Genomic DNA, 57,200 nt, shown 5'->3' with positions numbered 1-57,200 from the left:
CGGATCCTGAATCAGCTGATCCTCGACGATGTTGGGCAGCGCCTGGCGCAGCTTCGGCCCCTTGAGCGGCGGCACGGTCGCGGCCAGCAGCAGCACGTCGCGCGCAGCGACGATCAGCCGTGTCTCGTTCGCGCGCGGCAGCAGCGCGAGCGCGGCGCGGCCCGCGCGCTGCACCTGGCCGGCCTTGTCCACGAGCGTGAACGGCAGCTCGGGCCACTGCCATTCCTGCAACGGCACGGCCGGCTCGCGCGGCGGCAAAGAAACAATCAGCGTGCTCAAGAGCTTCTCTCCCGAATGGCGTTGTTATAGCTGGTCGCGGATGCGCACGACCCGCGTCGAGTGCGTGGTCGGATCACGATACACGAGCGAAGTGCGATCCACCTCCGCGCGATCGTGCTGGATCCGGCCATGCACGATGAAATAGCTGGAATTGACGTCGACGAGGCTCGAGTCGATCGTCACGTTCGGCGCGCCGGCGCCGCGCAGCGCGAGCTGCACGTCGCCGACGTTGCGGAAAAACACGGTCTCGCGGCGCGACACGAGCGCCTGCGCGGACGACACGCTCATCCCCGGCACCAGCGCCGCGATCACCTCGGCCGGCGCGGTGTTCATGTTCACCGGCGTCGTGGTCGGCAGCACGGTGACGAACGGGCGCAGCCGCGCGACCATCTCCGGCGTCACGCCGTCGACGTCGAGCAGGTTGTCGACGCCCGTCATCACGAGCGGCGCGGGCCCGCGCTCGCCGTCGGACATCCCCGGCTCGTCGGTGAAGTTGCCGGCCTGCATGTCGCCGCCGGCCACCGGCGCGGTCGCGGCCGTACCGGCGCCGGGCAGCGTCGGCGTCTGGAAGCGCGTCGCCGAATGCATGAGGCCCGCGCGCATCTGCAGCGCGATCCGCTTCGCGAACGCGCCGTCGTAGCCGAGCGTCGTCAGCAGCCGCTGGAACGCCTGCAGCTGCATCACGTTGAGCTGCAGCACGCCGGGCGCCGGCGACGACACGAGATTGCGCAGGTTGTACTTCGCCTGCGCGTCCTCGATCGATCCGGACAGGTAGGTGTCTTCGCCGCCGTTGTCGTTCGGCGCGCCGATCCGGCCGAGGAAGTCCGACAGCTTGGTCTTCGCGATCGGCACGGCCCAGATTCCGCCGAGATAGGTGATGCCGGGCGCCGTGTCGCCCTCGGAGCGCAGAATCATGCGGGTCCAGTCGAGCGCACCGCGCGCGACCCACTGCGCCTGCGCGATCACGCGCTGGTTCTCGATCCGGCGAATCTGCACCTGCTGGCGCCACAGCATCCCCGACACGAGGATCGCCGACAGCGCGACGACGAGCAGCGCGGTGATGATCGCCGCGCCGCGCTCGCGGCGGGCTTGTGTGCTTGCGGGCGTGCTTGCGGGCGGGCGGGCGGCGAAGCGGGAACGGTGAGGGCGCGCGCGCATCGTCATTCCCCGACGAGGAAGATGCGCGTGACGGGCACGCGCAGCGACGTCGCGCCGATGCTGACCTGCAGCCCCGTCACCGCGCGTGTCGGCGGCGCGTTGCCGATCTGCGGCACCTTCAGCGCATCGTTGTTCTGCGCCAGCGCGTCGTTGGCCGTCTGCAGGTTGGTGGTCCAGCCGACGCGCGGCACGTACAGCTTCGCGTCGATCGCACCGACGCCGCCCATCAGCGCGACCCAGCTCCAGCCGTCGACGCCGCTGTCCTTCAGCACGTCGCGCAAGCGGTTCGCATCGGCGAGCGGCGGCGACGCATAGCGCACGACGCGCCCGCCGGCGATCCGGTAGCGGACCACCTGCAGCCGCGGCGCGGCGCCGGCCAAGTCGAGCGTGCGGACGATCTGCAGCGTATTGCCGGCGACGCCGATCGCCGGCTGGCCGGCTTCGTCGTCGGTCGCGGCGAGCCGCGCGTCGATGCGCATCTGGTCGAACATCTGCGCGAACACGCGCTCGTCCTCCATCGCGGACGCGACCTTGTCGCGGCCGCGCATGATCTGGTCGAGCCCGCGCCACGCGAGGATCGCGACCACCGCGAGGATCGCGATCGCGATCATCAGTTCGATCAGCGTGAAGCCGCGCACGCGGCGCGAGCCGACGGAACGCACGGGCCTGCGCCGGATCGGCGCGTCAGAGCGGACGGCTGGTTTCATTCGCGACCACCGTCACCATTTGCGCGAGCACGCCGGGGTGTCCCGGCATGCTCACCGAAACCTGCACGCGCCGGAACACCGGGTTCGGCGTGGTGCTCACGCGCTGCGTGCAGACCATCTGCACGTTGCCTTGCGAACAATCGAAACTCTGCTCGCCGACCTCCGGCCACGCATGCGTGAGCCGCAGTTGCGCGAGCGCGTTGTCGGCGCTCCAGCCGGCCAGCAGCCGGTGGTGAAGATCGGATGCATTGGTCGCCATCGTGCCGACCGCGCGGATCGACGCGGCGAGCGCGACGGCGACGATCGCGAGCGCGACCAGCACCTCGATCATCGTGAAGCCTCGGGAAGCGGAAGCCGGGAAGGGCAGGCGACGACGCATCGTCATTGCACCTCGTAGCGGCCGTTGCCGGTGCCGACGATCGTCGCGCTGCCGACCGCCGAATGCAGCGTCACGCGCACCGGCGTGTCGACGCTTTCGGTGCCGAACACGACGCGGCTCGCGTGCGTGTCCGACCCCTGGTCGGCCCCCGGATAGGCGATATCGGCGCCCGTGACGCCACCGTCCCAGTCGCGCGGGCGCAGCAGGTCGTCGCGCAGCGTGCGCCAGCCGTCGGGCGAACTCACGTCGAAACGAAAGCCGTGCGCGGTCGGCTGCCACGCGATCGGGCGCGCGCGCACCTGCGCTTCGTCGCCGGCCGTCTCGAACAGCAGCGCGATGCGCTGCGCTTCCTCGCGCAGGTCGGTGCGCGGATTGCGCGTCAGCGACAGCGACGCGAGCGACACCAGCAGGCCCGCGATCACGAGCACGACCAGCATCTCGAGCAGCGTGAAGCCGCGTGCACGCGCGCGTGCCGCGGTCACGGCCGCGCCGCGCCGCACGCGGCGGTCGCGGGCATCGCGGCGAGCGCGAGCGGAGCGCCAGGGCGTGCGAAGGGCGGGCATGAAATGAAGAACGGGGACGATCGTCGGATCGGTCGACGCAGGCTTACTGCCACGAACCGATGTCGGAATCGTTGCTTTCGCCGCCTTCCTTGCCGTCGGCGCCGTAGCTGAACACGTCGATCTCGCCGTGCACGCCCGGGTTCAGGTACTTGTACCCGTTGCCCCACGGATCGTTCGGCAAGCGCTCGAGATAGCCGCCGTCCTTCCAGTTGTTCGGGATCGGATCGGTGGACGGCTTCTGGATCAGCGCGTTCAGGCCCTGTTCCTGGCTCGGATAGCGGCCGTTGTCGAGACGGTACAGCTTCAGCGCCTGCATGATCGTGCCGATGTCCTGTTTCGCGGCGATACGGCGCGCCTCATCGGGACGGCTCATGATCTTCGGCACGATCAGTGCCGCCAGGATCCCGAGGATCGCGACCACCACCATGATCTCGATCAGCGTGAAACCGCGCTGACGGCGCACGGCCGCATTACGGCGAGTGATCCACGTTTGCATGACTGACTACCTCTTTCCAAAAAATGTCGTCGATTGAGTGACGCACCCGGCGCATCGCGAACATTTGCCTGACGGCAAGCTTCCGATTCCCCGGGCGCGGAGCACGCATTGTAAGGCGCGCATTGCCGAGGGCTTTCACCCAACGCAAATTTCATATACATCCGTACAATAGCGCGCATGAACGCGCTCTCGATCCGGATCCTCTCCCTCGCCCTCTTCGCGGGTTTGTGCGCGACGGCCACCTACTGGGTCGTCACGCTATCGGCCCGCGAAGCGCCGCTGCCCGCCGCCGCCGCGCGGTTGCCGATCCGCACCGAGGACGCCGCCGCGCTCTTCGGCGGACAGCTCGACAAGAATCCCGTCCAGGACATCCACCTGTTCGGCATTCTGTCGCTCGGTCGTGGCGGCGCCGCGATCGTCGGTATCGGTGGCGAGCCGCCGCGTGCCGTGTCGCTCGGCGCGGAGCTCACGTCCGGCGCGAAGCTCGCCGAAGTCCGCAGCCGCTCGATCATCATCGACCGCAACGGCGCCCGCGCCGAAGTCCAGCTCCCCGCGAACACGCCGTCCCCGGCGATCTACATGCGTTGAACGGCGGCGGCCTGACCGGCGGTCAGGCCGTCACTGCACCATGTTGTTCAGCTCGATGATCGGCAGCATCACGGCCAGCACGATCACGAGCACGATGCCGCCCATTGCAAGGATCAGCAGCGGCTCGAGCAGGCTCGTCAGGAACATCGTGCGCCGCTCGAGCTCGCGCGCCTCGCCTTCCGCCGCGCGGTCGAGCATCGTCGTCACGTCGCCCGTCGCTTCGCCGGAACGGATCAGGTGCACGAGCACCGGCGGGAACGTCTTCACGTTGTTCAGCGCGCGCGACAGCGCGGAGCCTTCGCGCACGCGCACGATCGCATCGTCGATGTTCGCGCGCATCGCGCGGTTCGACAGCGTCTCGCCGGCCGCCTGCAACGCGCGCAGGATCGGCACGCCGGCCGCGGTCAGGATGCCGAGCGTGCTCGCGAAGCGCACCGTGTTGTAGCCGCGCACGAGCTTGCCCGCGAGCGGCGCGGTCAGCACCCAGCGGTCGAACGCGAGCCGCGGCCCGTCGCGCGACAGCGTCGCCTTCACGAACCACACGACGAGCGCGACCGCGATCAGGATCGCCCACCACCAGTGCCGCACGAACTCCGACAGCGCCATCATCACGACCGTGAGGATCGGCAGCTGCTGCTTCGTGCTCGCGAACACGTTGACCACCTGCGGCACGACATAGCTCAGCAGGAACGTGACGATGCCGAACGCAATCAGCGTGACGATCCCCGGATACGTGAACGCCAGCAGGATCTTCTGCTTCAGCGCGTTGCTCTGTTCGATGTAGTCGGCGAGGCGCGACAGCACGATGCCGAGCTTGCCGGTGTGCTCGCCCGCCGCGACGAGCGCGCGGTAGATTTCCGGGAAGTCGCGCGGATGCTGGCCCAGCGCATTCGCGAGCGAATGGCCGCCGAGCACCTCGGCGCGAATCGCGGCCATCAGCTCGCGGATGTAGTCGCGTTCGGCCTGCTCGGTCAGCACGCCGAGCGCCTCGTCGAGCGGCAGCCCGGCGATCAGCAGGCTCGCGAGCTGGCGCGTGAGGATCGCCTGTTCGCGCTGCGACAGCTTGCGGCCGAACGCGAGGCGCTGCGAACGCGCGCCGCGGGTCGCACTGGCGGCCGGCTCGACGACGAGCGGCGTGAGCCCCTGCGTGCGCAGCTGGCCGCGCGCGCCGCGCGCACTGTCGGCATCGATCACGCCTTTCTGCGGTCGCCCCGCCGAATCGATGGCTTCGAAACGGAATGCCGGCATCGCGCTATGCGCCTCCCGTCACGCGCAGCACTTCCTCGAGCGACGTGGCGCCGGCCGCGAGCCAGCGCTCGGCGTCGTCGCGCAGCGTGCGCATCCCTTGTGCGCGGCCCGTGGCGAGAATCTCCGCATCGGCCGCGTTGCGGTGAATCAGCGCGCGGATCGAATCGTCGATCAGCAGCAGTTCGTATACCCCGCGCCGGCCCGCATAACCCGAATGCCCGCACCGGTCGCAGCCGACCGGGTGCCATACGGTGCGGCCGTCCTCGTGCCGCTCTTCCTTGCAGGCTGGGCAGAGCTGGCGCACCAGACGCTGCGCGAGCACGCCGAGCAGCGACGACGCGAGCAGGTACGGCTCGACGCCCATGTCGGTCAGGCGCGTGACGGCCGAGGCCGCGTCGTTGGTGTGCAGCGTCGCGAGCACGAGGTGGCCCGTGAGCGATGCCTGCACCGCGATCTGCGCGGTTTCGAGGTCACGGATTTCGCCGATCATGATCACGTCCGGATCCTGACGCAGGATCGAACGCAGCGCACGGGCAAAGGTCATCCCGATCCGCTCGTTCACCTGCGTCTGGCCGATGCCGGACAGGTCGTATTCGATCGGATCCTCGACGGTCATGATGTTGGTCGTCGCCGTTTCGAGCCGCGACATCGACGCATAGAGCGTGGTCGTCTTGCCCGAGCCGGTCGGGCCCGTCACCAGCACGATCCCGTGCGGGCGGCCGATCAGCTTGTCGAACTGGACGAGCGTGTCGCGGCCCATCCCGAGCGCTTCGAGGTTCAGGCGCTGCGCATCCTTTTCCAGCAGACGGAGCACCGCGCGCTCGCCGTGCCCGGTCGGCAGCGTCGACACCCGCACGTCGACCGGCCGGCCGCCGACACGCAGCGTGATGCGGCCGTCCTGCGGCAGGCGTTTCTCGGCGATGTCGAGCTGCGCCATGATCTTGATCCGCGAGATCAGCGCGCCGTGCAGCGCCTTCTTCGGACGCACGACGTCGCGCAGCGTGCCGTCGACGCGAAACCGCACGACCGACGCATTCTCGAACGGCTCGATGTGAATGTCCGATGCCTGTTCGCGCGCCGCTTGCGTGAGCAGCGCGTTGATCATCCGGATGATCGGCGCGTCGTCTTCCGATTCGAGCAGATCCTCGACTTCGGGGATGTCCTGCATCAGTCGCGACAGATCGACTTCGCCTTCGACCTCGCCGACGACCTGCGCGGCGCTGCCGTCCTGGCGCGCGTACGCCTGGTTGATCGCCTGCGCGAGCTCGTCGGCCGGCACGCGGTGCACGGAAATCGAGCCGAAGTTGCGCGCGATTTCGGCGAGCGCCGCATCGTTCGTGCGCTCGCTGATCCACACCTCGAGCGTGTCGTCGAGCTGGTGCGCGATCAGCACCTGGCCGTTCTTCGCGAAGCCGTACGGCAACAGGCGCGCAGCAAGCGGCGACGGCGGTTGCCGTTCGCCCGGCGCGCCGTCGTGGGTCGAGGACGCGAGCACGTTGCTCACTGCGAGGCTCCCGGCGTGGCGGTCAGCGGCTGTTGCGGCACCGACTGCTGCGGCACGCCTTGCGGCTGCGCGGGCGTCGCTTCGGGCAGCGGCTGGGCCGGCACCGGCGCGACCTGGCGCTGCAACTGCTGGCGACGCATCTTGTCGAGATCGAACAGGTTGCCGGCCGGCGTGCCACCCTGGCTCGGACCCAGCGGCATCGGCGGGACGACCGGGTCGTCCTTGTCGCGGATCACGTTGTTGTCCGACTTGTATGCGCCCGTCACGCCCTGGATGTAGTCATAGCGGTTGGCCGTGACTTCCTGCGCGGTGCTGCGATCGGAGATGATCACCGGGCGCAGGAACACCATCAGGTTGGTCTTCTGGCGCTGCTTCGATTCCGAACGGAACAGCTGGCCGATCCACGGGATGTCGCCGAGCAGCGGCACCTTGCTGTTCGACACCTGGTAGTTGTCCTGCATCAAGCCGCCGAGCACGATGATCTCGCCGTTGTCCGCGAGGATCGTCGACTGGATCGAGCGCTTCGTGAAGGTCGGGCCGGTCTGCGCGTTGGTGGTGCCGCTGACGACCGCCGAATCCTCCGTGTAGAGCTGCAGCTTCAGGATCCCGCCGTCGGTGATCTGCGGCTTCACGTGCAGCGTCAGGCCGACGTCGCGCCGGTCGTAGGTATTGAACGCGTTGCTCGTCGTGCCGCTCGTCAGGTTCGAGTACGAACCGGTCGCGATCGGCACGTTCTGGCCGACGACGATCTTCGCTTCCTCGTTGTCGAGCGTGATCAGGTTCGGCGTCGACAGCACGTTGGCGTCGCTCACGCCCGCGAAATACTGGAGCAGCGCGCCGAGCCCCTGCACGCCGAACATGTTGTGCAGCCAGCCGATGTTGAGGCCCTGGCTCAGGCCCGCGAGGTTGGCGGCCAGCCCGGTGGTGGCGGCCGTGCCGCCGCTCGTCAGGTTGACGATGCTGTTGCCCAGGCCGGTTCCGGCCGTGGGTGCCAGGTTCGTGCCGCCGAGGAACTGACCGCTCGCCACCTGCCACTGGATCCCGAGGTTGCCCTGCGTCGTCGAGTTCAGCTCGACGATCAGCGCCTCGATATAGACCTGCGCACGCCGCGCGTCGAGCTGGTCGATCACCGAGCGCAGGTTCCGGTAGACCGGATCGGACGCGGTGATGATCAGCGAGTTGGTGGCCGCATCGGCCTGGATCATCCCGCCCGGCTGGTTGTCGTCGCTCTTGTCCTTGTCGCCGCCGAGCAGGCCGGCGCTGCCGACGCCGCCGCTGCCCGACGCACCGCTGCCGTAAGCCGACGACGAAGACGAGCCGCCGAGGCCGCCGGACGGCAGCGGCGGGGTGCCGGACGTGCCGGTCGAGAAGTTGCCGCTCGCCGACGAGCCGCCGCTCTGGTTGAAGCTGTTGGCATCGTTGGACGACGCCGACGAGCCGCTGTCGTTGCCGCCCTTGCCGAGCATCCCGCGCAGCGTCTTCGCGAGCTTGACCGCATCGGCGTTGCGCAACGGCACGACGTGCATGTTGCCGGGCACGCCGCTCGGTGCGTCGAGCTGCTGCACGATGCGTTTCGCCGCCGCGAGGCGCGCCGCGCTCGATGCGCGCAGCATCAGCGAGTTGGTGCGCGGGTCGGCCGTGACCGACACCTTCAGCGTCGCGTCGCTGTTGCCGATCGCGCCGGGGTCGAGCATCTTCTGCAGTTGCGCGGCGAGGTCGATCGCGTTCGCGTTACGCAGCGGTATGACCTGCACCTGCGCACCCGCGGCGCTGTCGACGCCTGCGATGATCTGCGCGATGCGGCGCACGTTGTCCGCGTAATCGGTGACGATGATCGTGTTGTTCGCCGGGTAGGCGGTGACCGTGTTGTTCGGCGAGATCAGCGGCCGCAGCACCGGCAGCAGGTTGTTCGCCGATTCGTTGTGCAGCTCGAACACCTGCGTGATGACCTGGTCGCCGCGCGCGCGCGGCGCATTGCCGACATAGGTCGGCACGCCCTGCAGCTTCGCGTCGGCCTCGGGCACGACCTTCAGCACCCCGTGATCCTGCACGAGCGCGAAGCCCTGCATGCGCAGCGCCGACTGAAGCGTCTTCAGCGCCTGGTCTTCGGGCACGGACCGTTCGGACACGAGGTTGAGCTGCCCCTTCACGCGGGGGTCGACGATGATGGTCTTGCCGGTTGCGGCGCCGATCGCCTTCGCGACCTGGTCGATATCCGCATTCACGAAATTGAGCGTGACCTGAGCGTAGGCGGCTTGCGAGACGATGATGCCGGCGACGATCAGGGTCGTGGCGACGCGCCGCATAACGAAGCGATTTCTTGTCATGGATGAATGGGTCGATGCCGGCTCAGGCCACTTCCGGCGGTAGTGCTGGGATCCAAGTCCTAAAGAGGCGACATTAGCAGTTTTTCATGTCCGAAATATCACATTGATCTGAGAACTGTCTCACATACGACATGTATCCGGCATACCGTATGCAATATGTAAGATTTCGGCCCCGCGTAGGCATTCCGGCCATCGCCGCCGTTTTGCGATGAATCGACACCGAAATGCGGTATAAACAGGGCTGCTGTCTTTTCGGGTGTCAATATGCGACGGACTGCCGGTATGATACGGGCCGCGCGTTTCCATCCGTACGAATTACAGGCACGGGTTTTCCCGATCTTTGCGTCATTCCCTTTTCGTTTTCCGCACCATGAACAGACGGTTTGCTTCGATCGTATTGATCGCCGCCGGCGTGTGGTTCGCCTGCGGAAACGCTCGCGCGGATTGTTTCGACGAGGCCGCCCGGTACCAGAATGTCAATCCGCTGATCCTGCGCGCGATCGCGTGGCAGGAGTCGCGTAACCGACCCGCCGCGCTGAACAAGAATACGAACGGCTCGGTCGACTACGGCCTGATGCAGATCAATTCGATTCACCTGCCGACGCTGTCGCGCTACGGCATTGGCCGCGACACGCTGATGGAGCCGTGCAAGAACGTCTATATCGCCGCGTGGCACCTCCGTCAGAAAATGAATCGCTACGGCAATACATGGCAGGCCGTCGGCGCCTATCATTCGGAAACGCCGTCGCTGCGCGACAAGTATGCGCGGCAGATCGCCGCAATCCTGGCGCAGTGGAAGCTGCTGCCGCCCGAGCAGTGACGTCGCGCCGCGCCGCGGGCTGACGCCGGGCCGCTCGGCCGGTGCGCGTTTGATGCACAATGCGGGCTCACGCCGCGGTTTCGACCGGCGTCGGGCGACCGGCGTCGGGCGACTGGCTGCGGGCGACCGGCAGCGGGCCGATCGCGCCCCGCCGGGGCCCCACGGCTGCTTTTTCATCTTTTCCGTTGGTGCAAATCGTTATGAATCCGGCAATGAACCAGCCGTTGCCCGTCACCGTGCTGTCCGGTTTCCTCGGCGCCGGCAAGACCACGCTGCTCAATCACATTCTCGCGAACCGCGCGGGCCTGAAAGTCGCGGTGATCGTCAACGATCTCGCGGCGGTCAACATCGACGCGTCGCTCGTGCGCGATGCGCAGGCGCTATCGCACGTCGAGGAACGCCTCGTCGAGATGTCGAACGGCTGCATCTGCTGCACGCTGCGCGACGATCTGCTCGTCGAGATTCGCAATCTCGCGGCCGACGGCCGCTTCGATGCGATCGTGATCGAATCGACCGGCATCGCGGAGCCGATGCCGATCGCCGAAACCTTCACGTTCGTCGACGACGACGGCACGTCGCTGTCGAACGTCGCGCGGCTCGACACGCTCGTCACCGTGGTCGACGCCTACAATTTCCTGCGCGACTACGGTTCCGACGACGCGCTCGCGACGCGCGGCATCGCCGCATCGGACGAAGACGATCGCACGCTCGTCGAGTTGCTGATCGAGCAGATCGAATTCTGCGACGTGCTGGTGATCAACAAGGCCGACCTCGTCGGCGCGGACGAACTCGCGCGCCTGCGGCATATCCTTGCGCGGCTCAACCCGCGCGCGCACCAGGTCGTGTCGACGTTCGGCAACGTGCCGCTCGATGAAGTGCTGAACACCGGCCGCTTCGATTTCGACGAAGCCGCGAACGCGCCGGGCTGGCTTGCGTCGCTGGATGACGATCACACGCATTGCGACGATCCCGAGTGCCATGATCCGCATCATGCGCACGTACACGGCGAAGCTGACGAATTCGGCATCGGCAATTTTGTTTACCGCGCGCGCCGGCCGTTTCATCCGGCACGACTCTGGGCGCTGCTGCATCAGGAGTGGCCGGGCGTGCTGCGCAGCAAGGGCTTCTTCTGGCTCGCGACGCGCAACGACATCGCGGGTTCGCTGTCGCAGGCGGGCGGCGTGTGCCGGCATGGCCCGGCAGGCCTCTGGTGGGCCGCGCAGGATCGCGCGGAATGGCCGGATGACGACGAACTGCTCGCGGAAATTCGCACGGAGTGGCAGGGTGACCTCGACGACCGCTCGGTTGGCGATCGCCGTCAGGAGCTCGTGCTGATCGGCATCGGGCTCGATGCCGACGCATGGCGCGCGAAGCTCGATGCATGCCTGCTCACCGATGCGGAATTCGCACTCGGTGCGGCGCAATGGACCGCGTTCGACGATCCGTTCCCGGCATGGGATGTCGACGCGCATGACGACGAGGATCCCGACGCGCAGATCGTGCACGCGTAACGCGCGGTAAAAAACGGCGCGCGAAAGGTAACCGTTAAATCTTGCAAGAGAGGGGCGGACTGTGGCGTAAATGCCGCGCGCGACCAACAAAAAACCCGCCGAAAGGCGGGTTTTTTTCCTGGCGCAGGCGCTGAATCAACGCTTGTTGACGGCGTCCTTGAACGCCTTGCCAGCCGTGAACTTGACCGTCTTGGCTGCCGGAATCTTGATGGTTTCGCCGGTCTTCGGGTTGCGGCCCGTACGTGCTGCGCGCTTGCCCGAACCGAAGCTGCCGAAGCCGATCAGCTGAACCGCATCACCCTTCGACACGGCCTTCTTGATGACTTCGAGCAGCGTGTCCAGCGTTTCGCCGGTTTGAGCCTTGCTGGCGCCCGTTTGGGCGGCGACGGCGTCGATCAGTTCCTGTTTGTTCATTAAGGTTCCTTTTTCAGGTTAGGTTTGACACGAACAGCGCGAACGCGCCGATTATACGTGCGCGAACCGTGCCGTCGAGAGTCAGACTCCGACGACACAGCGCCGAATCCTGGCCCGCGCGACGTGCCGGCCGGCTTGCCGGCGGCCACCCCGCGGTACGGCGTTGCTATGATAGCGCAGCGCAAACCCAATAACGACAAGGGTTTCAAAGATTTTCATCAGTATTTCGCCGAATGAATCGTCGATTGCCCGTTTTTTGACCTGCGCCAACCGGACAGGGCTCGCAGCCGCGTCCGCCCGCGCGCAACGCCGTTGGATCTTGCCAACGGCGCGCCGGACGCCTCCGCGCAAACCCTTGCCAGGCTTGGCTGCCACGTTTTTTGTTTCGCATGCCCGACCGACTCGTTCCCGCCACGCTCGCCCGCCGCGACGACGGCATTCTCGTCTCGCCCGAGTACGGTGAGCTCCCACGCGACGCGTCGCGCACTCGCGCGCACGCGAACCGGATGCTCGCCGGCACCGGCCTGCCGGCCCGCTGGCAGGGCCGCCGCACGTTCACGATCGTCGAAACGGGATTCGGCACGGGCAGCCGTTTTCTCACGACGTGGGCCGCATGGCGCGACGACCCCGCACGCTGCGAGCGGTTGCACTTCGTCGCGATCGAACCGCATCCGTTCGCGCGCGAGGACCTGCGCCGTGCCGTTTCCAATTTGGTTGCAGACACAACCATTTCGGAAAATGCCGAGGCTTTGATCGACGCGTGGCCGATGCATGTGCCCGGCCTGCACCGGCTCGAATTCGACGCGGGACGCGTGGTGCTCACGCTTGCATTCGGCGATGCGCACGACATGCTGCAACGGCTCGTCGCGCGCGCCGACGCGTTCTATCTCGGCAATGTCGCGTCGGCCGCGCACGGCGATGTGCTGTCGCCCGACGTGATCCGCGCACTCGCACGCATCGCCGCCGAGGGTGCGACCTATGCGACGCATTCGCACGACGACACCGTGAAACATGCGCTCGAGCAAACGGGTTTCACGAGTCGCGACGTCGAGGATTGCGCACGCGAACCCGCGTTGCGCGTCGGCGAATACGCGCCGCGCTGGCGGATGCGCAGGCACGAACCGCCGCGTGCATCGCCGGTTGTCACGCGCGAAGCGATCGTGATCGGTGCGGGCCTGGCAGGCTGCGCGGTCGTCGAACGGCTCGCCGCGCGCGGCTGGAACATCACGCTGATCGAGCGGCACGAGCGGATCGCGAGCGAGGCATCGGGCAACCCGGCCGGTGTATTCCATCCACTGATGACGCGCGACGACAACGTCGCGAGCCGCCTCACGCGCAGCGGGTTCCTGCATGCGCTCGCACGCTGGCGCGCGCTCGAGGATGCGGGCCATGCGTTCGCACGCAGCACGCTCGGGATGATCCATCTCGCGGAATCGGCCGACGATTTCGCGCGGATGCGCGATGCGTTCGACGCGCTCGGCGCACCGTCCGACTATGTGTCGCTGCTCGATACGGACGCCGCCCGCGCGCATCTGAACCTGCCGGTTGCACACGGCGGCCTGCTGTTTCCGCACGGCGGCGCCGTCTGGCCGGCCGGGGTGTGCGCGGCACAATTCGCGGCGGCCGGCGAACGCGTAACACTGCTGGCCGGCACCGAAGTCGCGCGACTCGAGCGTGATCGCGACATGTGGCGCGCCGTCGATGCGGCAGGCACGACGCTCGCCGAAGCGCCGGTCGTCGTGCTCGCGAACGCGGGCGACGCGGTGCGTCTCGCGGGCCTGCGGCACGTCGCACTGCAACCGGTGCGCGGCCAGCTCACGCTGCTGCCGCCCGGCAGCACGGCGCCGCTGCCGTGCCCCACGATCGGCGACGGCTACGCGGTGCCGCTCGACGACGGCACGCTGCTGATCGGCGCAACGTTCGAACCCGACGACGTCGACCGGACGATGCGCACCGCCGGACATATCGAAAACCTCGAGCGCGTCCGGCATCTGCTCCCCGGCCTGATCGGCGAGCTGCCGGACGTCGCTACGCTGCGCGGGCGCGTCGCGTTTCGCTGGGTCGTCGCCGACCGCGTGCCGGTGATCGGCCCGCTCGCCGACGAAGCGCAGGCCGTCGCGAACGCGCGCGCGCTGAGCGGCGCGAAGGCGCGCGACCTGCCGCGCGCCGCGGGCCTCTACGGCGCATTCGGCTACGGCTCCCGCGGCCTCGTGTGGGCGGCGCTCGGCGCCGAGCTGATCGCGTCGCAACTCGAAGGCGAGCCGCTGCCGCTCGAGCGCGAACTCGTCGACGCCGTCGACCCGGCCCGGTTCCTGATCCGCGCGCTGCGCGGCCGCCAGATCGGCTGATTCCGTCAGCCGAATCCTCACAGTGCTTCGATTTTTCTGTGCAAAGTTATCCACGCGAAGCTGTGGATAACCGCGAGGAATCCGCGCGCGCTTCGTGTGTAATCACAGTGGACGTAAACTGGGTAACTCGGCACAGCTGTGAAACGGCCCCAAAGTTGCTCAACTCAAACTTCTGTGAGCGAACAGCCTGTGCAACGGGTTGTGGCAGCGCCAACCTCTTGATCTTGTTGCGTAAACCGAAGTTATCCACAGAACTGTGGGGGCCTTGTTAACTTCTACTATGTATATATACAGGTAAACCTTTGAAACCAAAGACCTGCGGTGCCTCACAGCGCCGCGAGTCGATTCGATCGGTTCCCGAGCGAAAAAGCTGTGGCACAATCGGTTTCCTTCGCGTTTGTTCGGCCCTGGCGCCGGACATGCTTCAATGGAACGGTCGGCCCGGTTTCGAATCTGAGTCTTCGAGACCGCGCAGTCCGTTCACACACCAGGCCGACAATCCAGATCGGCAGCCTGAACGACAGTTCCGCCTGAGGGCGGAAGAGGCGGACCCCATGTCCTGCCGTCGTCGACCACAACAATCACATTCGGGGCGACACCCAGCCGGCGCGCATCTCATTTCCGACGCTTGACCCCGCGTCGCTGGCGGTCGCTTCCAAAGGAGAAGTCACCACGATGAAGTCGGCGTTCTCATTCCTGCCCAACTGGCCGCTCGCGCCGGATGCCGTGTTCTGGGCCGGGCTTGCGTTGTTTGCGGCCGGCCTGTGCGGCGAGCTGTGCTATCGCGCATGGCGGCTGCCGCGCATCACCGGTTATGCGGTGATCGGTCTCATTGCCGGGTCGTTCGGATTCGGCGTGATCGACGCGAGCACCGACGAAACCTCGCGGCTGCTGATCAACGTCGCGCTCGGCCTGTTGCTGTTCGAGCTCGGCAGCCGTCTCGACCTGAAATGGATCCGCCGCAATCCGTGGCTCATCGCATCGAGCCTCGCGGAGGCGACGCTGACGTTCGTGCTCGTGCTGTTCGTGATGCTCGCGCTCGGCGTATCGGGCATGGTCGCGCTCGTGCTGTCGGCGATCGCCATCGCGACGTCGCCGTCGATGGTGATCCAGCTGAAGACCGAACTGCGCGCGGAAGGGCAGGTGTCGCAGCGCCTCATCACGCTGACCGCGCTGAACAGCGTCTACGCGATCGTGCTGACCAAGCTCGTGACGAGCTGGCTGCACCAGGAAGCGTACGGGAACGTTTTCGCGACGGTCCTGCAACCCGTCTACCTGATCGCCGGTTCGTTCATCGTCGCGTATCTGGTCGCGCGCGCGTGCAATTACCTGTTCCGCCACATGACCTCGACGATGCGCGACGAGCATTCGTTCGTCGCGCTGTTCGGCCTCGTGATGCTCGCGATCGCGGTCGCGCAGGCGCTGAAGCTGTCGACGCTGCTCACGCTGCTGCTCGCCGGCATCATCGTGAAGAACCTCGAAGCGCGTCCGCAGCTGTGGCCCGAGCATTTCGGCACGGCCGGCTGGCTGCTGACGGTGATCCTGTTCGTGCTGACGCTCACGTCGTTCACGTGGGGCGACATCGCGCTCGGCGGCCTGCTTGCGATCGTGCTGATCGTCACGCGACTCGTCGCCAAGCTGGCCGGCGTCGTCGTGTTCGCGAAGCCGAGCGGGCTCGGGATGAAGCAGGGCGTCGCGCTCGGCATCGCGCTGACACCGATGTCCGCGCTGTCGTACCTGCTCGTCGACGACACCTACCAGCTCTATCCGAATTTCGACCCGCATCTGCGCGCGATCGTGATGTGCACGATCGTGATCCTGCAGCTCGTCAGCCCGTTCGTCGTGTACCGCTGCCTGTCGGCGGTCAGCGAACGCAGCGACAGAAACTGATTCCGGAACCTGCCATGGCACTCGAAACCTTCGTCAATTCCGAGCCGTTCACGTTCGGCGTCGAACTGGAGATCCAGGTCGTCAACACGCACAACTACGACCTGACCAAGGCTGCATCCGACCTGATGCGCCTGATCCAGGGCGAGACCTTCCCCGGCAACATCACGCCTGAAATCACCGAGAGCATGATCGAGCTGTCGACCGGCATCTGTCACTCGCACGAGCAGGCAGTGTCCGAGCTGCATGCGATCCGCGACGTGCTCGTGAAGGCGGCCGACCAGCTTAACGTCGGGCTGTGCGGCGGCGGCACGCACGCGTTCCAGCAGTGGAGCGACCGGCAGATCTACGACGCGCCGCGTTTCCAGTACATCTCCGAGCTGTACGGCTACCTCGCGAAGCAGTTCACCGTGTTCGGCCAGCACGTGCACATCGGCTGTCCCGATCCAGACAGCGCGCTGTTCCTGCTGCACTCGATGTCACGCTTCATTCCGCACTTCATCGCGCTGTCCGCGTCGTCGCCGTTCGTGCAGAACGTCGACACCGGCTTCCATTCGGCGCGCCTGAATTCGGTGTTCGCGTTCCCGCTGTCGGGCCGCGCACCGTTCGTGCTGACCTGGGACAGCTTCGAGGAGTACTTCACGAAGATGGTCAACACGGGCGTCGTCAACTCGATGAAGGACTTCTACTGGGACATCCGGCCGAAGCCCGGCTACGGGACGATCGAGGTGCGCGTGATGGACACGCCGCTGTCGGTCGATCGCGCGGCCGCGATCGCGTGCTACATCCAGACGCTCGCGCGCTACCTGCTGACCGACCGGCCGCTGAAGCTGTCGGAGGACGACTATCTCGTCTACACGTTCAACCGTTTCGAAGCGTGCCGCTTCGGGCTCGAGGGCACCTGCGTCAATCCTCAGACCGGTGAGCGCCGCACGATCGCGGAAGACATCCTCGACACGCTCGACCGGATCGCGCCGCATGCGGCCGCGCTCGGCTCGCGCGCGGCGCTCGACGAGATCGGCGCGCTCGCGAAGGCGCGCGTGAATGACGCATCGTGGTTGAGAACCGTTTTCAAACAGGAAAAATCGCTGAACGAGACGGTTCGCCAGCAGTGCCTGCGCTGGCGTGAATGAAAAAATGTATTGCAGATTACGGGCTCGACCGCGCGGCGATTCACTGAACGTCGTTCAGTGCCGATTCACGCGCGGCGCGTCGCCAGTCGTCCTGAAAATCTGTGGATAACCCGATATTCCGCTTCAAAGTCAACGCTCTGCGGGATGGATAACCCGGTGGACCGGTGCCGTCTACACGATGTCCGATCCGGACAGGAAAATGTTTGCGCGTGGCGTCGTGGGGCCGGCGGAGATCGCCTGCACAACGAAAAAGTCCGGTTATCCAGTGTTTTTCCACTGCGTGAAGGGGATAACTTAGCTGTGCGATTTTCCGCTCTCGCTTAGAATGTCGGCTTTGCGGACACCGGAACGACCTGTGTCTCACCGGTCGCCGCGAACGCGACCGCCGCGTGTGCCTCGCGACGGCCGTGTTGACGCTCCTTGATGAGCGTCTGTTTTGAGATAGACATTCGATCTCCACACTACGGCTGCTCGGCAATCCGGGCGGCGGCAAAGCGAAAAGACTATGAGCGAAGGCGTTTACGGGAATCAGGCTTCGGGACGTGTGACCCACAGCTTGCTGCGATTGAGTACAGCCATGCGAAGCCAGGCATGGGATTGGGCGGAAGGCGCGGGTCTCACGCCGACGCAGGGCGAGATCCTCGTGCTGCTGCTGCAACGCAAGGGCCCGATGCGGCTCGGCGAGATCGCACGCGAGACGCAGCTCACCGCGGCGACCACCAGCGATGCGGTCAGCACGCTCGAGACGAAGGGGCTCGTCGAGAAGCGTCGCGCACTGGACGACGGCCGCGCGCTCGCCGTGCGCCTGTCGGCCCGCGGCCGTACCGCGGCGAAGAAGGCGCTGCAATGGCCGGAATTCCTGACGAAAGCGGTCGGCAAGCTCGGCACGGACGAGCAGAGCGCGCTGTACCGCGCGCTGCTGATGACGCTGCGCGAACTGCAGGTGGCCGGCGCGACGCCGCCGCAGCGCATGTGCCTCACGTGCACGCATTTGCAGCCGGGCAAGCGGTCGAAGAAGACCGTGCATCACTGCGCGGCGCTCGACCTGTCGATGGCCGACAGCGATCTGCGTCTGGATTGTTCGGTGCACGAAGAAGCCGACGCGGCCACGCAAAAGAAGACCTGGAAGGTGTTCGCCGGCTGACGTCCGTCGATCGACCGGGAGGCCGATGATGAACGCTGAAGTGGTGGCGATCCGCCACGTGCATTTCGAGGACCTCGGCAGCTTCGAGCAGGTGCTCGGCGAGCGCGGGCGGCGCGTGCGCTATGTCGACGTCGGATCGTCGCGCGTCGAGGTGCTCGACGCGCTGCAGCCGTCGCTGCTCGTGATGCTCGGCGGCCCGCTCAGCGTGTACGACGATGCCCAGTATCCGTCGATCGCGCCGCTCGCCGCTCTCGTGCGCCAGCGCATCGACGCTGGGCTGCCGATCCTCGGCATCTGCCTGGGTGCGCAGTTCATCGCCCGTGCGCTCGGCGCGCGCGTCTATCCGGCGGCGCAGAAGGAACTCGGCTGGGCGCCGCTGACGCTCACCGACGCGGGCCGTGCATCGCCGATGCGCCATCTCGACGGCGCGGCGACTTCGATGCTGCACTGGCATGGCGATACGTTCGACCTGCCGGGCGGCGCAATCCATCTCGCGTCGACACCGGCATGCCGCCACCAGGCATTCGCGTGGGGACAGCACGTGCTGGCGCTGCAATGCCATCCTGAAATCCGCGCCGACCGCTTCGAACCCTGGCTGATCGGTAACGCCGGCGAAATCGCGTCGACGCCCGGCATCGACGCGCGCCAGTTGCGCGCCGATACCGTGCAGCACGGTCCCGCGCTGGAGACGGCCGCGCGACGCATGTTCGCGGAGTGGCTCGACAGCGTCGGGCTTTGATGCCGCGCGTGCGGCATCGCGCGTGAGCGGCCCGCCGGCAAAACCGGCCGGCGCACTGCCGCATTGCGCGTGCGCATTGCCTCACCATCACCGCCGGCTTCACGCCGGCTGTCCCTGACCATCGGCTTACTGCCGAACCGGCCGCCAGCAGGCTTCGAGCCTGCATGCTACGCTCCTGTGCTCTTTCCCTTTCCTGGCGAGCGGCACCCATGACTGCGCTGTTTTCTCCGTTCACGCTGCGCGGCGTGACCCTTCCGAACCGGATCGTGATCTCCCCGATGTGCCAGTACTCCGCCGAGCGCGGCGAGGCGACCGACTGGCACATGATTCATCTCGGCCATCTCGCGCTGTCCGGTGCGGGCCTGCTCTGCATCGAAGCGACCGCCGTCGAACCCGACGGGCGTATCACGGCCGGCGACCTCGGGCTGTGGGACGACGTGACCGAAGCAGCGCTCGAGCCCGTGCTGGCGTCGATCCGCAAGCATTCGCCGGTCCGCGTCGCGATGCAGCTGTCGCATGCAGGGCGCAAGGCATCGAGCGACGTGCCGTGGAAGGGTGGCCAGCTCGTGTCGGTCGCCGATGGCGGCTGGTTGCCGCACGCGCCGTCGGCGCTGCCGCACAAGGACGGCGAGACGCCGCCGCTCGCACTCGACACGGCCGGCCTCAACCGGATCCGCGACGCGTTCGCGGCCGCCGCGAAGCGTGCCGCGCGCCTCGGCATCGACGCGATCGAAGTGCATGCGGCGCACGGCTACCTGCTGCATCAGTTCCTGTCGCCGATCTCGAACCAGCGCACCGACGAATACGGCGGCTCGCGCGAGAACCGGATGCGCTTTCCGCTCGAGATCTTCGAGATCGTGCGCGCGGCGTTTCCGGAGGACCGGCCGGTCGGCGTGCGCGTGTCGGCCACCGACTGGGTCGAGGGCGGCTGGGAACTCGACGACACGATCGCGTTCGCGCACGAACTGAAGCAGCGCGGCTGCGACTGGATCGACGTGTCGTCCGGCGGCGTGTCGCCGCTGCAGAAGATTCCGCTGTCGCCCGGTTACCAGGTGCCGTTCGCGCAGGCCGTGAAGCGCGCGGTCGGGATGCCGACGATCGCGGTCGGCCTCATCAACGATCCCGCGCATGCGAACCGGCTGATCGAGGCGGGCGACGCCGATTTGGTCGCGATGGCGCGTGCGATGCTGTACGACCCGCGCTGGCCGTGGCATGCGGCCGCCGAGCTCGGCGCGCAGGTGTCGGCGCCGCCGCAGTACTGGCGTTCGCAGCCGCGCGAGCACAAGGCGTTGTTCGGCGACATCGCATTCGGCCAGCGTTGAGCGTCATGCGCGCGATATTGCGCACGATGTTGAACGAAGCAATCTTGAACGTGTAGGATGCGGGTGATTCGCCGCATGGCCCGACGCGGCACCCACCGGTGCCGCGTTTTCGTTTTGCGCGACGCCGGGCCGTGACCGCGGCCGTCTTCCATTCAATTCGTCTTCACAAGGATTCGTTCGATGAGTTCACGCAGGATCGCGGTGCGCCGCTCGGGAGTACACGGCAAGGGCGTGTTCGCGGTGGCGCCGATCAAGGCCGGCGAGCGCGTAGTGGAATACAAGGGCGAGCGGATTTCGTGGAAGGAAGCGCTGCGTCGGCATCCGCACGACCCGAGTGAGCCGAACCATACGTTCTACTTCGCACTGGAAGAAGGCGGCGTGATCGACGGCAAGGTCGACGGCAACAGCGCGCGCTGGATCAACCATTCGTGCGCGCCGAACTGCGAGGCCGAGGAGGCGAAGGGCCGCGTGTTCATCCACGCGCTGCGCGACATCGGGCCGGAAGAAGAGCTGTTCTACGACTATGGCCTCGTGATCGACGAGAAGCTGACGAAGAAGCTCAAGCGCGAATACGCGTGCCATTGCGGCGCGGACTCGTGCCGCGGCACGCTGCTCGCCACACCGGACGACGACGGCAAGAAAGGAAAGAAGAAGGACAAGAAGGGCAAGGACGGCAAGTCCGAGTCCGCCGCGAAGGACAAGAAAAAGAAGAAGTGACCGGGCGGCCGCGCATCGAGCGCGGCGGCTTCGTCGGACGGCCGCCGCACGCCGACGTGCCGCGCGGCGGTTCTACCTCCGTGCCGATGCGCGCACCGCGCGCGACTCAGTGCGTCGGCGCGGCGGCCGGCGCTTCGCTCGCCGGCTTCTCGGTACGCTGGGCGAGCGGCACGCGCACGACGAAGCGCGAACCGCCTTCCGAGGCATCCTCGTACGACACCGTGCCGCCGTGCATCGCGATGATGTCGTGCACGATCGCGAGCCCGAGCCCGGCGCCCGTCTCGACGCCGTTGCCGCTTTGCGCATCGCCGCGGAAAAAGCGCTTGAACAGGTCGGCCTGCTGATTGGCCGGCACGCCCGGGCCGTTGTCCTCGACGACGATCTCGGCGGCCGGCTGGCCGTCCCCGAGCGCGCCGCGCGCGACGTTCACCGTGATTCGCGCCCCGTCCGGCCGTGCGAGCGGCACGTATTTCAACGCATTGTCGAGCAGGTTCGCGATCACTTCGCGCAGCAGCACGGGGTTGCCGCGCACGTTCAGCGTTTCGTCTTCGCCGGGTTCGTCGCTGCGCTGGAAGCCGAGGTCGACATGCGACGCGAGCGCGCGCGGCACCCACTCGGCACCCGTCTCGAATGCCATCGCGGCGAGGTCGACGTCGACGAAACGCGCGGCTTGTTCACCCGGCTCCGCCCGCGCGAGCGACAGCAACTGGTTCGACAGCCGCACCGCGCGGTCGGCGGCCGCGCGCAGCTCGCGCACCGCGGCGTAGGTCTGCTGCGGGTCGCGCGCGACGGCGGCCTGCTCGGCATGCAGCTTCACGGCGGTGAGCGGCGTGCGCAACTGGTGCGCGGCATCGGCGATGAACTTGCGCTGCGCGTCGAGCGCGGTCTTCAGGCGGCCGAGCAGCGCGTTCATCGCGCTCGTCAGCGGCCGGATCTCGAGCGGCACGTCGGTTTCGTCGACCGGCTCCAGCGACGTGTGGGTCTGCCGGTTCAGCGAATCGGCGAGATGCGTGAGCGGGCCGAGCTGCTGGTTCACGACGCGCCACACGATGCCCCAGCCCGCCAGCAGCAACAGCAGCAGCGGCATCATGATCGCGACGAGGAATTCGGCGGCGATCCGGTAGCGGTGCCGCACCGGCTGCGCGACCTCGACCACCATCGGCCGGCCGCCGTCGACTTCCTCGACGCGCACCTGCGCGACCCGCACCGCGCGATTGTCGTACTCGGCCTCGAATACGTATGCGTGATGCATGCGGCGCACGTTGATGCCGCGCAGCGGCAGCTTCGGATCGCCGGCGAGCTCCTCCTCGCCATCGCTGATCCGGTAGATCAGCGCCTCGGCCGGATCGGAGAACATTGCCTGCGCGAGCGGCGGCACCGTGAACGGCGCGTCGGGGCCGGCGATCTGGATCTGTTTGGAGATGGCGGTCGCGAGATCGGCGAGCGAACGGTCGATCACGTGTTGCGTGTATTGCCACGCGAGCCAGTAGGCAATCAGGCCGCTCATCAGCGCGAGCATCGACAGCGGCGCGGCGAGGCGTCTGAGCAGCGAGCGGCGCAGGCTGGTGGTGACAGCCGGATCAGAAGACATTTCGACGGGCAAATGGATAAGCGCCGCTCACGGGGAGCGGCGCGGTCGTGCGCCGGACGGCGACGCGGGCAGGGCGGCGCGCCGGCGGCACGTGGCCGGCCGGCATGCGGCGCCGCTCAGACGCTCGCGGTCTGGCGGATTTCCTGCAGCAGGTAGCCGAAGCCGCGCACCGTGACGATCTCGACACGGCACTGCTCGAGTTTCTTGCGCACGCGGTGCACGTAGACTTCGATCGCGGTGTCGCCGAGATCGCCGCCGAAATGCGTGAGGTGATCCTGCAGCTGGGCTTTGCTGACGACGCGGCCGTGGCGCAGCAGCAGCATTTCGAGCACGGCGAACTCGCGCGGCGACAGTTCGAGCGGCTTGTCGTCGTTGAAGATGCGGCGATCGACGCCCGACAGGCGGACGCCGCCGAGTGACACTTCCGGGCGCGGCATGTCGCTGTGCGGGCCGCTGCGACGCATCACCGCGCGGATGCGCGCTTCGAGCTCGGCCGGCTCGAACGGCTTGAGCATGTAGTCGTCGGCGCCGGAGTTCAGGCCCTGGATCCGGTCGTTCAGTTCGTCACGCGCGGTCAGCACGATCACGGGCGTGTGGCGGTTGGTCTGGCGGAAACGCGTGAGCAGCGTCATGCCGTCGATGCCCGGCAGGCCGAGGTCGAGGATCACGAGTTCGTGGCGATTTTGTGCCAGCGCCTGTTCGGCAAAGATGCCGTCATGCACCATGTCGACGGTGAAGCCAGCCTGCTCGAGGCTGCTCTGGATTCCGCGTGCGATGGGGCGGTCGTCTTCGATCAGAAGGAGTCGCATGAAGTTCGCTCAAGTACAATGGGTTGGCGGTTCAGGCACGCGGACAGCACGACGCCGTTTCCACAGGGGCGCCGCATCGCCTGACATCAAGCATGGCGGCCAGCGAACGATTAAATCCAATCATGTCCGATATTTCGATCCACGACCTCGAAGCCGCGATCAATTTCTGGCGCGCCCGCTCGCCATCGAGCGGCGACGAACTCAAACTCTGCGAAGAGGCCAGCGCGCTCTCCAAGCCGTATGCGCTGCTGATTGTACAGCGCGAAGGCGCGCTGCAACTGGAAGGTTTGGACCCCAAGGCGCGGAAAGCGTATGAGACTTACGTGCGCCTTAAGGATGGCTTGGAAAGCTGAAGGCTTTCGCTGAGTACATCCTAGAAAACGTTCAGCGAAATGAAAAGTTGGCGCGCCGCGCGTCGCAGGATGCGCGGCGGCAGCGGAAGACTCAGGCGGCCGGCTGGGTGTGCGCGCACACGTGGTCGATGAACTGCGCGAGCATGATGTCGCGCTCGGTCAGGCCGTGCGCGTCGTGGGTCGACAGCGTTATGTCGACACGGTTGTACACGTTGAACCATTCCGGATGATGGTTCATTTCCTGCGCCTTGATCGCGATACGCGTCATGAAGCCGAAGGCCTCGTTGAAATCGGCGAAGCGCAGGCTGCGCTGGATCGCGTCGCGGCCCGGCACGGCCGTCCAGTGCGACAGGCCTTCGAGCCGGGTCTTGCGTTCTTCTGATGTGAGCTTGTGAATCATGGTGCACCTCGTTCGGTAACTAACGGCGCTCGCGCGCGGGCAAAAGCCACGCGGCAAAGCCGGTACCGGTCATTGTTTCATAGTTGAGCGACGGGCATCCGGCGACGGGCATCCGGAGGCGGCCATCCGGTGAGAGGCGGGCGCCGGAGCCCGAATCATGCCGGCATGGCCTGCCGCGTTACGCCCGCGCCCCGTCCGGCCAAACTTCGCCCGTGCCGCGATGCAGCACGAGATCGTGCTCGAGCACCGCGCCGGCCGGGAACTCCGGCAGCGCGGCCAGCCGGTCGGCCAGCGCACGGCCGTCGACGTCGGCGAGCGCGAACAGCTGCGCGAAATCGTCGATCACGAAGTAGGTCCTCTGGAACGTGTCGATCCGGTACTGCGTGCGCATCACGCGCTCCAGGTCAAAGCCGAGCCGGTTCGGCGCCGCGCTTTCGAGGCTGTAGAGGCTCTCGCCCTTGCTCGACACGATCCCGGCACCGTAGATCGACAACCCGTTCGTGCCGTTCGGGTCGCGGATCAGCCCGAATTCCACCGTGTACCAGTAGAGGCGCGCAAGCCGCGCGAGCGCCGCTTCGTCGTCGGCGACCGCGAGCGCGGTGCGGCCGTAGGCCTGCATGTAGTCGGCGAACACCGGCTCGATCAGGAGCGGCACGTGGCCGAACAGGTCGTGGAAGCAGTCGGGTTCCTGCAGGTAGTCGAGCTGATCCGGGCGGCGCATCCACCAGGTGACCGGAAACCGCCGGTTCGCGAGGTGCTCGAAGAACACGCGATCGGGCACGAGGCCCGGCACCGCGACGATCTCCCAGCCGGTTGCCCGCGTCAGCTGACGGTTCACGTCGGCGAACGACGGCACGCGGTCGGCCGGCAGGTCGATCTTCCCGAGCCCGGTAATGAACGCATCGCATGCGCGTCCGCGCAGCAGCGCCGACTGGCGCGCATAGAGCTGCTGCCACACCGCGTGGTCGACCTGGCCGTAGCGTTCGAGCGGCTGGTCGATGGTGAAATCGGCGCGAGTTTCGAGGCCCGCGTCGAACTGCTCCTGCAGCTTCGCGGTGACGACGGTGGACATGATCAGGCTCTGCACGCTGTGGTTGGGAACCATGCAAGTGTAGAGCGGGCGACGTGCGGAATGGGCGCAAAGTTGGCGTGAATTCGAAGATTGATGCGATAATCGCGCATTAAAACACGAATCAATGCGGAGTCTGCTCATGCTGGAACTCGATCACTTCGATCTCGCGCTTCTCGACGTGCTGCAGCGCTTCGGCCGCGCGACGCACCAGCAGCTCGGCGAGGAGGTGCCGCTGTCGCCGTCGCAGATCGGCCGGCGGCTGCAGCGGCTCGAGGCGGCCGGCGTGATCGAAGGCTACCGCGTGATGTTGCGCCCCGAGAAGCTCGGGCTCGGCGTCACCGCGTTCACGAGCCTGAAGCTCAAGCACCACGGCGATTCGATCATCGAGCAGTTCCAGCAGCAGATCGACGTGCTGCCCGAGGTGCTCGAATGCCATGCGGTGGTCGGCGATGCGGATTACCTGCTGCGCATCGTCGCGCCAGATCTCAACGCGCTGTCGCAGTTCGTGATGAAGAAGCTGATGCGCGTGCCGGGCGTCGACAGTGTGCGCTCGAACATCGTGCTGACGACCTTCAAGCGCAACGGCGCGCTGCCGCTCGCGCATCTGGCGCCCGGCGCCGCGTGATGCGGCGGCCCGGCCGGCGGTGGAGCGCCGAATCCCGCCGCAGATAGGGCCGGATCAGACCGCTTCGGATTGCGCGTCGGCGTTCAGCAGGTCGACGTACGCGACCGCGACGAGATCGTCCTGCGCCACGCCGAGCTTCGCGAACACGTCATGCGCTTCGGCTTCGCCGCCGGCTTCGTCGTCGTCGGGGCCGAGCACCACTTCCAGTTCGATGAAATCGCCGAGGCCGTCGACGCGGTCGAGGTGAATCCGCGTGCGGCCGACGAGGTACACGTGCCGTTCCTTCGTCACGATCCCGCGCGTGGTCAGCGCGGTCGCGAGCAGCGAATGCATCGCGTCGGCGTTCGTCACCGGGCTGCGCGTGTAGTACGACGCCTTCGGGCCGTCGCGGTCGTCGCGCTGATAGAAGATCAGTTCGGCCGGCGTGCCGTCCTCGAAGCGGCGCAGCTTCAGCCGGCCGCGCGGCACGTCGTAGAAGAAATCCTGCTGGCGGTAGAAAAGCGGTGCTTCGGTGGCGAGCGTAGCCGCCTGTTCGCGCAGCCGGTCGAATTCACGGGCGCGGGCTTTGATCTCGATGTTGCGGGCCATGCGGGTCTCCTTCAATCAGGGATCTCGCGGTGTGCGAACGCACAATCTAGCAAAAAGCCCGCGATGCTGGCGTGACGAGCCACCGGGACGCGGCGACGCGACGCGGGGCGGGTGATGCGGGTGATGCGGGTGATGTGGGCGATGCGGGTGATGTGGGCGATGCGGGTGATGCGGGTGATGTGGGTGATGTGGGTGATGTGGGTGATGCGGGCGATGCGGGTGATGCGGGTGATGCGGGTGATGCGGATGATGCGGGTGATGCGGATGATGCGGCGATCAGGCGATCAGGCGATCAGGCGATCAGGCGATCAGGCGATCAGGCGATCAGGCGATCAGGCGATCAGGCGATCAGGCGGCGGATCTGGCACCGAATCTGGCGCCGAATCCCGGCACGTGAGCGGCCGCATCGACATCAGCCGCCCTCATATCGCCCATTGGGACTCGATCAGCCGCAGCGCGGCCGCGATCGCCGGCTCGTCGCGCCGCTCGGCGAGCGTCACGAACGTCAGTTCGGTCGGCACCGTCACGCCTTCGACGATCGTCAGCGCATGCGCATGCGCTTCGGCCAGCGCGGTCGAGTCGCGTGCGAGCGTCAAGCCGATTCCGGATTTCACGAGGTCGAGCATCGACTGCTCCTGGTCGACCTCGGCAACCTTGACCGGCTGCGCGCCGGCCGCCGCGAAGCGCCGCGACAGCAGCCGGTGATGCGCGGACGCGGGCGGCGTCCAGATCCACGGCAGCGCGGCGAGCGCGCGCCAGTCGTGCGCGCGCTGCACACGCTCCTTCCAGCCGGCCGGCGCCAGCACGCGATACTGGAAATGCGTGAGCGTGACCGTGTGGAACAGCATCTCGTCGCGCGGATCGTCCTCGCCCGGCCGGCCGATGTAGTAGCCGACGTCGAGCGCCTGCGCATGTATCTGCTCGAGTACCCACCCTGACATCCCGTGCCGCAGCGCCGTCTCGATCTGCGGATGGGTTTCGACCAGCGCGCGCAGGAAGCCGCCGAGCCGCAGGAAACCGGGATCGAGGATCGTGCCGATCCGCAGCCGGCCGCGCACTTCATGGCGCAGCGCGGCCGCGGCGCGCTGCACGTCGGCGGCCGCGGCGAGCGCGCGCTCCGCGTGCGGCAGCAGCGTCTGGCCGTCGCGCGTGAGCGCGAGCCCGCGCGACGTGCGCGTGAACAGCGTGATGCCGAGCGTTTCCTGCAGATGCTTGATCTGCAGGCTGACGGCCGGCTGCGTCAGGTGCAGCTGCACGGCCGCGCGCGTCAGGTTGCCTTCGCGGGCCACCGTCGCGAACGCACGGAGCAGGGTGAGATCCATCGTCGTGATATGAGCGCAGCTTATAACGCAGTTCAGCATAACTCATTGGATCGACGGCCGGGCCGCGGAGTACGCTTCATCGATCGCGTCGCCCGCGGCGCACCCTGCTGAAAACGCCGTGCGCGAGCGCGCTGCGCGGCGTACAACAAGGAAGAAGACGCAAGGAGACATGTCGTGAGTACTCAACGTACGCTCGAGGGCGAATTCGATTACGTGATCGTCGGCGCGGGCACCGCGGGCTGCGTGCTCGCGAACCGCCTGACCGAGAATCCCGACATCCGCGTGCTGTTGCTCGAGGCGGGCGGCAAGGACGACTATCACTGGATCCACATCCCGGTCGGCTATCTATACTGCATCGGCAATCCGCGCACCGACTGGCTGTACAAGACGCAGCCCGAGGCGGCGCTCAACGGCCGCGCGCTGTCGTATCCGCGCGGCCGCGTGCTCGGCGGCTGCTCGTCGATCAACGGGATGATCTACATGCGCGGCCAGCGCGAGGATTACGACAGCTGGGCGCAGGAAACCGGCGACGCCGGCTGGTCGTGGGACAGCGTGCTGCCGATCTTCAAGCGCAGCGAAGACCACCACGCGGGCGCGAGCGATGCGCACGGCGCGGGCGGCTACTGGCGCGTCGAGAAGCAGCGGCTGCGCTGGGAGATCCTCGAATCGTTCGCGCAGGCCGCGCAGCAGACGGGCATCCCCGCGACCGACGATTTCAACCACGGCGACAACACCGGGGTCGGCTATTTCGAGGTGAACCAGAAGCGCGGCGTGCGCTGGAATACGTCGAAGGCGTTCCTGCGGCCCGCGATGACGCGCCCGAACCTGACCGTCATCACCGGCGCGCACGCGCAGCGCGTGATCTTCGACGGGCGGCGCGCGGTCGGCGTCGAGTATCGCGGCGGCGGCACCGACTACGTCGCGCACGCGAGCGCCGAAGTGCTGCTGACCGCCGGCGCGGTGAATTCGCCGCAGTTGCTCGAACTGTCGGGCATCGGTGCGGGCGCACGACTGCAGGCGCTCGGCATCGACGTCGTGCAGGATCTGCCCGGCGTCGGCGAGAACCTGCAGGATCACCTGCAGTTGCGGATGGCGTTTCGCGTCGATGGCGTGCGCACGCTCAACACGCTATCCGCGCACTGGTGGGGCAAGCTGATGATCGGCGCCGAATATGCGCTGCTGCAGCGCGGGCCGATGTCGATGGCGCCGTCGCAGCTCGGCGCGTTCGCGAAGTCCGATCCGGACGATCCCGCGCTCACGCGCCCCGATCTCGAATATCACGTGCAGCCGCTGTCGCTCGAGCGCTTCGGCGAGCCGCTGCACGGGTTCAACGCCTTTACGGCGTCGGTCTGCCATCTGCGGCCGAGCTCGCGCGGCAGCGTGCACATCGCGAGCGCCGATGCGGGCGTGGCGCCGTCGATCGCGCCGAACTATCTGTCGACCGACCACGATCGTCATGTCGCCGCGAACGCGCTGCGTCTCACGCGCCGGATCGCGTCCGCGCCGGCGCTCGCACGCTATCGTCCGGAGGAGATCCTGCCGGGCACGCAGTATCGGACCGAAGCCGAACTGATCGATGCGGCGGGCGCGGTCGGCACCACGATCTTCCATCCGGTCGGCACGTGCCGGATGGGGCGCGTGGACGACGAGCGGGCCGTCGTCGACAGCCGGTTGCGCGTGCGCGGCATCGCGGGGCTGCGGATCGTCGATGCATCGGTGATGCCGTTCATTACGTCGGGCAACACGAATTCGCCGACGCTGATGATCGCCGAGCGCGCGAGCGACATGATCCGCGCCGATCGACGCGCGGCGCAGGAAGCGACGCACGTGCGAACGGAAGCGTCGGTGACGGCTGCGTGACACCACGCTGACATCCACGACAGCGGGCTGCCATTCAGCCGCCTGCTGATTCGCGATGCGAAGCACGCCGAAGCGAGCGGATCGCACCGGATTGGTGAGATAAGCGTGCATCGCGTGCGTGCGTTCGCGCAGGCACGCGCGATGCGCATGCGAGTGCCGATGATGCGCGTGTCAAAAAAACCCGTCGAAAATTCGCGAAGCGCCGCATCGGATAGGGCGTCAGCCCTATAAGTGCAAATCCCGATGATTGCACTGCACCAACGGGGCGACAATGTTGCGCAATGTGCATACGCGTCGGCGCGGGAGACCACCCTCGATGCGTGATACGGCGTCCGGGGACAGCCCGCTCATCCGCAGCCAGTTCGCGGTCGCTTGCGCGAATCTTCCCGGTGGTTCGCCTGACTTCGTACGGAAGGGAACATGATTCTCGGCGACACGATTCTCGAAACACGCGGACTGACGAAGGAATTCAGGGGCTTCACCGCCGTGAACGGTGTCAACTTGCGTGTGCGCCGCGGTGCGATCCATGCGTTGATCGGACCGAACGGCGCGGGCAAGACCACCTGCTTCAACCTGCTGACCAAGTTCCTGACACCGACGGCCGGTCAGATCGTCTTCAACGGCATCGACATCACCGACGAGCGCCCCGCGCAGGTCGCCCGCCGCGGCATCATCCGTTCATTCCAGATCTCGGCGGTATTCCCGCACCTGAGCCCGCTGCAGAACGTGCGCATCGGCCTGCAGCGCTCGCTCGGCACCGAATTCCATTTCTGGCGCAGCGAGCGCACGCTGAAGCGGCTCGACGATCGCGCGATGGACCTGCTCACGCAGGTCGGCCTCACCGATTTCGCACACGTGCCGACCGTCGAGCTCGCATATGGCCGCAAGCGCGCGCTCGAGATCGCGACGACGCTCGCGATGGAACCCGAACTGATGCTGCTCGACGAGCCCACGCAAGGGATGGGCCATGAGGACGTCGACCGCGTGACCGCGCTGATCAAGAAGGTCGCGAGCGGCCGCACGATCCTGATGGTCGAGCACAACATGAACGTGATCGCCGGCATCTCCGACACGATTACCGTCCTGCAGCGCGGCGAGGTGCTGGCCGAAGGCTCGTATGCGGAGGTGTCGAAGAATCCGCTCGTGATCGAAGCCTATATGGGCAGCGCCGACGCGGCGCTCGCGGGGGCGCACGCATGAAGCGCAGCGAACGGGAGGAACGCGAATTGAGCGGCGTCGAGAGCGGCACGCCCGCGCTGGAGATCACGGGCCTCGAGGCCTGGTACGGGGAATCCCACATACTGCACGGTGTCGACCTGAGCGTTCATCGCGGCGAGGTCGTGACGCTGCTCGGCCGCAACGGCGCGGGCCGCACCACGACGCTGCGCGCGATCATGGGCCTCACCGGCCGCCGCAGCGGGTCGATCAAGGTTGCGGGAAACGAAACGATCGGCCTCGCGACGCACCGCATCGCGCATTTCGGCGTCGGCTATTGCCCGGAGGAGCGCGGGATCTTCTCGAGCCTGTCGTGCGAGGAGAACCTGATGCTGCCGCCGCTGATCGGGCCGCGCGAGCATGCGATGCCGCTCGACGAGATCTACGCGATGTTCCCGAATCTCGCGTCGCGCCGGCAGAGCCAGGGCACGCGGCTGTCCGGCGGCGAGCAGCAGATGCTCGCGGTGGCGCGGATCCTGCGCACCGGCGCGAACCTGCTGCTGCTCGACGAAATCTCCGAAGGCCTCGCGCCGGTGATCGTGCAGGCGCTCGCGCGGATGATCGTCGCGCTGAAGGCGCGCGGCTACACGGTCGTGATGGTCGAACAGAATTTCCGCTTTGCCGCGCCGCTCGCCGACCGCTTCTACGTGATGGAGCATGGCCGCATCGTCGAGCATTTCCGTGCATCCGAACTGGAAGGCAAGATGCCGATCCTTCACGACCTGCTCGGGGTGTGACGCCGCCCTGTTTCCCTTGCCGCTAGCCGTGGCGGCTCTCGAATAACCACAACGCATCAGAAGAACAGGAGACGTCAATGAAAATGAAGACCCTCGCACAAGCCTGTCTCGCGCTCGCGACCGCCGCGTTCACCGCCGGCGCCGCGCATGCCGCGGATACCGTGAAGATCGGTTTCGTCACCGACATGTCGGGACTGTATTCGGACATTGACGGCCAGGGCGGCCTCGAGGCGATCCGCATGGCCGTCGCCGATTTCGGCGGCAAGGTGCTCGGCAAGCCGATCGAGGTCGTCTATGCCGACCACCAGAACAAGGCGGACATCGCCGCGTCGAAGGCGCGCGAATGGATGGATCGAGGCGGTCTCGACCTGCTCGTCGGCGGCACGAATTCGGGGACGGCGCTGGCGATGGCCAAGCTCGCCGCGGAGAAGAAGAAGGTCTACATCAACATCGGTGCGGGCGCGGACACGCTGACGAACGAGGAGTGCACGCCGTACACGGTGCACTATGCGTACGACACGATGGCGCTCGCGAAAGGCACCGGCTCGGCGGTGGTGAAGCAGGGCGGCAAGACGTGGTTCTTCCTGACCGCCGACTACGCGTTCGGCAAGGCGCTCGAGAAGAACACGTCGGACGTCGTGAAGGCGAACGGCGGACAGGTGCTGGGTGCGGTACGGCATCCGCTGTCCGCGTCGGATTTCTCGTCGTTCCTGCTGCAGGCGCAATCGTCGAAGGCGCAGATCCTCGGCCTCGCGAATGCGGGCGGCGACACGATCAACGCGATCAAGGCCGCGAAGGAATTCGGCATCACGAAGACGATGAAGCTCGCCGGGCTGCTGATGTTCATCAACGACGTGCACAGCCTCGGCCTCGAAACGACGCAGGGCCTCGTGCTGACCGACAGCTGGTACTGGAACCGCGATGCGGCATCGCGCCAGTGGGCGCAGCGCTACTTCGGCAAGATGAAGAAGATGCCGTCGAGCCTGCAGGCGGCCGACTACTCGTCGGTGACGACCTACCTGAAGGCCGTGCAGGCGGCCGGCACGACCGACTCCGACAAGGTGATGGCCGAGCTCAAGAAGATGAAGATCAACGACTTCTACGCGAAGGGCGCCATCCGCCAGGACGGCAGCATGATTCACGACATGTACCTGATGGAAGTGAAGAAGCCGTCGGAGTCGAAGGAGCCGTGGGACTACTACAAGGTGCTCGCGACGATTCCGGGCGACCAGGCGTTCGGCACCAAGAAGGAATCGCGCTGCGCGCTGTGGAAGTGAGCGCGACGTAGCGGCATGGCGGCGCCCTGCGGCGGCCGCGGCGATGTGCTCGCTGCGCCGCTCGCGTGCGCCGCGGCCTGAAGGTTGCGCACGCAACGAAACTCATACTGACGGCTAAGTCGATGGAAATCTTTGGCATTCCGTTGCCGGCGATGCTGAGCCAGTTGCTGCTCGGGCTCGTCAACGGCTCGTTCTACGCGATCCTGAGCCTCGGGCTCGCGGTGATCTTCGGGCTGCTCAACGTGATCAACTTCGCGCACGGCGCGCTGTTCATGCTGGGCGCGATGCTCGCGTGGATGGGGCTGTCGTACCTCGGGTTGCCGTACTGGGCAATGCTCGCGCTCGCGCCGTTGATCGTCGGCGCGTTCGGGATCCTGGTCGAGCGTTCGATGCTGCGCTGGCTGTACAAGCTCGATCACCTGTACGGGCTGTTGCTCACGTTCGGCCTCACGCTCGTCGTCGAAGGCGTGTTCCGCTCGATCTACGGCTCGTCCGGCCAGCCGTACGACGTGCCGTCGCAGCTGTCCGGCGCGACCAATCTCGGCTTCATGTTCCTGCCGAACTACCGCGCGTGGGTGGTCGTCGCGTCGCTCGCGGTGTGTCTCGCGACCTGGTTCGTGATCGAGAAGACGCGCCTGGGCGCCTATCTGCGCGCCGGTACCGAGAACCCGAAGCTCGTCGAGGCGTTCGGCGTGAACGTGCCGATGATGATCACGCTCACCTACGGCTTCGGCGTCGCGCTCGCGGCGTTTGCCGGCGTGCTCGCCGCGCCGGTGATCCAGGTGTCGCCGCTGATGGGCCAGCCGATGATCATCACCGTGTTCGCGGTGGTCGTGATCGGCGGGATGGGCTCGATCCTCGGCTCGATCATCACGGGGCTGCTGCTCGGCGTGATCGAGGGCTTCACGCGCGTGTTCTATCCGGAAGCGTCGGCCACGGTCGTGTTCGTGATCATGGCGATCGTGCTACTGATCCGCCCGGCGGGCCTGTTCGGCAAGGAAAAATGATGCAGAGAAAAGTGCTCTACGGCGTGCTGCTCGCCGCACTGCTCGCCGCGCCGTTCATCGGCGCGTATCCGGTCTTCGTGATGAAGGTGCTCACGTTCGCGCTGTTCGCGGCCGCGTTCAACCTGCTGATCGGCTATACAGGGCTGCTGTCGTTCGGCCATGCGATGTTCCTCGCGACCGCCGGCTACGGCACCGGTTATGCGATCCAGACGCTCGGCTTCACGCCGGAGCTCGGCGTGCTCGTCGGCACGTTCGCCGCGACGCTGCTCGGGCTCGTCGTCGGCCTGTTCGCGATCCGGCGGCAGGGCATCTACTTCGCGATGATCACGCTCGCGTTCGCGCAGATGGTCTACTTCATCTACCTCCAGGCGCCGTTCACGCGCGGCGAGGACGGCCTGCAGGGCGTGCCGCGCGGACACCTGTTCGGGCTCGTCGACCTGTCGAACGACGTCGCGCTCTACTACGTCGTGCTCGCGGTGATCGTTGCGGCGTGCGCGTTCATCGTGCGAATCGTGCACTCGCCGTTCGGCCAGGTGCTCGTCGCGATCAAGGAGAACGAGGCGCGTGCGATCTCGCTCGGCTACGACACCGATCGCTTCAAGCTGCTCGCGTTCATCCTGTCGGCCGGGCTCGCGGGGCTGGCCGGTTCGCTGAAGGTGCTGGTGCTCGGCTTCGAGACGCTGTCCGACGCGCACTGGACGATGTCGGGCCTCGTCGTGCTGATGACGCTCGTCGGCGGGATGGGCACGCTGTTCGGGCCGTTGCTCGGCGCGGCGCTGATCGTCGCGCTGGAGGACCGGCTCGGCGACATCGGCGAATGGCTCGCGTCAGCCACCGGCATCGGCTGGTTCCACTCGCTCGGCGAATCGGCGACGATCGTCACGGGGCTGATCTTCATCGCGTGCGTGCTGGCATTCCGGCGCGGGATCGTGGGCGAGATGGTCGCGCGGGTGAAGACGCTCAGGCCATCCTGAATGCATCGCGTCGGTGCGGCGGGTGGAATGCACGGTTGATGCAAGGCTGATGCGAAGCACCATCCGGCACGGCCGGGAAGGGCGTTTCGGCGGCCTCCGGCCGGTGCCGCGCGGCAGGGCTGGTGCCCCATTTTCGTGCGGCGATGCACCATAGGGGTAAATGCTAAGTTGTCGCAGCATGAAAGGTCCTTTAATCTTCGTTCAGTTCTGATGCACCGCGAAACGAATTTGCAGGTGGAGAACGAGGAGACAATCGAGGCACAAAGTGCCCGGACCCCAAAGCGCTGTTGGACGGAATCCAACAGCGCTTTTTCATTTGTGCGCGCGAATTTCCCTCGATGCTGCACGGGAGCGGCGCCGCGTTCCGCGCGCCCGTATTCAGCTTCGCACTGCCCACGCTTCACCCCGTCCCCCGTTTTTGTCACGCCTGCCGGTCGATCGCCGCTGGCGCGCAGCCGCGTGCATGCCGTCCGGGCTTACCCGGTTGGCGTGCGCAAAATGCGTCCGTTACACTCAGCTTTCGCCGACCGCACGGTCGGGAAAATCGGTCGGCAGTTCTCCTACAAGCAAAATGCAGAAGAGGGAGTACGGTTGGATGAGAAGCGCAGGACGATGGATCGGGGCACGAGGGGCGGCTGGCGCCGCTCGTACGGGGTGGGCGGCGCATGGTTATGCCCGCGCTTTCGCGAGCCGCTCCGAGGCCGGTATGCGCGCTCCGGCGCGGTTGGCCGGCACGAGTGTTTCTCCGGTCGTTGCGTTCGCATCTACATGAACTGCCGCTCTTCCGATCTTGCGCCGGCGACACGCGTGGCCGAATCCGCTTCGGCCGGTCGGCCCGCCGGCGATCGTTGCCTGCGCATCGATCGCCTTTCCCGCAAGCCCGCATTTCCGCGCTTGCTTCATCCTGACGACATTGCGGCCGCGCATCGTGACGGTCGAACGACCGCTTCGGAATACGCGGCGGCGCACGCGCGCGTTTCACGGGAAAACGAGCGTAGGCGCGGCAGGGCGAGATAGTTAAATTATTAACTTGTTTGAGGGCCGGGAGCCGCCCGAGCGACCCGTGGATTTTTCGAGCAGCGTTTGGAGACAACATAAATGAAGATGAATCGATGGATGGAGGTTCTGCTTGCCGCGGGCCTCGTGTGTGCGGCGGCCACGGCGTCGGCACAGGTGAAGATCGGCGTGACGCTGTCGGCCACCGGGCCGGCCGCATCGCTCGGGATTCCGGAAAAGAACACGATCGCGCTGCTGCCGAAGGAAATCGCGGGCCAGAGTGTCCAGTACATCGTGCTCGACGATGCGTCCGACACGAGCCGTGCGGTGCAGAACGTGCGCAAGCTGATCGACGAGGATCACGTCGACGCGATCATCGGTTCGTCCGTCACGCCGAATTCGCTCGCGATGCTCGATCCGGTGTCGCAGGGCAAGACGCCGACGATCTCGCTCGCGGCGAGCGCGCAGATCATCGCGCCGATGGACGCGAAGCGCGCGTGGATGTTCAAGGTGCCGCAGAACGACCAGCTGATGGCCGACGCGATCGCCGGCTACATGGCGAAGCACGGCGTGAAGACGATCGGCTTCATCGGCTTCGCCGACGCGTACGGCGACAGTTGGTACAACACGTTCAACGCGGCCGCGACGAAGAACGGGCTGAAGGTCGTGTCGAACGAGCGCTACAACCGCACCGATGCGTCGGTGATGGGGCAGGTGCTGAAGCTGCTGGGCTCGAATCCCGACGCGGTGCTGATCGCCGGCTCCGGCACGCCGGCCGCGCTGCCGGCCAAGACGCTCAAGGAGCGCGGCTACAAGGGCAAGGTGTACCAGACGCACGGCGTCGCGAACAACGACTTCCTGCGCGTGTGCGGTAAGGATTGCGAAGGCGAGATCCTGCCGGCCGGCCCGGTGCTCGTGACCGACCAGCTGCCGGATTCGAATCTGGTGAAGAAGCCGGCGCTCGGCTACAAGGCTGCGTACGAGAAGGCGTACGGCGCGGGCTCGCTGTCGACCTTCGGCGGCCATGCGTGGGATGCGGGGCTGCTGCTGCAGCGTGCGATTCCCGACGCGCTGAAGAAGGGCCAGCCGGGCACCGAGGCGTTCCGCGAGGCGCTGCGCGCATCGCTCGAGAGCGTGAAGAACCTGCCTGTATCGCACGGCGTGATCAACATGACGTCGACCGACCACAACGGCTTCGACACGCGTGCGCGCGTGATGGTGCAGATCGTCGAGGGCAAGTGGAAGCTGCAGGCCGAGTAAGCATCACGTGAAACCGGCGGGCGCGGCGCGAACGGCGCCGTGCGCGCCGTCGGCAGCGCGGCGGGCCTGGCGGCCCGCGTTCGCGCCGCATGGAGTGTCCGGGAAGCCGCCGCACGACGCCTGACCTTCCGGTCTTGCCGTCCGCGTGCGCGGCCGCCCCCGTCGCCGATTCTCCGCAGCATTCTCGATACACGAAACGTATGGATTTCTCGATTGCGGCGATCCTCGCGCAAGACGGCATCACGACCGGCGCCATTTATGCATTGCTGTCGCTGGCGCTCGTGCTGGTGTTTTCCGTCACGCGGGTGATCTTCATTCCCCAGGGCGAATTCGTCGCCTACGGCGCGCTCACGCTTGCGGCGTTGCAGGCGCAGAAATTTCCCGCTACGTGCTGGCTGTTGTTCGTGATGGGCATCGCGTGCTTCATGCTGGAAGTCGGCGGCCTGGTCCGTCATCGCGAACGCCGCCATCAGCTCGGCCGTACGCTCGCGACGCTGGGGAGCCGCTACGTGCTGCTGCCGCTTGCGGTGTTCGCGCTCACGCGCAGCTTTGCCGCGCAGCCGTTGCCGATGCTCGCGCAGATCGCACTGACGCTCGCGATCGTCGTGCCGATGGGGCCGTTCGTCTACCGGCTCGTCTACCAGCCGATCGCCGAAGGCACGACGCTGCTGCTGCTGATCGTGTCGGTCGCGGTCCATTTCGCGATGGTCGGCCTCGGGCTCGTGATGTTCGGCGCGGAAGGCTCGCGTACCAACGGATTCGCGGACGCGTCGCTGTCCGTCGGCAGCATGACGGTGTCGGTGCAGAGCATTCTCGTGGTCGTGACCGCGCTGGTGCTGATCGGTGCGCTGTACGTGTACTTCGGTCGCACGATCGCCGGCAAGGCACTGCGCGCGACGTCGGTGAACCGGCTCGGCGCGCGGCTCGTCGGCATCGGCACGACCGAAGCCGGGCGGCTGGCGTTCACGCTGGCAGCGGGGCTCGGCGTGCTGTCCGGCATCCTCGTCGGTCCGCTGACGACCATCTATTACGACTCCGGCTTCCTGATCGGCCTGAAGGGCTTCGTCGGCGCGATCATCGGCGGGCTGGTCAGCTATCCGCTCGCGGCGGCCGGCTCGCTGCTCGTCGGCGTGCTCGAATCGTATTCGTCGTTCTGGGCGAGCGCGTACAAGGAAGTGATCGTGTTCACGCTGATCATCCCGGTGCTGCTGTGGCGCAGTTTCGCGACGCCGCATGCGGAAGAGGAAGAGGAGTGACACGATGAAGACGATGGTACGGAACAAGACCTTCTGGGTGTTTCTCGTGGTGCTGTTCGCGCTGCCGGTGCTGCCCGGCGCGCTGCAGGTGCCCGAATACTGGATCACGCTGCTGAACTACATCGGCCTCTACGCGATCGTCGCGATCGGGCTCGTGCTGCTGACGGGTGTCGGCGGGATGACGAGTTTCGGGCAGGCCGCGTTCGTCGGCATCGGCGCGTATGCGACGGCGTTCCTGACGACGCGATACGGCGTGTCGCCGTGGCTCGCGCTGATCGTCGGCGTCGTGCTGACGGCGCTCGTCGCGCTCGTGCTGGGTGCGGTCACGATGCGCCTGTCCGGGCACTTCCTGCCGCTCGGCACGATCGCGTGGGGCCTCGCGCTGTTCTATCTGTTCGGTAACCTCGAGCTGCTCGGCAAGTACGACGGGATCAACGGGATTCCGGCGCTGAACCTGTTCGGCATCGAGCTCGGAAGCGGCCGCAGCCTGTACTTCCTGATCTGGGCCGTCGTGCTGGCGGCGATCGTGTCGGTGCAGAACCTGCTCAACAGCCGCCCCGGCCGCGCGATCCGCGCGCTGCGCGGCGGAGGCGTGATGGCCGAGGCGATGGGGGTGAACACCGCATGGATGCGCGTCGTGATCTTCGTCTACGCGGCCGTGCTCGCCGCGGTATCGGGCTTCCTGTACGCGCATCTGCAGCGCGCGGTGAACCCGACCCCGTTCGGACTGAACCACGGGATCGAATTTCTGTTCATGGCCGTGGTCGGCGGCGTGTCGCACGTGTGGGGCGCGGTGCTCGGCGCGGCGATCCTCACCGTGCTGCAGGACTACCTGCAGACGCTGCTGCCGAAGCTGCTCGGCTCGGAAGGCAACTTCGAGATCATCGTGTTCGGCGTGCTGATGGTGCTGCTGCTGCAGTACGCGCGCCAGGGCGTGTGGCCGTTCGTCGCGAAGCTGTTTCCGCGCGGGCCGCGCGCACATGTGCCCGACCAGGCCGATCCGATGCCGCAGCGTGCGAAACCGGTGGCCGGCGAGCCGCTGCTTGTCGTCGACAACGCGCGCAAGCAATTCGGCGGGCTGGTGGCCGTCAACGACGTCAGTTTCGACGTGAAGGCGGGGCAGATCATCGGTCTGATCGGCCCGAACGGCGCCGGCAAGTCGACCACCTTCAACCTCGTGACCGGCGTGCTCCAGCCGACCGGCGGCGCGATCACGTTCCGCGGCGAGCGGATCGACGGGCTCACGTCGCGTCAGATCGTCCGGCGGGGGATCGGCCGTACGTTCCAGCACGTGAAGCTGCTGCCGACGATGACGGTGCTCGAGAATGTCGCGATCGGCGCGCATCTGCGCGGTCATACGGGCGTGTGGCGCAGCATCGCGCGGCTCAACGCGCACGAGGAGGCGCAACTGCTCGCCGAAGCGGCACGACAGATCCGCCGCGTCGGGCTCGAAAAGCACATGTACGACGAAGCGGGCAGCCTCGCGCTCGGCCAGCAGCGGATTCTCGAAATCGCACGCGCGCTGTGCTGCGACCCGACGCTGCTGCTGCTCGACGAGCCGGCCGCCGGGCTGCGCTACCAGGAGAAGCAGCAACTCGCCGATCTGCTGCGGCGCCTGAAGGCCGAAGGGATGAGCGTGTTGCTCGTGGAACATGACATGGATTTCGTGATGAACCTCACCGACCGGCTGGTGGTGATGGAATTCGGCACGCGGATCGCGGAAGGACTGCCGCAGGACGTGCAGCAGGATCCGGCGGTGCTCGAAGCGTATCTGGGCGGGGTGGAGTGATGACGGTGGACACGACGATGCCGATTCTCGAGGTGCGTGGACTGGCGGTCCGGTACGGGAAAGTCGAGGCGCTGCACGGTGCGGCGATCAAGGTGGGCGCGGGGCAGATCGTCAGCGTGATCGGCCCGAACGGTGCCGGCAAGTCGACGATGCTGAATGCGATCATGGGCGCGTTGCCCGTGACCGGGCATGCGTCGGGCGCGGTCATGTACCGCGGCAACGACGTGGGCGCGCTGCCGGTCGAGCAGCGCGTCGCGCGCGGGATGTGCCTCGTGCCGGAAAAACGCGAGCTGTTCAGCACGATGACGGTCGAGGACAACCTCGTGCTGGGCGCGTATCGCCGCAAGCTCGCGGGCGAGTCGAACTTCCTCGACCAGCTCGATCATGTGTTTGCGCTGTTTCCGCGGCTCAAGGAGCGGCGCAAGCAGGCGGCCGGTACGCTGTCGGGCGGTGAGCGGCAGATGCTTGCGGTGGGCCGCGCGCTGATGGGCAAACCCGACCTGCTGATGCTCGATGAGCCGAGCCTCGGGCTGGCGCCGCTGATCGTGAAGGAGATTTTTCATATCATCAGCGCGTTGCGCGGCACAGGCGTCGCGACGCTGCTGATCGAGCAGAACGCGCGGGCGGCACTGCAGATCTCGGACTATGGTTACGTACTGGAGACGGGTGAGTTGGCGCTGGAAGGGCCGGCGGCCGAGCTGGCACAAAATCCGCGCGTGATCGAAACGTACCTCGGGTTGGCGAAGAAGATGGCTTGATGGTTAGGGCGGGTGGCGGGAAACGGGCGGCGTGTTTCACGTGAAACACGCCGTTTTTGTTTTCGGGGGCGGGGCGATGCTCCGACGAATCGGGTTTGGGGATAAGTGCCGGAGCATCCAGCCGAAGCGCTGTGATCCGGCGGGTGGGTTGCACAGGGTAACGAGCGTTGTCTGCACGACAACCCGCTATTGCCGTGAGACAAACGGCACAGGGGATAAGTATGGGGCGACGGATCGGAAATACTGTGAAGGCGGCAGCGATGTCGGGTCTCGCGAGCCGCCGCCCACCGCGGTTCTGCACAGCTTGACGGTGTGCGTCGAGTTCGCGGCGGCGTCGCCGTGGCAGGGGTGGACCGCACAGCTAGGCCAATCGGCCAAAAAAACGACGAAATGAACCGGCCCTACCATTCGGATGGCCTTCGGGTGAAAAGCGAACCCGCTATAATTCGCCCCATACATTTCTCAGATAGGTTCGTGCGCAGTCCTGTGCACGGAATCCACCATGCTTTTTCCCACAGAATTTGACGTCATCGTTGTCGGTGGCGGGCACGCCGGCACGGAAGCCGCGTTGGCATCGGCCCGTATGGGCGCGAAGACGCTGCTGCTGACCCATAACATCGAAACGCTCGGGCAGATGAGCTGCAATCCGTCGATCGGCGGCATTGGCAAGGGCCATCTGGTCAAGGAAGTCGATGCGCTCGGCGGCGCGATGGCTGCCGCGACAGACGAGAGCGGTATTCAGTTCCGGATCCTCAATTCGTCGAAGGGCCCGGCCGTGCGTGCGACGCGCGCTCAGGCCGACCGCATCCTCTACAAGGCCGCGATCCGCCATCGGCTCGAGAATCAGCCGAACCTATGGCTGTTCCAGCAGGCAGTGGACGACCTGATGGTCGAAGGCGACCGTGTGGTCGGCGCCGTCACGCAGATCGGCATCCGCTTCCGTGCGCGTGCGGTGGTGCTGACGGCAGGTACGTTCCTCGACGGCAAGATCCACGTCGGTCTGAACAACTATACGGGCGGTCGCGCGGGCGATCCGGCGGCCGTGTCGTTGTCAGCGCGCCTGAAGGAGCTGAAGCTACCGCAGGGCCGCCTGAAGACCGGTACGCCGCCGCGTATCGACGGCCGCTCGATCGACTTTTCGAAGCTGGACGAGCAGCCGGGCGACCTCGATCCGATTCCCGTGTTCTCGTTCCTGGGCCGCGCTGATCAGCATCCGCAGCAGCTGCCGTGCTGGGTCACGCATACGAACGAGCGCACGCACGACATCATTCGCGGCGGCCTCGACCGTTCGCCTATGTATACAGGCGTGATCGAAGGTGTCGGCCCGCGTTACTGCCCGTCGATCGAGGACAAGATTCACCGGTTCGCGTCGAAGGAATCGCACCAGATCTTCCTCGAGCCGGAAGGGTTGACGACCAACGAGTTCTATCCGAACGGGATTTCGACGAGCCTGCCGTTCGACGTGCAACTCGAACTCGTGCACTCGATGCGCGGCCTCGAGAACGCGCACATCCTGCGCCCCGGCTACGCGATCGAGTACGACTACTTCGATCCGCGCGCGCTGAAGGCGTCGCTCGAGACGAAGGCGATCAACGGGCTGTTCTTTGCGGGCCAGATCAACGGTACGACCGGCTACGAAGAAGCGGCCGCGCAAGGCCTGCTGGCCGGCCTGAACGCTGGCCGCTACGTGCAGGAGAAGGACGCATGGTGCCCGCGTCGCGACCAGGCCTACCTTGGCGTGCTGGTCGACGACCTTGTCACGCGCGGCGTGGCCGAGCCGTACCGGATGTTCACGAGCCGTGCGGAATACCGCTTGAGCCTGCGCGAAGACAACGCGGACATGCGTCTGACCGAGATCGGTCGCGAGCTGGGGCTCGTCGACGACGCGCGCTGGGACGCATTCAGCCGGAAGCGCGACGCTGTTTCACGTGAAACCGAACGCCTGAAGTCGACGTGGGTCACGCCGAAGACGCTGCCTCCGGAAGAGGCAACGGCTTTGCTCGGTAAGGCGATCGATCACGAGTACAGCCTCGCCGAACTGCTGCGCCGCCCGGGCATCAGCTACGACGGCGTGTGCAGCCTGAAGGGTGGCGAATGCGCGCCGGCCGAACCGCTGGCCGACGATCCGGTGCTGCTCGAGCAGATCAAGGAGCAGGTCGAGATCGGCATCAAGTACCAGGGCTATATCGAGCGACAGGCGAGCGAGATCGAGCGCAACGATGCGAACGAGAACACGCGCCTGCCGGACGGCATCGACTACCGCGAGGTTCGCGGCCTGTCGTTCGAAGTAAGCCAGAAGCTCAACGAGTTCCGGCCGGAAACGATCGGCCAGGCATCGCGGATCTCGGGCGTCACGCCGGCTGCGATCTCGCTGCTGATGGTGCACCTGAAGCGCCGTGGCCTAGGTCGTCGTAACGGCACCGCCGCCGAGGCGACGGAGCAGGGGGACGGCACCGTCCCGACGCAACAATGACGGCGCGTCGCGCGCCGGCGGTTAATCGGGACGTACTTGAACAGATGCTCGTCGACGGCACGGCCGCGCTCGACATCGCATTGACGGATGCACAACGCAACCAGCTGCTCGACTATGTCGCGCTGCTCGGCAAGTGGAACGCGGTCTACAACCTGACTGCGATCCGCGACCCGAAGCAGATGCTGATCCAGCACATTCTCGATTCGCTCTCGATCGTTCCGCATCTGCGCGACCGTGCATCTGCGCGCGTGCTCGACGTGGGGTCGGGCGGTGGGCTGCCTGGCATCGTGCTGGCGATCGTCCAGCCGGACTGGCAGGTGACGTTGAACGATATCGTGCAGAAAAAGTCTGCATTCCAGACGCAAATGCGCGCGGAGCTGAAGCTCGCGAACCTGTCGGTCGTCACCGGGCGGGTCGAATTGCTGCAGCCGGGTGTCGAAGTGCCGGAAAAATTCGACATGATCGTGTCCCGCGCCTTCGCGGATCTATCCGACTTCGTTAAACTTGCTCGTCATCTCGTCGCGCGCGGCGGATCGATCTGGGCAATGAAGGGCGTTCACCCGGACGACGAAATTGCACGACTGCCGGAAGGCAGCCGCGTAAAGCAGACGATGCGGCTTGCAGTACCGATGCTCGATGCCGAACGGCACCTGATCGAGGTGATCGTCGACTAGGCGAATTGAAGGCGCGCGTTAGCGCGCCGTTTGTTTGAAGGTAAAGGGAACACACCAACGATGGCAAAGATCTTCTGCGTTGCGAACCAGAAGGGGGGCGTCGGCAAGACGACGACATCGGTCAATCTCGCCGCAAGCCTTGCAGCGCAGGAGCAACGAGTCCTGCTGATCGATCTCGACCCGCAGGGCAACGCGACGATGGGCAGCGGGATCGACAAGGCCGCCTGCGAGTCGACCGTGTACGAAGTGCTGATCGACGGCGTATCGGTGACGGACGCGCGCGTACGTCCGGAGGGCGTCACGTACGACGTGCTGCCGGCTAACCGCGAGCTGTCGGGTGCCGAGATCGAGCTGATCGGCATCGATAACCGCGAGCGTCGGCTGAAAGCCGCGCTCGAGCGCGTGGCCGACGACTACGACTTCGTGCTGATCGATTGTCCGCCGACGCTGTCGCTGCTGACGCTGAACGGACTGTGCGCGGCACATGGCGTCGTGATCCCGATGCAGTGCGAGTACTTCGCGCTGGAAGGGCTGTCGGATCTCGTCAACACGATCAAGCAGGTTCACGCGAACATGAACCGCGACCTGAAGATCATCGGCTTGCTGCGCGTGATGTTCGATCCGCGCATCACGCTGCAGCAGCAAGTTTCCGATCAACTGAAAGCGCACTTCGGCGACAAGGTGTTCGACGCGGTGATCCCGCGCAACGTGCGCCTGGCGGAAGCGCCGAGTTACGGGTTACCGGGCGTCGTGTTCGACCGCAACTCGCGCGGTGCGCAGGCGTATATCCAATTCGGTGCCGAGATGATCGACCGCGTGCGCGCGTTCGAGGTGTCGTGATCCGGACATGAGCGAAGCGAGGAAGAAAGACATGAACGCGGTACCAAAGAAGAAGGGCTTGGGACGTGGCCTCGAAGCGCTGCTCGGCGGCAGTGCGGACATCACCGAAGCGGTGAAGATCGAAGGGGCGCCGAACACGCTCGCGCTCGGCAAGCTGCAGGCCGGCAAATACCAGCCGCGGACACGGATGGACGAAGGCAGTCTGCAGGAACTGGCGGCCAGCATTCGCGCGCAAGGCGTGATGCAGCCGATCCTGGTGCGGCCGATTTCGTCTGACAAATACGAGATCATCGCCGGCGAGCGACGTTTCCGCGCGGCACGCCTGGCCGGTCTCGACGAAGTGCCGGTGCTCGTGAAGGACGTATCCGATCAGGCTGCCGCCGCGATGGCGCTGATCGAGAACATCCAGCGCGAGGATCTGAACCCGCTGGAAGAGGCGCACGGTATCCAGCGCCTGCTCGACGAGTTCGGTTTCACGCACGAACAGGCGGCCGAATCGGTGGGCCGTTCGCGCAGCGCGGTGTCGAACCTGCTGCGCCTGCTGAATCTCGCTGCGCCGGTGCAGACGATGCTGTTGGCCGGCGATCTCGACATGGGCCACGCGCGTGCGCTGCTCGCGGTCGACGCGGCGACGCAGATCACGCTCGCGCACCAGGTCGTCAACAAGCGCATGTCGGTGCGCGAGACCGAGAAGCTGGTCGCGCACACGACGAAGGAAGCGCCGACGGTGAAGGCGCGCGCGAAGGATGACGGCGGCCGCGACACGCGCCGTCTCGAAGAGGAGTTGTCCGACCTGCTCGCGTCGACGGTTAAGATCAAGCTCGGCCGCCGCGGGCGAGGGCAGGTGATGATCGATTTCGGCAACCTCGATGCGCTCGAGGGCATTCTCGTGCGCTTGCGCGGCAACGTCGCGACCGAAGAGTAACGAGGCGCGATTGATAGAGAACACTGGCGCGGCGGCGCCACGCCGTTGGCTTGCCTGGCTGTTGAAGGAGCCGGTGCTGTCGGTACTGGCGCTTGCACTGATCATTCTGCAATGGTTGCATCCGCAACCAATCGCCGCACTGGCCGGGCGCGTCGACTGGCAGACCGTCGCGACGCTCGCGGGCCTGCTGATGCTGACCAAGGCGCTCGAGTTGTCCGGATGCCTGATGTGGCTCGCGCATCGCATCGTGCATCACGTGCATTCCGAGCGTGGGCTCGCGATACTGCTCGTCGTGTTCGCGGCGGCACTCGCGATGTGGCTCACCAACGACGTCGCGCTGTTCGTCGTCGTGCCGCTGATGGTGTCGCTGCGCGCGCTGACGCCGCTGCCGTTCCGGCGGCTCGTGATCGCGGTCGCGCTGGCCGTCAACGCGGGGTCCGTCGCGACGCCGCTCGGCAATCCCCAGAACCTGTTCCTGTGGCAATTGAGCGGCATGTCGTTCGGCCGCTTCGTCGTCACGCTCGGGCCGCTCGCGCTGGCGTTGATGGCGCTGCTGCTCGTGCTGACGGCGTGCGCGTTTCGCGCGAAACCGCTTGATCTATCGGGCGACGTCGAGGTCGTTCCGGTGCAGCGCATGCACGCGCTGCTCGCGGCGGTGCTGTTCGGTGCGTTCGTGCTGCTGGCCGATGCACACCATCCGGTGCCGGGCCTGATTGCCGTCGTGCTCGCGCTGCTGGTGGCAAGACGTGACGCAGTCCTGAAGATCGACTGGCTGCTGCTGCTGATCTTCGTGCTGATGTTCGTCGTGCTGCGCAGCGCGGCCGCGCTGCCCGTCGTCCACGATGCGATCGCGCGGATCCATCTCGATTCGCCGCTGCGTGTGTTCGCGGCAGGGGTGGTGCTGTCACAGGGAATCAGCAACGTGCCGGCGGCCATCCTGCTGTCGGAATTCACGCACGACTGGCGTGCGCTCGCGTTCGGCGTATCGGTCGGCGGCTTCGGGTTCGCGATCAGTTCGCTCGCGAACCTGATCGCGGTGCGTCTCGCGAAGGAGCCGCGCATGTGGCTGCCGTTTCACCTCGTGTCGATTCCGTTCGCGATCGCGAGCGCGGCACTGGGGGCGTGGTTGCTCGTTCACGGTTGAGCGGCGCGGCCGCCTGCGGTGCAGGCGGGCCGCAAGCCTGGCGTGGAAGGCGCACGGCGTTCCACGCCGTTGCGAAGCCGGGCTGTTGATAAGTGCAGCGATTCACAGTCGATATTCTGTGGCGGCACAACAACTGATTGCGAGCATCGTCCCGCTCGCAGCCCCGCGCATTTCGCGCGCTGCGCCCAACGCGATGGTCACGCTGTTTCCTGTGTTCCGCATCGTTGCGCCGGGTCGTTTTCCGTGCCCGCGTCACAGCAGCATTCCTGCTGCGATCACGTCGCGTCGATGACACCCGTGCCAGGCATCGATGTCGCGTCATGTCGTCGTCGCCGGACTTTTTTGGGCGAGCAACACCGGTGCAGGAAGGCGACCTTACAACTGTCATCGTACGTCGTCGATTCGCGCGTTTTTCACATGATGATGCGTCGTTTTGCACAGGTTTTTGTCGCGTCTAAAGCCTTGAATCACTTGCAACTATCGCTTACAATCGCCCGGATTTGTTAGCTAGGCACCCCTGAAAGCTTTCGGAAAGTCTGGGGCCGGGTTCAAGGATTTTGCGGAAAATTGCGATGGCGGGTCAGGCGCCGAACGACAGGCACGATGATCACCGAGCGCAACGCACCGCTTCAGCGGCCGGCGAACGGCGCGAGTCCGATGCCGACGACTGGGATGCCGAGCAGCAAGATAACAACATCGTTCCGCTCACGCGGACGGAAGCCGAGAGGCTGTTCGGTCCGAACGTGAGCAAGCCGTCGCGCGTGACCCCCTACAAGGTGGTGGCCGCGCAGGTGGTCTTGTCCCTGGTTGCAACGCTGGCGTGGTGGCTGTTTTCAAAGTCGCCGGGCGCCGCTGCGCAGTCCGCGTTTCTGGGCGGGGCGATCGGCTGGGTGCCAAGCGCGTTGTTCGTGGCACGACTGAAGGCAGGTGGCTCGGCCACCGTCATGAGCTGGGTGATGGGCGAAGCCCTGAAGCTCGGCCTGACGATCGGGATGTTCGCAGCAGTGGCGTTCGGCTGGGCCGGCGTGCACTGGGTGCCGTTCCTGATCACGTACCTCGTCGTGCTGAAGACGTACTGGATCGCGCTGGCCTGGCGGTAAGAAACAAGCAGCGTGCGGTTTCGACAACGAACCGCACCGGCCCGTTCCCGCAATAGCGTATTGCGGAACGGGGCAAAACGATTTTCGACAATTTGGGTGGCATTAACGATATGGCAGCTAGCGAAGGCACGCGTCCGGATCCGTCCGAGTACATTGCGCACCACTTGCAGAATTTCTCCACCTCGCATCAGACGTCGATTTTCGATATCCACGTCTGGAATCTCGATACGCTGTTCTGGTCGATCGTGTGCGGCATCGTGACGATCCTCCTGCTGCGTCTGGCCGCCCGCAAGGCGACGTCGGGCGTGCCGGGCCGTTTCCAGTGCGCGATCGAGATGCTCGTCGAAATGGTCGAAGACCAATCGAAGGCCATCGTCCACGGCAATCGTACCTTCATCGCGCCGCTCGCCCTCACGGTGTTCGTGTGGGTCACGCTGATGAACTCCCTCGACTTCCTCCCGGTCGACCTGCCGGGCCGCGTGATCGGCCTGCTCGGTCTGTCGGACGTGATTTCCCACCATCGCATCGTCCCGACGGCCGACCTGAACGGCACGCTCGGCATCGCGCTCGGCGTGTTCGTCCTGATGATCTACTACAGCATCAAGATCAAGGGCGCGGGCGGCTTTGTGCATGAGCTGCTGTCGGCCCCGTTCGGCGGCCACCCGCTGCTGTGGATCCCCAACCTCGCGCTCAACATTGTCGAATACGTCGCAAAGACCGTTTCGCTCGGCATGCGGCTGTTCGGCAACATGTACGCGGGTGAGCTGTTGTTCCTGTTGATCGCCCTGCTCGGCAGTATGTGGAGCTTCGGTGGCGACGCAACGTTCCTCGGCTTCATTGGTCACGTGATCGCGGGCAGCGTCTGGGCAATCTTCCACATCCTGATTGTTCTGTTGCAGGCATTCATTTTCATGATGCTGACGCTGGTGTATCTCGGCCAGGCGCACGACAAGCACTAAGCGCGGCGTGCAACAAAGAGTCTTCGTTTTAGTTTTTTAAATCTCAGTTCCAAGTCTTTTCTCAAAGGAGTGATCATGCAAGCTTACATCGCCAACATCCAGGGTCTGACCGCCATCGGTATCGGCATCATCATCGGCCTGGGTGCAATCGGCGCCTGTATCGGTATCGCGCTGATGGGTGGCAAGTACATCGAAGCGTGCGCACGTCAGCCGGAACTCATCAACCCGCTGCAAACGAAGATGTTCCTGCTGGCCGGCCTGATCGACGCTGCATTCCTGATCGGTGTTGGTGTCGCAATGCTGTTCGCGTTCGCGAACCCGCTCCTGTCGAAGCTCGCAGGCTAAGGTTCCTCGGAAATATGCGCCTGGCGCAAGCCGGCGCAGGGCGGAACGGAGACTTGGGGCGCTGATCGAATGCAACTCGATGAGCGCCTTACCGTTTCATTTTTCCGGATAGCAGATAAGGAAACACCGTGAATCTCAACGCAACTCTGTTTGCGCAAATGGTCGTGTTCCTGGTCCTCGCGTGGTTCACGATGAAGTTCGTGTGGCCGCCGTTGATCAACGCCCTCGACGAACGTTCGAAGAAGATCGCCGACGGCCTCGCCGCCGCGGAGAAGGGCAAGGCGGAACTCGACGCAGCGCACAAGCGCGTGGACCAGGAACTCGCGCAGGCCCGCAACGACGGCCAGCAGCGCATCGCCGACGCTGAAAAGCGTGCCCAGGCGGTCGCCGAGGAAATCAAGGCCAACGCCCAGGCTGAAGCCGCCCGCATCGTCGCCCAGGCGAAGGCGGAAGCAGAACAGCAAATCGTGAAGGCGCGCGAAACGCTGCGTGGCGAAGTCGCCGCGCTGGCCGTGAAGGGCGCCGAGCAGATCCTGAAGCGCGAAGTCGATCAAACGGCCCACGCCCAACTGCTGAATCAACTGAAAGCCGAGCTCTGATCATGGCCGAACTTGCAACCATCGCCCGCCCTTACGCAGAAGCGCTGTTCCGCGTGGCCGAGGGAGGTGACATCGCCGCCTGGTCCACGCTCGTGCAAGAGCTGGCCCAGGTTGCGCGTCTGCCGGAAGTGCTGTCGGTCGCGTCGAGCCCGAAGGTGACGCGCACGCAAGTGGTCGAGCTGCTGCTTGCTGCGGTGAAGTCGCCGGTCGCGGCCGGCGCCGAAGCGAAGAACTTCGTGCAGATGCTGGTCGACAATCATCGTATCGCGCTGCTGCCGGAAATCGCCGAGCAGTTCGAGGCGCTCAAGAACGAACGTGAAGGTGCAGCCGACGCCGAGATCGTGAGCGCGTTCCCGCTGAACGGCGCGGATCTCGAAAGTCTCGTCTCTGGCCTCGAACGCAAGTTCAAGCGCAAGCTGAAGCCGACGGTCGAAGTCGATTCGTCGCTGATCGGCGGCGTGCGCGTGACGGTCGGCGACGAAGTGCTCGACACCTCGGTTCGCGCGCGCCTCGCATCGATGCAGGCTGCCTTGACCGCCTGAGCGCCACGCCGGCACGCAACAGAATTGACTATCAGGAGCGAATAATGCAACTCAATCCCTCTGAGATCAGCGAGCTGATCAAGAGCCGGATCCAGGGCCTTGAAGCGAGCGCAGACGTTCGCAACCAGGGCACCGTGATCTCCGTGACCGACGGCATCGTGCGCATCCACGGCCTGTCGGACGTGATGCAGGGCGAAATGCTCGAGTTTCCGGGCAACACGTTCGGCCTCGCGCTGAACCTCGAGCGCGACTCGGTCGGCGCCGTGATTCTCGGCGAATACGAACACATCTCGGAAGGCGACGTCGTCAAGACGACGGGCCGCATTCTCGAAGTTCCGGTGGGTCCGGAACTCGTCGGCCGCGTGGTCGACGCGCTCGGCAACCCGATCGACGGCAAGGGCCCGGTCAACGCGAAGCTGACCGACGCGATCGAAAAGATCGCTCCGGGCGTGATCTGGCGTAAGTCGGTGTCGCAGCCGGTGCAGACGGGCATCAAGTCGATCGACGCGATGGTGCCGATCGGCCGTGGCCAGCGTGAGCTGATCATCGGCGACCGTCAGTGCGGCAAGACCGCGGTGGCGATCGACGCGATCATCAACCAGAAGGGCAAGGACCTGGTCTGTATCTACGTCGCGATCGGCCAGAAGGCTTCGTCGATCATGAACGTGGTTCGCAAGCTCGAAGAAACGGGCGCGATGGAATACACGATTGTCGTCGCCGCTTCGGCTTCGGATTCGGCCGCGATGCAGTACCTGGCACCGTACGCCGGCTGCACGATGGGCGAATACTTCCGCGACCGCGGTCAAGACGCGCTGATCATCTATGACGACTTGACCAAGCAGGCTTGGGCATACCGTCAGATCTCGCTGCTGCTGCGCCGCCCGCCGGGCCGTGAAGCGTACCCGGGTGACGTGTTCTATCTGCACTCGCGTCTGCTCGAGCGTGCTGCTCGCGTGTCGGAAGAGTACGTCGAGAAGTTCACGAACGGCGAAGTGAAGGGCAAGAGCGGCTCGCTGACGGCACTGCCGGTCATCGAAACGCAGGCTGGCGACGTGACCGCGTTCGTTCCGACGAACGTGATCTCGATCACCGACGGCCAGATCTTCCTGGAAACCGACCTGTTCAACGCAGGCATCCGCCCGGCAATCAACGCCGGCGTGTCGGTGTCGCGAGTCGGCGGCGCCGCTCAGACGAAGGTCGTGAAGAAGCTGTCGGGCGGTATCCGTACCGACCTCGCGCAGTACCGTGAACTGGCGGCATTCGCGCAGTTCGCATCGGACCTCGACGAAGCGACCCGCAAGCAGCTCGAGCGCGGCCGCCGCGTGACGGAACTGCTGAAGCAGCCGCAGTACCAGCCGCTGCAGGTGTGGGAACTGGCCGTGTCGCTGTACGCCGCGAACAACGGCTACCTCGACGATCTCGATGTGAAGCAAGTGCTGTCGTTCGAGAAGGGCCTGCGCGACAACCTGAAGACCAGCCACGCTGACCTCATCAAGCGCATCGAAGACACCAAGGATCTCTCGAAGGACGACGAAGGCGCGCTGCGCGCGGCGATCGAATCCTTCAAGAAGTCGGGTGCCTATTGATCCGCGAGTGACACACTGAGGCCGCGCGGGTGCTGATGCGCCCGCGCCGCTTCGGTGAGCGATGCATGAGCCCCGAGTAAAGCGCTAAAGCGCTAACTCGGGGCGCAAAGGAGCAAGCTATGGCTGGAATGAAGGAAATTCGCGGCAAGATCAAGAGCGTGCAAAACACGCGCAAGATCACGAAGGCGATGGAGATGGTGGCCGCATCGAAGATGCGCCGCGCGCAGGAACGCATGCGCGCCGCTCGTCCGTACGCGGACAAGGTCCGTGCCATCGCCGCGCACATGAGCCGTGCGAACCCGGAGTACCGCCACCCGTTCATGGTGGCGAACGACGGCACGACGACGGCCGGCATCATCCTCGTCACGACGGACAAGGGGTTGTGCGGCGGTCTGAACACCAACGTGCTGCGTGCGACGGTGCAGAAGTTCAAGGAGCTGGAAGAGAAGGGCCAGAAGGTCGAAGCCACCGCGATCGGTAGCAAGGGCCTCGGGTTCCTGAACCGCTTCGGCGCGAAGGTGATGTCGCAGGTCGTGCACCTCGGCGACACCCCGCATCTGGACAAGCTGATCGGCGCCGTGAAGACGCAGCTCGACCTGTACTCGGAAGGCAAGCTGTCGGCGGTTTATATCGCTTACACGCGCTTCGTCAACACGATGAAGCAGGAAGCCGTGATCGAGCAGTTGCTGCCGCTGTCGTCGGAGCACTTCGAGGCCGATGACGGTACGCCGGCCACGTCGTGGGATTACATCTACGAGCCGGACGCGCAGGCAGTCGTCGACGAACTGCTCGTGCGTTACGTCGAGGCGCTGGTATATCAGGCTGTCGCGGAGAACATGGCGTCCGAGCAATCGGCGCGGATGGTCGCGATGAAGGCCGCGTCCGACAACGCGAAGACGGTGATCAGCGAACTGCAGCTCGTATACAACAAGAGCCGCCAGGCCGCGATTACGAAAGAACTGTCGGAGATCGTCGGCGGCGCAGCCGCTGTTTAAGCGCGCGCCCGGGACGACAACTGCGCCTTTGCGCGAGTAAAGAATCAGGTATTTAAAGGAAAAGCGATGAGTACTGCTGCTTTGGTAGAAGGCAAGATCGTACAGTGCATCGGCGCCGTTATCGACGTGGAATTCCCGCGCGACAGCATGCCGAAGATCTACGACGCGCTCATTCTCGATGGCTCGGAACTGACGCTCGAAGTCCAGCAGCAGCTGGGTGACGGCGTGGTCCGTACCATTTGTCTGGGTGCATCCGACGGCCTGCGCCGCGGCCTGACCGTGAAGAACACGGCAAAACCGATTTCGGTGCCGGTCGGCAAGCCGACCCTCGGCCGTATCATGGACGTGCTCGGCCGTCCGATCGACGAAGCCGGCCCGATCGAGAGCGACGTGACGCGTTCGATCCACCAGAAGGCTCCGGCGTTCGACGAACTGTCGCCGTCGACCGAACTGCTCGAAACGGGTATCAAGGTCATCGACCTGATCTGCCCGTTCGCGAAGGGCGGCAAGGTTGGCCTGTTCGGCGGTGCTGGCGTGGGCAAGACCGTCAACATGATGGAGCTCATCAACAACATCGCGAAGGAACACGGCGGTTACTCCGTGTTCGCGGGCGTGGGCGAGCGTACCCGTGAAGGGAACGACTTCTACCACGAAATGAAGGACTCGAACGTTCTCGACAAGGTCGCGCTGGTGTACGGCCAGATGAACGAGCCGCCGGGCAACCGTCTGCGCGTCGCGCTGACCGGCCTGACGATGGCCGAGCACTTCCGTGACGAAGGCCTCGACGTGCTGTTCTTCGTCGACAACATCTACCGTTTCACGCTGGCCGGTACCGAAGTGTCGGCACTGCTCGGCCGTATGCCGTCGGCAGTGGGCTATCAGCCGACGCTGGCTGAAGAAATGGGCAAGCTGCAGGAACGCATCACGTCGACCAAGAAGGGCTCGATTACGTCGGTTCAGGCCGTGTACGTCCCTGCGGACGACTTGACCGACCCGTCGCCGGCCACGACCTTCGGCCACCTGGACGCAACCGTCGTTCTGTCGCGTGACATCGCTTCGCTGGGTATCTACCCGGCGGTCGACCCGCTCGACTCGACTTCGCGCCAGATCGACCCGAACGTGATCGGTGAAGAGCACTACTCGATCACGCGCGGCGTTCAGCAGACGCTGCAGCGCTACAAGGAACTGCGCGACATCATCGCGATTCTGGGCATGGACGAACTGTCGCCGGAAGACAAGCTGTCGGTCGCACGTGCGCGTAAGATCCAGCGTTTCCTGTCGCAGCCGTTCCACGTCGCTGAAGTGTTCACGGGTTCGCCGGGCAAGTACGTGCCGCTGAAGGAAACGATCCGTGGCTTCAAGATGATCGTCGACGGCGAGTGCGACCACCTGCCGGAACAGGCGTTCTACATGGTCGGCACGATCGACGAAGCCTTCGAAAAGGCCAAGAAGATCCAGTAAGGGCTTGAGTGAGTCGCAAGCCGGCGTGTGCCGGCCGGAGCAATAAGTCAGTGATGACTTGTATTCCGGTCGCCCGCGTCGGCCGCAATATGCTCAACCTGTGGATGAGATTGGAGTCGATATGGCAACCATCAAAGTAGACGTCGTCAGCGCGGAAGAGCAGATCTTCTCGGGCGAGGCGAAATTCGTCGCGCTGCCGGGCGAAACGGGTGAGCTGGGTATCCTGCCGGGTCACACGCCGCTGATCACGCGGATTCGTCCGGGTGCGGTGCGCATCGAAGTCGAGGGCGGCAACGACGAATTCGTGTTCGTCGCGGGCGGCATTCTCGAAGTGCAGCCGGGCGCCGTGACGGTGCTCGCCGACACCGCGATCCGCGGCAAGGATCTCGATGCGGCGAAAGCCGAGGAAGCGCGCAAGCGTGCCGAGGAAACGCTGCAGAACGCGAAGTCGGATCTCGACCTCGCAAAGGCGCAATCCGAGCTCGCGACCGCGATGGCGCAGCTCGAGGCGATCCAGCGTCTGGCGAAGATTCGCAGCCGGCACTGAGCCGCGTGCGCGTATCCCGCGAAAGGAAGCAGCCTTCGGGCTGCTTTTTTTCGCCCGTCGTTTTCGTCTGTTTTTTGCGGGCCGGATCGTATCGTCCGGTCGTGCTATTTCATCCGTCCGCCGCGATTTGATGTCAGAGTGTCGTCAGCGGCGAGCGGCATCATTCGTGCAGAGGCTGTCCGCCGCGATCGCGGCGGAGCCGGCGCGCGTGAGCCGCGTGCCGGGCCGATCAGACAAAAACGGACGGAGACATCGATGGCAGCAGACCTTGACGTGGGGGCGCTGATCGCGCCCGAAAACGGACTGTCGTACGTGCGCGGCGCGACCGACGTGCCGCTATCCGACGCGACGATCAGCCGGTTCCTGCTCGACACGGCCGGCCGCTTTCCCGATCGTCCGGCCGTCGTGTTCCGCGAACAGCAGGTGCGCTGGACCTGGCGCGAGTTCGTGCACGAGGTCGACGTGCTCGCGGCCGGCCTGGCCGCGCTCGGGATCGTGAAGGGCGATTGCGTCGGCATCTGGTCGCCGAACCGCAGCGAATGGCTGCTCACGCAATTCGCGACCGCGCGCATCGGCGCGGTCCTCGTCAACATCAATCCGGCCTACCGGCTCGCGGAACTCGAATACGCGCTGAACAAGGTCGGCTCCAAGGCCGTGATCGCGGCCGAGCGCTTCAAGACGTCCGCCTACGTCGAGATGTTGCAGACCATCGCGCCGGAGCTCGAGAGCGCGACGCCGGGCGACCTGCGGGCGGCGCGCGTGCCGAGCCTGCGCACGGTCGTGTCGATGGGCGAGGTCGCGCCGGCCGGCATGTTCCGCTTCGCGGACGTGATGGCGCGCGGCCGCGATACGCTCGACGTCGCGCAGCTCGATGCGATCGGCGCGACGCTCGCAGCCACCGACCCGATCAATATCCAGTTCACGAGCGGCACGACCGGCAGCCCGAAGGGCGCGACGCTCACGCACCGCAACGTCGTCAACAACGCGCGCTTCATCGCGATGGCGATGCGGTTCAGCGAGCAGGACGCGCTGTGCATCCCGGTGCCGCTGTATCACTGCTTCGGGATGGTGCTGGCCGTGCTCGCGTGCGTATCGACGGGTGCGGCGATGGTGTTTCCCGGCGAGGCGTTCGACCCCGTCGCGACGCTCGCGGCCGTCGCCGACGAACGCTGCACCGCGCTGCACGGCGTGCCGACGATGTTCATCGCGGAACTCGATCATCCCGAGTTCGCGAAATTCGACCTGTCGACGCTGCGCACCGGGATCATGGCCGGCTCGCCGTGCCCGATCGAGACGATGAAGCGCGTCGTGTCGCAAATGCATCTGTCCGAGATCACGATCGCATATGGGATGACGGAGACGAGCCCCGTGTCGTTCCAGAGCTCCACCGACGATCCGCTCGAGAAGCGCACGACGACGGTCGGCCGCATTCAACCGCATCTGGAAGTGAAGATCGTCGATCCCGAAGGGCGCATCGTGCCGGTCGGCGCGACGGGCGAGCTGTGCACGAAGGGCTATTCGGTGATGCTCGGCTACTGGGACGACGACGCGAAGACGCGCGAGGTGCTGGTCGACGGCTGGATGCACACGGGCGACCTCGCGACGCTCGATGCGGATGGCTACTGCAACATCGTGGGCCGGCTGAAGGACATGGTGATCCGCGGCGGCGAGAACGTGTATCCGCGCGAGATCGAGGAATACCTGTTCAGGCATCCGAAGATTCAGAGCGCGCAGGTGTTCGGCGTGCCCGACGCGAAGTACGGAGAGGAGCTGTGCGCGTGGATCGTGCTGCGTGCGGACGAGCAGATGTCGGAGGACGACGTGCGCGCATTCTGCA

53 protein-coding genes (2 of these 53 only partly in view) are annotated in these 57,200 nt (G+C 65.8%); 37 read left to right on the top strand and 16 right to left on the bottom strand.

Going from position 1 to position 57,200, the window contains the following annotated elements:
• The 6 genes in view from gspL to gspG are tightly spaced (at most 43 nt apart) and all read right to left on the bottom strand, a layout consistent with a single transcriptional unit that may run on beyond the window.
• Positions 1-279 carry the 5' portion of a type II secretion system protein GspL gene (gspL, locus tag SB786_RS08970; protein ID WP_410727152.1) on the bottom strand. It extends 1,092 nt beyond the left edge of the window, so only the first 279 of its 1,371 coding nucleotides appear in the window; the start codon lies at positions 277-279; its stop codon lies beyond the left edge, outside the window.
• 24 nt (positions 280-303) lie between these two features.
• A complete protein-coding gene (gspK, locus tag SB786_RS08965) occupies positions 304-1,437 on the bottom strand; it encodes a type II secretion system minor pseudopilin GspK (protein WP_410727151.1) in 1,134 nt (377 codons plus the stop codon).
• A gap of 2 nt (positions 1,438-1,439) precedes the next feature.
• The gene (locus SB786_RS08960; protein WP_410727150.1) at positions 1,440-2,144 is read right to left on the bottom strand and encodes a type II secretion system protein J; all 705 of its coding nucleotides are present in this window, start codon (positions 2,142-2,144) and stop codon (positions 1,440-1,442) included.
• On the bottom strand, positions 2,122-2,529 hold the full coding sequence (gspI, locus tag SB786_RS08955; protein ID WP_410727149.1) for a type II secretion system minor pseudopilin GspI: 408 nt from the start codon (positions 2,527-2,529) through the stop codon (positions 2,122-2,124). Before gspI ends, SB786_RS08960 begins: the two co-directional genes overlap by 23 nt.
• The gene (locus SB786_RS08950; protein ID WP_410727148.1) at positions 2,526-3,086 is read right to left on the bottom strand and encodes a GspH/FimT family pseudopilin; all 561 of its coding nucleotides are present in this window, start codon (positions 3,084-3,086) and stop codon (positions 2,526-2,528) included. Before SB786_RS08950 ends, gspI begins: the two co-directional genes overlap by 4 nt.
• Positions 3,087-3,129: 43 nt before the next feature.
• Positions 3,130-3,582, bottom strand: coding sequence for a type II secretion system major pseudopilin GspG (gspG, locus tag SB786_RS08945; protein ID WP_006759194.1), 453 nt, complete (start codon positions 3,580-3,582; stop codon positions 3,130-3,132).
• Positions 3,583-3,759: 177 nt separating this feature from the next.
• On the opposite strand from gspG, the gene SB786_RS08940 reads away from it, so the two are divergent.
• Positions 3,760-4,170 (top strand): type II secretion system protein N, encoded by a 411-nt coding sequence (locus SB786_RS08940; protein ID WP_006751353.1) that lies wholly within the window; start codon positions 3,760-3,762, stop codon positions 4,168-4,170.
• A 30-nt stretch (positions 4,171-4,200) separates the two neighbouring features.
• Here SB786_RS08940 and gspF read toward each other — a convergent pair whose 3' ends face one another.
• From gspF to gspD, 3 genes are read right to left on the bottom strand one after another with little or no spacing between them, the layout of a single operon-like run.
• Positions 4,201-5,418, bottom strand: coding sequence for a type II secretion system inner membrane protein GspF (gene gspF / locus SB786_RS08935; protein ID WP_006759196.1), 1,218 nt, complete (start codon positions 5,416-5,418; stop codon positions 4,201-4,203).
• A gap of 4 nt (positions 5,419-5,422) precedes the next feature.
• Positions 5,423-6,913 (bottom strand): type II secretion system ATPase GspE, encoded by a 1,491-nt coding sequence (gspE, locus tag SB786_RS08930; RefSeq protein WP_410727193.1) that lies wholly within the window; start codon positions 6,911-6,913, stop codon positions 5,423-5,425.
• Between the two features lie 5 nt (positions 6,914-6,918).
• The gene (gspD, locus tag SB786_RS08925; RefSeq protein ID WP_410727147.1) at positions 6,919-9,249 is read right to left on the bottom strand and encodes a type II secretion system secretin GspD; all 2,331 of its coding nucleotides are present in this window, start codon (positions 9,247-9,249) and stop codon (positions 6,919-6,921) included.
• Between the two features lie 370 nt (positions 9,250-9,619).
• On the opposite strand from gspD, the gene SB786_RS08920 reads away from it, so the two are divergent.
• Both SB786_RS08920 and SB786_RS08915 read left to right on the top strand, forming a co-directional pair.
• Entirely contained in the window at positions 9,620-10,069 is a 450-nt protein-coding gene (locus SB786_RS08920; protein WP_410727146.1) for a lytic transglycosylase domain-containing protein, read from the top strand.
• A 200-nt stretch (positions 10,070-10,269) separates the two neighbouring features.
• Positions 10,270-11,580, top strand: coding sequence for a GTP-binding protein (locus tag SB786_RS08915; RefSeq protein WP_410727145.1), 1,311 nt, complete (start codon positions 10,270-10,272; stop codon positions 11,578-11,580).
• Positions 11,581-11,715: 135 nt separating this feature from the next.
• On the opposite strand, the gene SB786_RS08910 is transcribed toward SB786_RS08915, so the two are convergent.
• Positions 11,716-11,994 (bottom strand): HU family DNA-binding protein, encoded by a 279-nt coding sequence (locus SB786_RS08910; RefSeq protein WP_006401505.1) that lies wholly within the window; start codon positions 11,992-11,994, stop codon positions 11,716-11,718.
• A 389-nt stretch (positions 11,995-12,383) separates the two neighbouring features.
• Here SB786_RS08910 and mnmC point away from each other — a divergent pair, with 389 nt between their 5' ends.
• The 7 genes from mnmC (at position 12,384) to SB786_RS08875 (ending at position 21,284) form a co-directional block, all read left to right on the top strand.
• Entirely contained in the window at positions 12,384-14,342 is a 1,959-nt protein-coding gene (gene mnmC / locus SB786_RS08905) for a bifunctional tRNA (5-methylaminomethyl-2-thiouridine)(34)-methyltransferase MnmD/FAD-dependent 5-carboxymethylaminomethyl-2-thiouridine(34) oxidoreductase MnmC (RefSeq protein WP_410727144.1), read from the top strand.
• Between the two features lie 675 nt (positions 14,343-15,017).
• Positions 15,018-16,232 carry a cation:proton antiporter gene (locus SB786_RS08900; protein ID WP_175692824.1) on the top strand — a complete coding sequence of 405 codons (1,215 nt, stop codon included), beginning with the start codon at positions 15,018-15,020 and terminating at the stop codon, positions 16,230-16,232.
• Between the two features lie 14 nt (positions 16,233-16,246).
• Complete coding sequence (locus SB786_RS08895) at positions 16,247-17,362, top strand: YbdK family carboxylate-amine ligase (RefSeq protein WP_006751345.1); 1,116 nt, start codon at positions 16,247-16,249, stop codon at positions 17,360-17,362.
• Between the two features lie 505 nt (positions 17,363-17,867).
• A complete protein-coding gene (locus SB786_RS08890; RefSeq protein ID WP_410727143.1) occupies positions 17,868-18,506 on the top strand; it encodes a MarR family winged helix-turn-helix transcriptional regulator in 639 nt (212 codons plus the stop codon).
• Between the two features lie 28 nt (positions 18,507-18,534).
• A complete protein-coding gene (locus SB786_RS08885) occupies positions 18,535-19,245 on the top strand; it encodes a glutamine amidotransferase (protein WP_012362744.1) in 711 nt (236 codons plus the stop codon).
• A gap of 209 nt (positions 19,246-19,454) precedes the next feature.
• Positions 19,455-20,567: an NADH:flavin oxidoreductase/NADH oxidase gene (locus SB786_RS08880; protein ID WP_410727142.1), complete on the top strand. Its 1,113-nt coding sequence runs from the start codon at positions 19,455-19,457 to the stop codon at positions 20,565-20,567.
• Positions 20,568-20,747: 180 nt separating this feature from the next.
• Entirely contained in the window at positions 20,748-21,284 is a 537-nt protein-coding gene (locus SB786_RS08875) for an SET domain-containing protein (RefSeq protein ID WP_410727141.1), read from the top strand.
• 106 nt (positions 21,285-21,390) lie between these two features.
• Here SB786_RS08875 and SB786_RS08870 read toward each other — a convergent pair whose 3' ends face one another.
• Both SB786_RS08870 and SB786_RS08865 read right to left on the bottom strand, forming a co-directional pair.
• On the bottom strand, positions 21,391-22,875 hold the full coding sequence (locus tag SB786_RS08870) for a sensor histidine kinase (protein ID WP_410727140.1): 1,485 nt from the start codon (positions 22,873-22,875) through the stop codon (positions 21,391-21,393).
• A gap of 116 nt (positions 22,876-22,991) precedes the next feature.
• A complete protein-coding gene (locus tag SB786_RS08865; protein ID WP_006401494.1) occupies positions 22,992-23,684 on the bottom strand; it encodes a response regulator transcription factor in 693 nt (230 codons plus the stop codon).
• Between the two features lie 122 nt (positions 23,685-23,806).
• Between SB786_RS08865 and SB786_RS08860 the strand changes: the two genes are divergently transcribed.
• Complete coding sequence (locus SB786_RS08860; protein ID WP_006756491.1) at positions 23,807-24,037, top strand: DUF3717 domain-containing protein; 231 nt, start codon at positions 23,807-23,809, stop codon at positions 24,035-24,037.
• Between the two features lie 91 nt (positions 24,038-24,128).
• On the opposite strand, the gene SB786_RS08855 is transcribed toward SB786_RS08860, so the two are convergent.
• Together SB786_RS08855 and phhA are read right to left on the bottom strand one after the other, a co-directional pair.
• On the bottom strand, positions 24,129-24,494 hold the full coding sequence (locus SB786_RS08855) for a 4a-hydroxytetrahydrobiopterin dehydratase (RefSeq protein WP_410727139.1): 366 nt from the start codon (positions 24,492-24,494) through the stop codon (positions 24,129-24,131).
• A gap of 121 nt (positions 24,495-24,615) precedes the next feature.
• Positions 24,616-25,542 carry a phenylalanine 4-monooxygenase gene (gene phhA, locus SB786_RS08850; protein ID WP_410727138.1) on the bottom strand — a complete coding sequence of 309 codons (927 nt, stop codon included), beginning with the start codon at positions 25,540-25,542 and terminating at the stop codon, positions 24,616-24,618.
• A 106-nt stretch (positions 25,543-25,648) separates the two neighbouring features.
• Here phhA and SB786_RS08845 point away from each other — a divergent pair, with 106 nt between their 5' ends.
• Complete coding sequence (locus tag SB786_RS08845) at positions 25,649-26,134, top strand: Lrp/AsnC family transcriptional regulator (protein ID WP_006408082.1); 486 nt, start codon at positions 25,649-25,651, stop codon at positions 26,132-26,134.
• A gap of 54 nt (positions 26,135-26,188) precedes the next feature.
• Here SB786_RS08845 and SB786_RS08840 read toward each other — a convergent pair whose 3' ends face one another.
• Positions 26,189-26,722 (bottom strand): class IV adenylate cyclase, encoded by a 534-nt coding sequence (locus tag SB786_RS08840; protein WP_410727137.1) that lies wholly within the window; start codon positions 26,720-26,722, stop codon positions 26,189-26,191.
• A 422-nt stretch (positions 26,723-27,144) separates the two neighbouring features.
• Positions 27,145-28,044, bottom strand: coding sequence for a LysR family transcriptional regulator (locus tag SB786_RS08835; protein WP_410727136.1), 900 nt, complete (start codon positions 28,042-28,044; stop codon positions 27,145-27,147).
• A 174-nt stretch (positions 28,045-28,218) separates the two neighbouring features.
• On the opposite strand from SB786_RS08835, the gene SB786_RS08830 reads away from it, so the two are divergent.
• From SB786_RS08830 to SB786_RS08710, 25 genes are all read left to right on the top strand, one after another.
• Positions 28,219-29,904, top strand: coding sequence for a GMC family oxidoreductase (locus SB786_RS08830; RefSeq protein WP_410727135.1), 1,686 nt, complete (start codon positions 28,219-28,221; stop codon positions 29,902-29,904).
• Between the two features lie 420 nt (positions 29,905-30,324).
• Positions 30,325-31,104: an ABC transporter ATP-binding protein gene (locus tag SB786_RS08825; protein WP_006751332.1), complete on the top strand. Its 780-nt coding sequence runs from the start codon at positions 30,325-30,327 to the stop codon at positions 31,102-31,104.
• Positions 31,101-31,856: an ABC transporter ATP-binding protein gene (locus tag SB786_RS08820; protein WP_006751331.1), complete on the top strand. Its 756-nt coding sequence runs from the start codon at positions 31,101-31,103 to the stop codon at positions 31,854-31,856. The genes SB786_RS08825 and SB786_RS08820 overlap by 4 nt, the downstream gene beginning before the upstream one ends.
• A gap of 77 nt (positions 31,857-31,933) precedes the next feature.
• A complete protein-coding gene (locus SB786_RS08815; RefSeq protein WP_410727134.1) occupies positions 31,934-33,133 on the top strand; it encodes an ABC transporter substrate-binding protein in 1,200 nt (399 codons plus the stop codon).
• A gap of 122 nt (positions 33,134-33,255) precedes the next feature.
• A complete protein-coding gene (locus SB786_RS08810) occupies positions 33,256-34,140 on the top strand; it encodes a branched-chain amino acid ABC transporter permease (protein WP_006751329.1) in 885 nt (294 codons plus the stop codon).
• A complete protein-coding gene (locus SB786_RS08805; RefSeq protein ID WP_410727133.1) occupies positions 34,140-35,114 on the top strand; it encodes a branched-chain amino acid ABC transporter permease in 975 nt (324 codons plus the stop codon). The genes SB786_RS08810 and SB786_RS08805 overlap by 1 nt, the downstream gene beginning before the upstream one ends.
• A gap of 1,098 nt (positions 35,115-36,212) precedes the next feature.
• Positions 36,213-37,370, top strand: a complete 1,158-nt coding sequence (locus SB786_RS08800) for an ABC transporter substrate-binding protein (RefSeq protein WP_410727132.1) — start codon at positions 36,213-36,215, stop codon at positions 37,368-37,370.
• Between the two features lie 200 nt (positions 37,371-37,570).
• Positions 37,571-38,626 carry a branched-chain amino acid ABC transporter permease gene (locus tag SB786_RS08795; RefSeq protein WP_410727131.1) on the top strand — a complete coding sequence of 352 codons (1,056 nt, stop codon included), beginning with the start codon at positions 37,571-37,573 and terminating at the stop codon, positions 38,624-38,626.
• Positions 38,627-38,630: 4 nt separating this feature from the next.
• A complete protein-coding gene (locus SB786_RS08790) occupies positions 38,631-40,415 on the top strand; it encodes an ABC transporter permease subunit (protein WP_410727130.1) in 1,785 nt (594 codons plus the stop codon).
• Positions 40,415-41,173 carry an ABC transporter ATP-binding protein gene (locus SB786_RS08785; protein ID WP_175708635.1) on the top strand — a complete coding sequence of 253 codons (759 nt, stop codon included), beginning with the start codon at positions 40,415-40,417 and terminating at the stop codon, positions 41,171-41,173. Before SB786_RS08790 ends, SB786_RS08785 begins: the two co-directional genes overlap by 1 nt.
• 502 nt (positions 41,174-41,675) lie before the next feature.
• A complete protein-coding gene (gene mnmG, locus SB786_RS08780; protein WP_410727129.1) occupies positions 41,676-43,646 on the top strand; it encodes a tRNA uridine-5-carboxymethylaminomethyl(34) synthesis enzyme MnmG in 1,971 nt (656 codons plus the stop codon).
• Entirely contained in the window at positions 43,643-44,320 is a 678-nt protein-coding gene (rsmG, locus tag SB786_RS08775; RefSeq protein ID WP_410727128.1) for a 16S rRNA (guanine(527)-N(7))-methyltransferase RsmG, read from the top strand. Before mnmG ends, rsmG begins: the two co-directional genes overlap by 4 nt.
• A gap of 60 nt (positions 44,321-44,380) precedes the next feature.
• Positions 44,381-45,160 (top strand): ParA family protein, encoded by a 780-nt coding sequence (locus SB786_RS08770; RefSeq protein WP_105785896.1) that lies wholly within the window; start codon positions 44,381-44,383, stop codon positions 45,158-45,160.
• A 31-nt stretch (positions 45,161-45,191) separates the two neighbouring features.
• Entirely contained in the window at positions 45,192-46,085 is an 894-nt protein-coding gene (locus tag SB786_RS08765; RefSeq protein ID WP_006751763.1) for a ParB/RepB/Spo0J family partition protein, read from the top strand.
• A gap of 13 nt (positions 46,086-46,098) precedes the next feature.
• The gene (locus SB786_RS08760; protein ID WP_410727192.1) at positions 46,099-47,229 is read left to right on the top strand and encodes an SLC13 family permease; all 1,131 of its coding nucleotides are present in this window, start codon (positions 46,099-46,101) and stop codon (positions 47,227-47,229) included.
• A 572-nt stretch (positions 47,230-47,801) separates the two neighbouring features.
• Positions 47,802-48,329 (top strand): ATP synthase subunit I, encoded by a 528-nt coding sequence (locus SB786_RS08755; RefSeq protein ID WP_228906377.1) that lies wholly within the window; start codon positions 47,802-47,804, stop codon positions 48,327-48,329.
• A gap of 110 nt (positions 48,330-48,439) precedes the next feature.
• Positions 48,440-49,288 carry a F0F1 ATP synthase subunit A gene (atpB, locus tag SB786_RS08750; protein ID WP_006756470.1) on the top strand — a complete coding sequence of 283 codons (849 nt, stop codon included), beginning with the start codon at positions 48,440-48,442 and terminating at the stop codon, positions 49,286-49,288.
• A gap of 75 nt (positions 49,289-49,363) precedes the next feature.
• Positions 49,364-49,633, top strand: coding sequence for a F0F1 ATP synthase subunit C (gene atpE, locus SB786_RS08745; protein WP_006482730.1), 270 nt, complete (start codon positions 49,364-49,366; stop codon positions 49,631-49,633).
• A 128-nt stretch (positions 49,634-49,761) separates the two neighbouring features.
• Positions 49,762-50,232, top strand: a complete 471-nt coding sequence (locus SB786_RS08740) for a F0F1 ATP synthase subunit B (protein WP_011882812.1) — start codon at positions 49,762-49,764, stop codon at positions 50,230-50,232.
• 2 nt (positions 50,233-50,234) lie between these two features.
• On the top strand, positions 50,235-50,774 hold the full coding sequence (locus SB786_RS08735) for a F0F1 ATP synthase subunit delta (RefSeq protein WP_006756468.1): 540 nt from the start codon (positions 50,235-50,237) through the stop codon (positions 50,772-50,774).
• Positions 50,775-50,818: 44 nt separating this feature from the next.
• Positions 50,819-52,360 (top strand): F0F1 ATP synthase subunit alpha, encoded by a 1,542-nt coding sequence (gene atpA / locus SB786_RS08730; protein WP_410727127.1) that lies wholly within the window; start codon positions 50,819-50,821, stop codon positions 52,358-52,360.
• Between the two features lie 119 nt (positions 52,361-52,479).
• Entirely contained in the window at positions 52,480-53,355 is an 876-nt protein-coding gene (gene atpG, locus SB786_RS08725; protein ID WP_410727126.1) for a F0F1 ATP synthase subunit gamma, read from the top strand.
• Positions 53,356-53,421: 66 nt separating this feature from the next.
• A complete protein-coding gene (atpD, locus tag SB786_RS08720) occupies positions 53,422-54,816 on the top strand; it encodes a F0F1 ATP synthase subunit beta (protein WP_410727125.1) in 1,395 nt (464 codons plus the stop codon).
• Between the two features lie 121 nt (positions 54,817-54,937).
• A complete protein-coding gene (locus tag SB786_RS08715) occupies positions 54,938-55,363 on the top strand; it encodes a F0F1 ATP synthase subunit epsilon (RefSeq protein ID WP_006477288.1) in 426 nt (141 codons plus the stop codon).
• Between the two features lie 255 nt (positions 55,364-55,618).
• Positions 55,619-57,200, top strand: the 5' portion of a protein-coding gene (locus SB786_RS08710; RefSeq protein WP_410727124.1) for an AMP-binding protein. Its footprint extends 146 nt past the window's final position; 1,582 of the gene's 1,728 nt are visible here — the first part of the coding sequence; the start codon lies at positions 55,619-55,621; its stop codon lies beyond the right edge, outside the window.

The sequence above is a fragment of the Burkholderia sp. SIMBA_062 genome, assembly GCF_046534765.1.
GTDB classification, from domain to species: domain Bacteria; phylum Pseudomonadota; class Gammaproteobacteria; order Burkholderiales; family Burkholderiaceae; genus Burkholderia; species Burkholderia ambifaria.
Note: the sequence above shows the minus strand (reverse complement) of the source record. Positions and strands in the feature narration are given on the sequence as shown.

Bases quoted from the DNA above. Each gene is read 5' to 3' on its own strand.
- SB786_RS08915 (WP_410727145.1), top strand. From the start codon at position 10,270: ATGAATCCGGCAATGAACCAGCCGTTGCCCGTCACCGTGCTGTCCGGT.
- SB786_RS08940 (WP_006751353.1), top strand. From the start codon at position 3,760: ATGAACGCGCTCTCGATCCGGATCCTCTCCCTCGCCCTCTTCGCGGGT.
- SB786_RS08865 (WP_006401494.1), bottom strand. From the start codon at position 23,684: ATGCGACTCCTTCTGATCGAAGACGACCGCCCCATCGCACGCGGAATC.
- atpE (WP_006482730.1), top strand. From the start codon at position 49,364: ATGCAAGCTTACATCGCCAACATCCAGGGTCTGACCGCCATCGGTATC.
- SB786_RS08870 (WP_410727140.1), bottom strand. From the start codon at position 22,875: ATGTCTTCTGATCCGGCTGTCACCACCAGCCTGCGCCGCTCGCTGCTC.
- SB786_RS08805 (WP_410727133.1), top strand. From the start codon at position 34,140: ATGCAGAGAAAAGTGCTCTACGGCGTGCTGCTCGCCGCACTGCTCGCC.
- SB786_RS08765 (WP_006751763.1), top strand. From the start codon at position 45,192: ATGAACGCGGTACCAAAGAAGAAGGGCTTGGGACGTGGCCTCGAAGCG.
- SB786_RS08895 (WP_006751345.1), top strand. From the start codon at position 16,247: ATGGCACTCGAAACCTTCGTCAATTCCGAGCCGTTCACGTTCGGCGTC.
- SB786_RS08810 (WP_006751329.1), top strand. From the start codon at position 33,256: ATGGAAATCTTTGGCATTCCGTTGCCGGCGATGCTGAGCCAGTTGCTG.
- gspI (WP_410727149.1), bottom strand. From the start codon at position 2,529: ATGACGATGCGTCGTCGCCTGCCCTTCCCGGCTTCCGCTTCCCGAGGC.
- SB786_RS08840 (WP_410727137.1), bottom strand. From the start codon at position 26,722: ATGGCCCGCAACATCGAGATCAAAGCCCGCGCCCGTGAATTCGACCGG.
- SB786_RS08920 (WP_410727146.1), top strand. From the start codon at position 9,620: ATGAACAGACGGTTTGCTTCGATCGTATTGATCGCCGCCGGCGTGTGG.
- atpB (WP_006756470.1), top strand. From the start codon at position 48,440: ATGGCAGCTAGCGAAGGCACGCGTCCGGATCCGTCCGAGTACATTGCG.
- gspD (WP_410727147.1), bottom strand. From the start codon at position 9,249: ATGACAAGAAATCGCTTCGTTATGCGGCGCGTCGCCACGACCCTGATC.
- mnmC (WP_410727144.1), top strand. From the start codon at position 12,384: ATGCCCGACCGACTCGTTCCCGCCACGCTCGCCCGCCGCGACGACGGC.
- SB786_RS08815 (WP_410727134.1), top strand. From the start codon at position 31,934: ATGAAAATGAAGACCCTCGCACAAGCCTGTCTCGCGCTCGCGACCGCC.
- SB786_RS08755 (WP_228906377.1), top strand. From the start codon at position 47,802: ATGGCGGGTCAGGCGCCGAACGACAGGCACGATGATCACCGAGCGCAA.
- SB786_RS08820 (WP_006751331.1), top strand. From the start codon at position 31,101: ATGAAGCGCAGCGAACGGGAGGAACGCGAATTGAGCGGCGTCGAGAGC.
- SB786_RS08835 (WP_410727136.1), bottom strand. From the start codon at position 28,044: ATGGATCTCACCCTGCTCCGTGCGTTCGCGACGGTGGCCCGCGAAGGC.
- SB786_RS08800 (WP_410727132.1), top strand. From the start codon at position 36,213: ATGAAGATGAATCGATGGATGGAGGTTCTGCTTGCCGCGGGCCTCGTG.
- phhA (WP_410727138.1), bottom strand. From the start codon at position 25,542: ATGGTTCCCAACCACAGCGTGCAGAGCCTGATCATGTCCACCGTCGTC.
- rsmG (WP_410727128.1), top strand. From the start codon at position 43,643: ATGACGGCGCGTCGCGCGCCGGCGGTTAATCGGGACGTACTTGAACAG.
- SB786_RS08885 (WP_012362744.1), top strand. From the start codon at position 18,535: ATGAACGCTGAAGTGGTGGCGATCCGCCACGTGCATTTCGAGGACCTC.
- SB786_RS08880 (WP_410727142.1), top strand. From the start codon at position 19,455: ATGACTGCGCTGTTTTCTCCGTTCACGCTGCGCGGCGTGACCCTTCCG.
- atpG (WP_410727126.1), top strand. From the start codon at position 52,480: ATGGCTGGAATGAAGGAAATTCGCGGCAAGATCAAGAGCGTGCAAAAC.
- gspK (WP_410727151.1), bottom strand. From the start codon at position 1,437: ATGCGCGCGCGCCCTCACCGTTCCCGCTTCGCCGCCCGCCCGCCCGCA.
- SB786_RS08785 (WP_175708635.1), top strand. From the start codon at position 40,415: ATGACGGTGGACACGACGATGCCGATTCTCGAGGTGCGTGGACTGGCG.
- SB786_RS08715 (WP_006477288.1), top strand. From the start codon at position 54,938: ATGGCAACCATCAAAGTAGACGTCGTCAGCGCGGAAGAGCAGATCTTC.
- SB786_RS08845 (WP_006408082.1), top strand. From the start codon at position 25,649: ATGCTGGAACTCGATCACTTCGATCTCGCGCTTCTCGACGTGCTGCAG.
- SB786_RS08790 (WP_410727130.1), top strand. From the start codon at position 38,631: ATGAAGACGATGGTACGGAACAAGACCTTCTGGGTGTTTCTCGTGGTG.
- SB786_RS08910 (WP_006401505.1), bottom strand. From the start codon at position 11,994: ATGAACAAACAGGAACTGATCGACGCCGTCGCCGCCCAAACGGGCGCC.
- SB786_RS08950 (WP_410727148.1), bottom strand. From the start codon at position 3,086: ATGCCCGCCCTTCGCACGCCCTGGCGCTCCGCTCGCGCTCGCCGCGAT.
- SB786_RS08890 (WP_410727143.1), top strand. From the start codon at position 17,868: ATGAGCGAAGGCGTTTACGGGAATCAGGCTTCGGGACGTGTGACCCAC.
- SB786_RS08900 (WP_175692824.1), top strand. From the start codon at position 15,018: ATGAAGTCGGCGTTCTCATTCCTGCCCAACTGGCCGCTCGCGCCGGAT.
- gspG (WP_006759194.1), bottom strand. From the start codon at position 3,582: ATGCAAACGTGGATCACTCGCCGTAATGCGGCCGTGCGCCGTCAGCGC.
- atpD (WP_410727125.1), top strand. From the start codon at position 53,422: ATGAGTACTGCTGCTTTGGTAGAAGGCAAGATCGTACAGTGCATCGGC.
- SB786_RS08960 (WP_410727150.1), bottom strand. From the start codon at position 2,144: ATGAAACCAGCCGTCCGCTCTGACGCGCCGATCCGGCGCAGGCCCGTG.
- SB786_RS08875 (WP_410727141.1), top strand. From the start codon at position 20,748: ATGAGTTCACGCAGGATCGCGGTGCGCCGCTCGGGAGTACACGGCAAG.
- SB786_RS08825 (WP_006751332.1), top strand. From the start codon at position 30,325: ATGATTCTCGGCGACACGATTCTCGAAACACGCGGACTGACGAAGGAA.
- SB786_RS08860 (WP_006756491.1), top strand. From the start codon at position 23,807: ATGTCCGATATTTCGATCCACGACCTCGAAGCCGCGATCAATTTCTGG.
- SB786_RS08770 (WP_105785896.1), top strand. From the start codon at position 44,381: ATGGCAAAGATCTTCTGCGTTGCGAACCAGAAGGGGGGCGTCGGCAAG.
- mnmG (WP_410727129.1), top strand. From the start codon at position 41,676: ATGCTTTTTCCCACAGAATTTGACGTCATCGTTGTCGGTGGCGGGCAC.
- gspF (WP_006759196.1), bottom strand. From the start codon at position 5,418: ATGCCGGCATTCCGTTTCGAAGCCATCGATTCGGCGGGGCGACCGCAG.
- SB786_RS08735 (WP_006756468.1), top strand. From the start codon at position 50,235: ATGGCCGAACTTGCAACCATCGCCCGCCCTTACGCAGAAGCGCTGTTC.
- SB786_RS08795 (WP_410727131.1), top strand. From the start codon at position 37,571: ATGGATTTCTCGATTGCGGCGATCCTCGCGCAAGACGGCATCACGACC.
- atpA (WP_410727127.1), top strand. From the start codon at position 50,819: ATGCAACTCAATCCCTCTGAGATCAGCGAGCTGATCAAGAGCCGGATC.